General features: G+C 40.4%; 52 protein-coding genes. 48 read left to right on the forward strand and 4 right to left on the reverse strand.

What is annotated here, in order from left to right; genetic code table 11:
- Positions 1-280: 280 nt before the first annotated feature.
- Together rpsN and IW510_RS19320 are read left to right on the forward strand one after the other, a co-directional pair.
- On the forward strand, positions 281-550 hold the full coding sequence (gene rpsN / locus IW510_RS19315) for a 30S ribosomal protein S14 (RefSeq protein WP_202062476.1): 270 nt from the start codon (positions 281-283) through the stop codon (positions 548-550).
- A 56-nt stretch (positions 551-606) separates the two neighbouring features.
- A complete protein-coding gene (locus tag IW510_RS19320) occupies positions 607-729 on the forward strand; it encodes a putative metal homeostasis protein (RefSeq protein ID WP_202062478.1) in 123 nt (40 codons plus the stop codon).
- Between the two features lie 171 nt (positions 730-900).
- Here the strand turns inward: IW510_RS19320 and IW510_RS19325 are convergent, their stop codons facing one another.
- Positions 901-1,806: an ATP-grasp domain-containing protein gene (locus tag IW510_RS19325; RefSeq protein ID WP_202062480.1), complete on the reverse strand. Its 906-nt coding sequence runs from the start codon at positions 1,804-1,806 to the stop codon at positions 901-903.
- A 182-nt stretch (positions 1,807-1,988) separates the two neighbouring features.
- On the opposite strand from IW510_RS19325, the gene IW510_RS19330 reads away from it, so the two are divergent.
- The 5 genes from IW510_RS19330 to IW510_RS19350 all read left to right on the forward strand — a co-directional run bounded on the left by IW510_RS19330 (position 1,989) and on the right by IW510_RS19350 (position 5,217).
- The gene (locus tag IW510_RS19330) at positions 1,989-2,432 is read left to right on the forward strand and encodes a LytTR family DNA-binding domain-containing protein (RefSeq protein ID WP_202062482.1); all 444 of its coding nucleotides are present in this window, start codon (positions 1,989-1,991) and stop codon (positions 2,430-2,432) included.
- A gap of 1 nt (position 2,433) precedes the next feature.
- Positions 2,434-2,847 carry a DUF3021 family protein gene (locus IW510_RS19335; protein WP_202062484.1) on the forward strand — a complete coding sequence of 138 codons (414 nt, stop codon included), beginning with the start codon at positions 2,434-2,436 and terminating at the stop codon, positions 2,845-2,847.
- A gap of 128 nt (positions 2,848-2,975) precedes the next feature.
- Positions 2,976-3,734, forward strand: coding sequence for an ABC transporter ATP-binding protein (locus IW510_RS19340; protein WP_202062486.1), 759 nt, complete (start codon positions 2,976-2,978; stop codon positions 3,732-3,734).
- Between the two features lie 58 nt (positions 3,735-3,792).
- Positions 3,793-4,635 (forward strand): ABC transporter permease, encoded by an 843-nt coding sequence (locus IW510_RS19345; protein ID WP_202062488.1) that lies wholly within the window; start codon positions 3,793-3,795, stop codon positions 4,633-4,635.
- A gap of 132 nt (positions 4,636-4,767) precedes the next feature.
- Entirely contained in the window at positions 4,768-5,217 is a 450-nt protein-coding gene (locus tag IW510_RS19350) for a hypothetical protein (protein WP_202062490.1), read from the forward strand.
- 186 nt (positions 5,218-5,403) lie between these two features.
- Here the strand turns inward: IW510_RS19350 and IW510_RS19355 are convergent, their stop codons facing one another.
- Complete coding sequence (locus tag IW510_RS19355; protein WP_236674828.1) at positions 5,404-6,825, reverse strand: DNA-binding protein; 1,422 nt, start codon at positions 6,823-6,825, stop codon at positions 5,404-5,406.
- A gap of 512 nt (positions 6,826-7,337) precedes the next feature.
- Here IW510_RS19355 and tdc point away from each other — a divergent pair.
- The 4 genes from tdc to IW510_RS19375 all read left to right on the forward strand — a co-directional run bounded on the left by tdc (position 7,338) and on the right by IW510_RS19375 (position 12,629).
- Complete coding sequence (tdc, locus tag IW510_RS19360; RefSeq protein WP_202062494.1) at positions 7,338-9,176, forward strand: tyrosine decarboxylase; 1,839 nt, start codon at positions 7,338-7,340, stop codon at positions 9,174-9,176.
- 158 nt (positions 9,177-9,334) lie between these two features.
- Positions 9,335-10,777, forward strand: coding sequence for an amino acid permease (locus tag IW510_RS19365; protein WP_202062496.1), 1,443 nt, complete (start codon positions 9,335-9,337; stop codon positions 10,775-10,777).
- A 75-nt stretch (positions 10,778-10,852) separates the two neighbouring features.
- Positions 10,853-11,032: a hypothetical protein gene (locus IW510_RS19370; protein WP_202062498.1), complete on the forward strand. Its 180-nt coding sequence runs from the start codon at positions 10,853-10,855 to the stop codon at positions 11,030-11,032.
- A gap of 535 nt (positions 11,033-11,567) precedes the next feature.
- Entirely contained in the window at positions 11,568-12,629 is a 1,062-nt protein-coding gene (locus IW510_RS19375) for a hypothetical protein (protein ID WP_202062500.1), read from the forward strand.
- A 151-nt stretch (positions 12,630-12,780) separates the two neighbouring features.
- Here the strand turns inward: IW510_RS19375 and IW510_RS19380 are convergent, their stop codons facing one another.
- A complete protein-coding gene (locus IW510_RS19380) occupies positions 12,781-13,650 on the reverse strand; it encodes a LysR family transcriptional regulator (RefSeq protein WP_202062502.1) in 870 nt (289 codons plus the stop codon).
- A 97-nt stretch (positions 13,651-13,747) separates the two neighbouring features.
- On the opposite strand from IW510_RS19380, the gene IW510_RS19385 reads away from it, so the two are divergent.
- The 33 genes from IW510_RS19385 to IW510_RS19545 all read left to right on the forward strand — a co-directional run bounded on the left by IW510_RS19385 (position 13,748) and on the right by IW510_RS19545 (position 48,724).
- Complete coding sequence (locus IW510_RS19385) at positions 13,748-14,296, forward strand: chromate transporter (protein ID WP_202062504.1); 549 nt, start codon at positions 13,748-13,750, stop codon at positions 14,294-14,296.
- Positions 14,293-14,847 (forward strand): chromate transporter, encoded by a 555-nt coding sequence (locus IW510_RS19390; protein WP_202062506.1) that lies wholly within the window; start codon positions 14,293-14,295, stop codon positions 14,845-14,847. The genes IW510_RS19385 and IW510_RS19390 overlap by 4 nt, the downstream gene beginning before the upstream one ends.
- Positions 14,848-15,132: 285 nt before the next feature.
- Complete coding sequence (locus IW510_RS19395; protein WP_202062508.1) at positions 15,133-15,873, forward strand: GntR family transcriptional regulator; 741 nt, start codon at positions 15,133-15,135, stop codon at positions 15,871-15,873.
- Positions 15,873-16,718 (forward strand): class II aldolase, encoded by an 846-nt coding sequence (locus tag IW510_RS19400; protein WP_202062510.1) that lies wholly within the window; start codon positions 15,873-15,875, stop codon positions 16,716-16,718. Before IW510_RS19395 ends, IW510_RS19400 begins: the two co-directional genes overlap by 1 nt.
- A complete protein-coding gene (locus tag IW510_RS19405) occupies positions 16,718-17,182 on the forward strand; it encodes a PTS sugar transporter subunit IIA (RefSeq protein WP_202062512.1) in 465 nt (154 codons plus the stop codon). Before IW510_RS19400 ends, IW510_RS19405 begins: the two co-directional genes overlap by 1 nt.
- A gap of 18 nt (positions 17,183-17,200) precedes the next feature.
- Complete coding sequence (locus IW510_RS19410; RefSeq protein WP_202062514.1) at positions 17,201-17,491, forward strand: PTS sugar transporter subunit IIB; 291 nt, start codon at positions 17,201-17,203, stop codon at positions 17,489-17,491.
- Position 17,492: 1 nt separating this feature from the next.
- Positions 17,493-18,893, forward strand: coding sequence for a PTS galactitol transporter subunit IIC (locus tag IW510_RS19415; RefSeq protein ID WP_202062516.1), 1,401 nt, complete (start codon positions 17,493-17,495; stop codon positions 18,891-18,893).
- The gene (locus tag IW510_RS19420) at positions 18,886-20,424 is read left to right on the forward strand and encodes an FGGY-family carbohydrate kinase (protein ID WP_202062518.1); all 1,539 of its coding nucleotides are present in this window, start codon (positions 18,886-18,888) and stop codon (positions 20,422-20,424) included. The genes IW510_RS19415 and IW510_RS19420 overlap by 8 nt, the downstream gene beginning before the upstream one ends.
- A 119-nt stretch (positions 20,425-20,543) precedes the next feature.
- On the forward strand, positions 20,544-21,419 hold the full coding sequence (locus tag IW510_RS21620; RefSeq protein WP_202062520.1) for a GNAT family N-acetyltransferase: 876 nt from the start codon (positions 20,544-20,546) through the stop codon (positions 21,417-21,419).
- A gap of 32 nt (positions 21,420-21,451) precedes the next feature.
- Positions 21,452-22,099, forward strand: a complete 648-nt coding sequence (locus tag IW510_RS19430) for a hypothetical protein (protein WP_202062522.1) — start codon at positions 21,452-21,454, stop codon at positions 22,097-22,099.
- A 26-nt stretch (positions 22,100-22,125) separates the two neighbouring features.
- On the forward strand, positions 22,126-22,509 hold the full coding sequence (locus IW510_RS19435) for a hypothetical protein (protein WP_202062524.1): 384 nt from the start codon (positions 22,126-22,128) through the stop codon (positions 22,507-22,509).
- 19 nt (positions 22,510-22,528) lie between these two features.
- On the forward strand, positions 22,529-25,279 hold the full coding sequence (locus IW510_RS19440; RefSeq protein ID WP_202062526.1) for a GBS Bsp-like repeat-containing protein: 2,751 nt from the start codon (positions 22,529-22,531) through the stop codon (positions 25,277-25,279).
- Between the two features lie 224 nt (positions 25,280-25,503).
- Positions 25,504-27,819 carry an ABC transporter permease gene (locus IW510_RS19445; protein WP_202062527.1) on the forward strand — a complete coding sequence of 772 codons (2,316 nt, stop codon included), beginning with the start codon at positions 25,504-25,506 and terminating at the stop codon, positions 27,817-27,819.
- A gap of 5 nt (positions 27,820-27,824) precedes the next feature.
- Positions 27,825-28,583 carry an ABC transporter ATP-binding protein gene (locus IW510_RS19450; RefSeq protein WP_202062529.1) on the forward strand — a complete coding sequence of 253 codons (759 nt, stop codon included), beginning with the start codon at positions 27,825-27,827 and terminating at the stop codon, positions 28,581-28,583.
- A 328-nt stretch (positions 28,584-28,911) separates the two neighbouring features.
- The gene (locus IW510_RS19455; protein WP_202062531.1) at positions 28,912-29,604 is read left to right on the forward strand and encodes a response regulator transcription factor; all 693 of its coding nucleotides are present in this window, start codon (positions 28,912-28,914) and stop codon (positions 29,602-29,604) included.
- Entirely contained in the window at positions 29,591-30,514 is a 924-nt protein-coding gene (locus tag IW510_RS19460; RefSeq protein ID WP_202062533.1) for a sensor histidine kinase, read from the forward strand. The genes IW510_RS19455 and IW510_RS19460 overlap by 14 nt, the downstream gene beginning before the upstream one ends.
- A 238-nt stretch (positions 30,515-30,752) precedes the next feature.
- Positions 30,753-30,935, forward strand: coding sequence for a CopG family transcriptional regulator (locus IW510_RS19465; RefSeq protein ID WP_086350614.1), 183 nt, complete (start codon positions 30,753-30,755; stop codon positions 30,933-30,935).
- An 83-nt stretch (positions 30,936-31,018) separates the two neighbouring features.
- Positions 31,019-31,768, forward strand: coding sequence for an ATP-grasp domain-containing protein (locus IW510_RS19470; RefSeq protein WP_202062535.1), 750 nt, complete (start codon positions 31,019-31,021; stop codon positions 31,766-31,768).
- A 278-nt stretch (positions 31,769-32,046) separates the two neighbouring features.
- Positions 32,047-32,460 (forward strand): hypothetical protein, encoded by a 414-nt coding sequence (locus tag IW510_RS19475; RefSeq protein ID WP_202062537.1) that lies wholly within the window; start codon positions 32,047-32,049, stop codon positions 32,458-32,460.
- Positions 32,461-32,657: 197 nt separating this feature from the next.
- Complete coding sequence (locus IW510_RS19480) at positions 32,658-33,506, forward strand: PRD domain-containing protein (RefSeq protein WP_202062539.1); 849 nt, start codon at positions 32,658-32,660, stop codon at positions 33,504-33,506.
- A complete protein-coding gene (locus IW510_RS19485) occupies positions 33,507-35,369 on the forward strand; it encodes a beta-glucoside-specific PTS transporter subunit IIABC (RefSeq protein ID WP_202062541.1) in 1,863 nt (620 codons plus the stop codon).
- 15 nt (positions 35,370-35,384) lie between these two features.
- Positions 35,385-36,818, forward strand: a complete 1,434-nt coding sequence (locus IW510_RS19490; protein WP_202062543.1) for a glycoside hydrolase family 1 protein — start codon at positions 35,385-35,387, stop codon at positions 36,816-36,818.
- Between the two features lies 1 nt (position 36,819).
- Entirely contained in the window at positions 36,820-37,614 is a 795-nt protein-coding gene (locus tag IW510_RS19495) for a histidine phosphatase family protein (RefSeq protein WP_202062545.1), read from the forward strand.
- 274 nt (positions 37,615-37,888) lie between these two features.
- On the forward strand, positions 37,889-39,199 hold the full coding sequence (celB, locus tag IW510_RS19500) for a PTS cellobiose transporter subunit IIC (RefSeq protein WP_202062548.1): 1,311 nt from the start codon (positions 37,889-37,891) through the stop codon (positions 39,197-39,199).
- Between the two features lie 22 nt (positions 39,200-39,221).
- Positions 39,222-40,130 (forward strand): DUF7916 family protein, encoded by a 909-nt coding sequence (locus tag IW510_RS19505; protein WP_202062550.1) that lies wholly within the window; start codon positions 39,222-39,224, stop codon positions 40,128-40,130.
- Positions 40,131-40,283: 153 nt separating this feature from the next.
- Positions 40,284-40,991, forward strand: coding sequence for a GntR family transcriptional regulator (locus tag IW510_RS19510; RefSeq protein WP_202062552.1), 708 nt, complete (start codon positions 40,284-40,286; stop codon positions 40,989-40,991).
- Between the two features lie 357 nt (positions 40,992-41,348).
- Positions 41,349-43,268, forward strand: coding sequence for a BglG family transcription antiterminator (locus tag IW510_RS19515; RefSeq protein WP_202062554.1), 1,920 nt, complete (start codon positions 41,349-41,351; stop codon positions 43,266-43,268).
- A gap of 3 nt (positions 43,269-43,271) precedes the next feature.
- Positions 43,272-43,586: a PTS lactose/cellobiose transporter subunit IIA gene (locus tag IW510_RS19520; RefSeq protein ID WP_269092882.1), complete on the forward strand. Its 315-nt coding sequence runs from the start codon at positions 43,272-43,274 to the stop codon at positions 43,584-43,586.
- Positions 43,587-43,606: 20 nt separating this feature from the next.
- On the forward strand, positions 43,607-43,930 hold the full coding sequence (locus tag IW510_RS19525) for a PTS sugar transporter subunit IIB (RefSeq protein ID WP_202062556.1): 324 nt from the start codon (positions 43,607-43,609) through the stop codon (positions 43,928-43,930).
- A 33-nt stretch (positions 43,931-43,963) separates the two neighbouring features.
- The gene (locus IW510_RS19530) at positions 43,964-45,304 is read left to right on the forward strand and encodes a PTS sugar transporter subunit IIC (protein WP_202062558.1); all 1,341 of its coding nucleotides are present in this window, start codon (positions 43,964-43,966) and stop codon (positions 45,302-45,304) included.
- A gap of 123 nt (positions 45,305-45,427) precedes the next feature.
- Positions 45,428-46,504, forward strand: a complete 1,077-nt coding sequence (locus tag IW510_RS19535) for a M24 family metallopeptidase (RefSeq protein WP_202062560.1) — start codon at positions 45,428-45,430, stop codon at positions 46,502-46,504.
- Positions 46,501-47,550, forward strand: a complete 1,050-nt coding sequence (locus IW510_RS19540; protein ID WP_202062562.1) for a M42 family metallopeptidase — start codon at positions 46,501-46,503, stop codon at positions 47,548-47,550. Before IW510_RS19535 ends, IW510_RS19540 begins: the two co-directional genes overlap by 4 nt.
- Positions 47,543-48,724, forward strand: coding sequence for a MalY/PatB family protein (locus IW510_RS19545; protein ID WP_202062564.1), 1,182 nt, complete (start codon positions 47,543-47,545; stop codon positions 48,722-48,724). The genes IW510_RS19540 and IW510_RS19545 overlap by 8 nt, the downstream gene beginning before the upstream one ends.
- A gap of 68 nt (positions 48,725-48,792) precedes the next feature.
- On the opposite strand, the gene IW510_RS19550 is transcribed toward IW510_RS19545, so the two are convergent.
- Complete coding sequence (locus tag IW510_RS19550) at positions 48,793-50,280, reverse strand: helix-turn-helix domain-containing protein (RefSeq protein WP_202062566.1); 1,488 nt, start codon at positions 50,278-50,280, stop codon at positions 48,793-48,795.
- Between the two features lie 554 nt (positions 50,281-50,834).
- Between IW510_RS19550 and IW510_RS19555 the strand changes: the two genes are divergently transcribed.
- The 4 genes from IW510_RS19555 to IW510_RS19570 all read left to right on the forward strand — a co-directional run bounded on the left by IW510_RS19555 (position 50,835) and on the right by IW510_RS19570 (position 57,413).
- Positions 50,835-51,974, forward strand: coding sequence for a tyrosine-type recombinase/integrase (locus IW510_RS19555; protein ID WP_202062567.1), 1,140 nt, complete (start codon positions 50,835-50,837; stop codon positions 51,972-51,974).
- 287 nt (positions 51,975-52,261) lie between these two features.
- Positions 52,262-52,957: a winged helix-turn-helix domain-containing protein gene (locus tag IW510_RS19560; protein WP_202062569.1), complete on the forward strand. Its 696-nt coding sequence runs from the start codon at positions 52,262-52,264 to the stop codon at positions 52,955-52,957.
- Between the two features lie 67 nt (positions 52,958-53,024).
- The gene (locus IW510_RS21625; protein ID WP_202062571.1) at positions 53,025-53,738 is read left to right on the forward strand and encodes a winged helix-turn-helix domain-containing protein; all 714 of its coding nucleotides are present in this window, start codon (positions 53,025-53,027) and stop codon (positions 53,736-53,738) included.
- 162 nt (positions 53,739-53,900) lie between these two features.
- The gene (locus IW510_RS19570; RefSeq protein WP_202062573.1) at positions 53,901-57,413 is read left to right on the forward strand and encodes a pectate lyase-like adhesive domain-containing protein; all 3,513 of its coding nucleotides are present in this window, start codon (positions 53,901-53,903) and stop codon (positions 57,411-57,413) included.
- Positions 57,414-57,521 lie beyond the last annotated feature (108 nt).

The following is a 57,521-nucleotide window of genomic DNA, read 5'->3' on the forward strand; positions in this document are numbered from 1 at the left end:
GATTTGGTTTTTAGTCGATTTCATTTTATCAGTTAGTTGTTCCTTTTTTGTGTTTGAACACTCAAAAAAGTGTTAGTGAGTTTTCCTTTAGGAATTTCCACCAACACAAAATATTATAGAGCCCTTTTCTTACCTACCTCATGTTAGTTATATTAACGATAGAGGAGGTAATCATAATTATTCTTGACAGCTCCTTTTAGTCCTGATAAACTGATTTTTGTAAAACGTAATAATTACGCTTTGTTGTTTAGCTAGTATATTTAAAGAAAGGAAGATAGTGGTGGCAAAAAAATCTAAAATTGCTAAAGCCGAGAAGCAACAGGAACTGATTCATAAATATGCACAGATACGATTGGAACTAAAGCATAATGGAGATTATGCAGCGTTAGCTAAGTTGCCTAAAGATTCTAATCCCAATCGTCTGAAGCTTCGTGACAAGACAGACGGACGCCCTCGCGGGTATATGCGAAAGTTTGGGTTGTCACGAATTAACTTCCGTGAGTTGGCACATCAAGGGCTGATTCCGGGAGTGACAAAAGCCAGCTGGTAAAACAACAGGCGTTCATCAGGATGTAGCATAGTTGATTTTTAAGAAGGAGGTTACTCATGGAAAAAACTGATTTATCCAGTGCTTATCGACGCTTGAAAAGTCCAAATATCAAGACGCGTAAACGTGCACTAAAAATTATTAAAGAGTATAAGAGGAACAAATTGAACAAAGCGGCCTAAGCTAACTGGTTGTGGCCTCTTGCATTGAGCGGCAAATGCTGCTTTTAAAGGAATCCTCATTGTTGGAGTCCAACAGGCTGATAGCCAAAAGAGCCGAGGAAAATTAATTCCTAGGCTCTTCTTACTGAGTAAACGAGTTTTTACACCTTTCTGTTTGTCATCGCAATAAAGCTATCTCAACGATGCGTCTTCAGCTTCCTTCATTGCTTCAAACAGCTTTTTGTAAAAACATTTTTCATCATATTCTTGTAATCCAGAGACTTGTCCATCCCCAATTTCCATAATTACTAGTTCTCCATTTGCTTTACGGGCATAATCAATTGTAAAAAACGATGAGGCGAGAGTTTGACCTTGTTCAGTTATGAATGCGAGCTCCTGCTGATTCAATTGGACCGTATCATTATGCCAGTAGTCGATGATGACAACAGGTATTGACCGCCAATAGAAGACGCGATATTCTTCAAAAATAGGTGAATGGCTTTTCGGATGATGGCCGATTTCTTTTAGTTCGACAAATTCTCTCAATACTATACCGCCAACTAGTTGTTCTCCCTGACGTTCAATAAACGTACGGATAACCCTCAGTGCTTGGGTAGTATCAGAAGGATCAGGTATGAAAAAGGCTTCGGCCCATTCATGCTTTCTGCTTTTTACGAAATCTTTGACAGTTACCGCTGATGAAAATTCATTGAGTAACTGAATCAAAGCTGACTCAGATAAATCTTCGCTCCATCTTGAATGGAGTGTATTTGCTCGGTCACTCCAACTTGGCGAGAGGTGAGTATTCGTATATTCCTGTAAAGAGGTACAAAGAATAACGTCTTGGCTTCTAGCCCACTTTTCTAAAATGCCATATTGTTCAGGTGTAAGCATCCATCCCCGATAAATAACTACCGCATTCTTTGGAAGCGTACGATTTAGTTTAACAATGGAAGCTTCTGTCAGCTTGTCTAATTCAATCAATCGAACCTCACAATAGTTCGCTGCAGCTGTGTATTCCTTCTCATAATCATAGTCGACCTGTTTCGGTGTGATTGGGTCAGCTGGAAATAAAAAAACGAGTGTCGTATGTTTCATTTTCTTTCTCCTTTTTGTTGTTCCTTCAACAGCATTAAATTGTCTGAATTGCCAACCAAATTATACCATTTCCTCAGTCTCTAATTTTATTTTTCGGATATTTGTTTCATAACCATTGATGGCTAGTCATTTTGCTATGCTATAATAGAACCACCAAACACTGTATAGGAAAGGAAAACAGCGTGAAAACAACGATTGAAATCATTGATAAAAAAACAGATGAACAGGCCGCGTTTAAGATTCATAGGCTGTCGCCCACGATTGAAAAGGTTATCGGCATTTTAAAGGAAGATGAACTTTTTTTGATTGGTGAGGCGGATAATGCGATGTATAAGGTTCCTTTTGAAGATATTTTTTACATAGAAGTAGTGGATAAAAAAAGTTTTATTTACACAGAAAAGCTGGTTTACCAAAGCGGGGAAAAGCTGTATCAGCTTGAGGAAAAACTTGAGCCCTTTGATTTTATTCGCGTGTCCAAGTCAATGCTGCTTAATATCGAGGGAATTAAGGCGATTACGCCGCTACTTAGTGGACGTTTTGAGGCGCTGTTGATGAATGGGGAGCGAGTAGCCATTTCAAGAAAATATGTTCCGGCGCTGAAAAAAGGTTTGGGAATGGAGCGATGAGATGAGAATCAAAGAATATTTAAAAGAAGCCTTTCGCCTGACATCATTAATATTCACTACATTAATTACAATCAATCTGTTCCTTCAAAACGAAGTAGCACATGATGTTCTTGAAGTGATGCTGCTGATTTCGGCAATCTCCGGTGCGTTGCATTTTCTATTAGATGACAATGGCAACTATTCCAATCGTCGCTTGATAATCAATCAGGTGCTGTATCTGTTGATTATCTTTATCCAGATTGCGATTGGTGATGTTTTACTTCAGTGGGAGCTTAAGCTAGGCGGGCTGCTTTTGAACTACGTAATCGTATTAGTTATCTATATCTTTATTCGAACGGTGATGTACAGCAAGGACAAAAAAGAAGCCGATGAAATCAATCAATTTATTCAAAAAAGAAACCGAGATAAGTCCTAAGTGACACTTATCTCGGTTTTTTTGCTTCTTAGTTTCGGATTTCGACCACTTGGGAAAATGGCATTGTTTCAGTAAAATCTATCCGTTATAGTTGATTTATCAACAAGAACAAGAAGGAGAAGATCAACATGAATGAACTAGTAAAGGTAGATAATTTAGGAAAACAATATGACGGTCAGCAGGTGCTAGACGGAGTGACCTTTGCAATTAAGGACGGCGAGCTGTTTTCAATTCTTGGACCAAATGGGGCTGGGAAATCAACATTAATCTCATTGATATTGGGTCTGGCAAAAGCCGATTCAGGAGAGATTTTGTTAGAAGGTAAGAAATTAGATTCCAACTCTACAGAACATAAGTCACTTATTTCTGTTGTTTTCCAAAATAGTATTCTGGATGCTGAGCTTTCAGTGAAGGATAATCTGGTGATGCGTGCGTACTTCTATACAAACAACTGGAAGGAAGCCAAAAAGCTGGCAAAGGACAAGCTGGCAGACGTACAGGGGAGTCACTTACTGAATAAACGTTATGGTGTCCTGTCCGGAGGAGAAAGAAGAAAGGTGGATATTGCCAGAGCATTGCTCAATACACCGAAGCTGCTTTTTCTGGATGAGCCAACGACTGGCTTGGATATTGCTTCTCGTGCAGAGATGTGGCGCCTGATTCATCAACTGAAAGAAAAATATAAAATGACCGTTGTCTTGACCACACATTACATGGAGGAAGCGAGAGATTCAGATAATATTCTGATGCTTTCAGCAGGGCGTATCTTAGCTTACAATTCACCGGAACAACTAAAAGAAGACTATCAATGTACCACACTTGAAGATGTATTTTTAGCAATTATTGATAAAGGCAGACCAGAGCAGCTCGTTGATACTTTGGCATAGAAAATAAAATTAAAATGACTGTTAAGCAGTTTTTAACAAAAGAGAGGGAGTTAATAAAATGAATGCACTAGTATATAGGGGATTATTATTATTTTTCAAAAACAAACAGGCGGTTGTCGGTTCATTTGTCGGTGCGCTGATTATGATTGGTTTATATGTTTTCTTATTAGGGGATAGCATTGTTAATCAGCTGTCTATGCTGTCTAATCCGCAGTTGGTTGTTGATACTTGGATGTTGGCAGGTGTGATAGGGATTGCTTCAGCGAGTTCAACACTTGGTTCAGTTAGTCAATTAATCCGTGATAAAGAACGGAATGTTTATACAGATTTTATGATTTCACCTGTTTCCAAAAGCAAAATTATGCTAGGATACTTTTTCAGTACCTTTCTAATTTCAAGCATCATCACATTGGCGGTAATCATCGTTTCTGAGCTGTACATTGTTTTCCTTTCAGATGGCGTATGGTTATCATTACCGAATTTCGGTCTGTTAGCGATTGCCGGTATTCTAACTGTGTTCTGTTCGTCTTCATTCATGTTTTTTGTCGCAAGCTTCTTCCGCCGTATTGATACATTTTCAACAATGACATCAATTATTGGTCCGTTACTTGGTTTTTTGACTGGATGTTATGTACCAATCGGCAGCTTACCGGAAGCAACACAAAATGTGATTCAATATTTTCCGCTGACAAGCGGCGTGGTACTGATTCGCCGTGTGTTAACTGAAAATGCGTTTGCCTCAGAAAATGCAGAAGCTGTTCAAGCCATCAAAGAAGAGCTGGGAATCGTAATGAATTATCAACATGAAATTTTAATTCCGGTACTAATTCTGTTGGTATCTAGTATTGTATTTCTGGGAATCGCTTTATGGAATGTAAAGAGAATTGAAATGAAACGATAAGAAAAATCTATCCCTATTGTCCTCGTAAACATCCATGAGGACAATAGGGATATTTTTAATGATTAAAAGAGTGCTTATCCTTTGTGAAACAAAAGGCTCTCTCTTATAGTAGAGGAGAAAGGGGAGCTTTTCATGAAAGAATTGTATGAACAGTTACCGGGGCGCTGGCTAGTTCAAGCAACAAATTTTCCCATGTGGCTGTCCGAGAAACGTAGAAATCCTTCAATCACTTACGGTGTATTAGCTGAGGAACCATTGACACTATCAGACTTAGTTGAGTACCGTGATCCCAAAGGAAAGATAAAATGTATCAAAGGCGTAGACATAGCTGTTGAAGCAGGAACGGGCTTTAAATGGCGCGGAGAAGGTATCTTGGCACTGTTAAGCAGTTATTGGACTATTGTGACAATGGAAGAGAACATTCTGATTATTCGCTTTGAAAAATCTCTAGTGACTCCGGCAGGACTTGATGTATTAATACGAGAGGGAACAACGATTTGTGATTTGAAGTTGGAGTTAAGGGAATCCTTGGAAAGCTACGGACTTAGTATTGAAGAATTTAGAAGCTTGAGTTGGCTTTAACAGGAAAAAGCAAGAATAAGCGGGGCTGTGACATTAGTATGCCTTAGCCCCTTAAAACTGGATAAACGGTGTTCCAGAAGTAACTTCTTCGACAATAAGTCGAAAATTCGCAAAAATTTGTGGGACAATTTTCGGAATTTCCGCCTTATTGCTTGAAGCTGACCACTTCTGTCACAACCTCTTGTTTTATGCTTGAATTAGCTGACGAATCGACGTTTCCAGTGTGTCTATTGAAATCGGAATAATGTTTTTACTGACAGATAAATCTGGTGTAAGCAATGCATGCTCACACAGGATTTTTTTATTTTCCCTATCAGCCGAGCGCTGCATCTCCGCAGATAGCTCATTATAAATCGTAGGACTGATATGGATTTTACAAGTCGTGACAGCTTCCAAGGTGTCTTTGTACAAGAGGTATTTCACATCGGAATCCGTAACAATATAGGCGTGAATCTGTGTCCGATTCAGTCGCAACAGCCCGCTGAACTCAATTGTGAATAGTCGCAACAGACTGGGGTTGATTGCCAAATCATAAGGAAGCGCGTCGGCCCATTCGGAAATTAAGTGTTGGAGCTCTTCAAAAAGTTTTTTTTGACAAGGGGAAAGAACATGCAGCTTACCTGGAAGGAAAAGTTGGTAGTTATCCCAGGCAGAGCGTATCAGATAAATCAATGCTCGTTCAAAAGGCTTATTTCCTAAAAAGGCTTGTTGGAAATGCTGTTCGAATCGTTCAATCAATACCTGAATATCCCTATTTTCTATAATAAATGCTTGGTGAAGGTGCTGAAAATCCGCTTCAATAGAAGCAAGACTCTGGAAAGAATAGTCGCAGCAATTGAAAATGGCGCCTAAAAACAACAGTTCAGATTCATCTAAATGGTTCTTTAAAGACGTAGCCTGCCAGGCGTCTTGAATATACTGCCAAACAGGACGTTCTTGTAAATAGTTGGAGAACTTCGGTTCAAAGAAGATAGGTGCTGTTTTTCCTCGTTCCATGCTAATCAAGAAGCCTAAGCGCAGGATTTCTAAATTCTCCTCATCGTAGATCCGATGACTCTTTTCAAGGACAGCGTTAAGAAAGTGCTCATAAGCAAGCATTGCTTCGGGAACAGGCACATTGGATTGCCAGCCTAAACGCAGTGAAAGAGTCAGCTGCAGCAGCCGATGCTCCAGCTCGGTAAATACAGGCTGATGATTCTCAATATGAATACCGCAGCGCCTAAGAAAGGCAAGCACTTGCTTTCGCAGGCAATAGGCCTTACTCACGGAAATAAATTCTTTTTCAGTTAATTGGATGTAGTCTGTTTTCCCATCTAAGAAGAGCTGACAGGTTTTTAAGAAAAGCGATTGTACTGCTAATTTTTGAAGCAAGGAAAATAAAGGAATTGAAGGTACAAAGTACATAGAATAGCTGTCCTTTTTTCGCTTGGCTTGAACGATTTGAGTTGCCAATTCCTTTTTCAGACAGTTGATGTCATTAAGCAGAGTTGTTTTACATACGCCAAGCAGCTCAGATAACAGCGCCAAATCTAATTCCTTTTTTGTGTAGAATTGCTCGCATAAAAATAGTTGGCGCAGGATATTCTTTTCGATATAGTCTTCGAACATGCTAATCCCTCCATCTTGTTTATTATTGAACAATGCCAAAAATATTATGCCATGGTTGGTAAAAAAAATCATTGAAAAAGATTCATTTAGAAAGAAATACATATGTATTTTTGTTATTAAATGGCGATTTTAGAAGAAAAATGAAAAAAATCAGCTTGTGAAAAATAGTAAGAAGTACGCTGTTTTATTTGTAAGACGGATGAAAAAGGACTAAAAGTGTATAATATTCGGCTCTTCATTCAGAAAAGATGAATTGATTGGTTAAACGATAAGAAATAGCTCCTGTCATTGATTGCAGATTACTTCAATGAATTTTCGTGTTTCTTTCTGAAATTTTCAGAAAAATTAAACATTTCTTTTTTTTGCTAGGTTTTCTTCGGATTTTATAAATGTTATAAAAAAAATTTTCTCATTTTCCTGTCGTATAGTTATTCCTGTGATACGAAAGCAGTGACAATGTTTTTCGTAACCCAATGTCGGCCGACATAAAAATAATCTGGAGGTAATAAACAATGAGTAAAGATATGGATATCAAAGCATTATTTATTGGTGATAAAGCGGAGAACGGTGAAGAGTACAAAGAATTGTTGAATAAAATGGTTGATGAGCATCTAGGCTGGCGGGAAAATTACGTTCCTTCTGACTTGGAAGCAATCCGAGTAGCAGATAAGGAAACACCTAAATATAAAGCGACAAGAGAGCATATGCTGGAGGTCTTGGAGGAGGTAGGGCAACGTATGCGTGCCGGCTCTATTCCTTGGCACTCTGCCGGTCGCTATTGGGGACAAATGAACGCTGAAACATTGATGCCTTCATTACTTGCTTACAACTATGCGATGCTGTGGAATCCGAATAATGTTGCGTTGGAATCTTCTATGGCAACCTCTCAAATGGAGGCAGAGGTCGGACAGGATTTTGCTGAACTTTTCAGCTTGGAGGATGGCTGGGGACACATCACCGCCGACGGTTCTATCGCTAACCTCGAAGGCTTATGGTATGCCCGCTGTATTAAATCCATTCCATTAGCTGTAAAAGAAGTTTTACCGGAGAAGGTAGCGGAAAAATCTGATTGGGAATTACTAAATATGTCAGTGGAAGAAATTCTTTCTTTGGTAGAAACATTGAGTGATGAAGAGCTAGATGAGGTGAAAGCTGCTTCCTCAAGAAGCGGTAGACACATTCAAGAGCTGGGAAAATGGCTGGTTCCTCAGACGAAGCATTATTCATGGGTCAAAGCACTGGATATTTGCGGTGTCGGATTGGATCAAATGGTTGCCGTACCGGTTCAAGAAAATTATCGTATGGATATAAAGGCATTGGAAGCTAAAATCAGAGAACTGACAAACCGAAAAATTCCAATTCTAGGGGTTGTTGCTGTTGTGGGAACAACCGAGGAAGGTCAAATTGACAGCGTTCATGAAGTAGTCGCTTTGCGTGAGCGTCTACGAAAAGAAGGAATTTACTTCTATTTACATGTAGATGCGGCATATGGCGGATATGCACGTTCTATCTTCTTGAATGAGGCAGGGGAATTCATTCCGTATGAACAATTGGCTGCATTTTTCAAGGAGCATGAGGTATTCAATTATCCGGTGACAATTGATAAGGATGTTTATGAAGGCTTTAAAGCTATTTCAGAGGCGGAATCAATTACTGTAGACCCTCATAAAATGGGTTATGTGCCATATGCTGCCGGCGGTATTGCGATTAAGCATAAAGCAATGCGTAATATTATTTCCTATTTTGCACCTTATGTTTTTGAAAAATCCGTTCAAGCACCCGATATGTTGGGAGCCTATATTTTGGAAGGCTCCAAAGCCGGAGCAACTGCAGCAGCTGTTTGGACCGCACACCGTGTGCTGCCGCTCAATGTTACTGGGTATGGTCAGCTGATTGGCGCGTCTATTGAAGCAGCACAACGCTTTAGAGATTATCTTGGCAGATTAACCTTCACTGTAAAAGGTAGAACAATCGAAGTTCATCCGTTGAATCATCCGGATTTCAATATGGTTGATTGGGTATTTAAAGAACAAGGCTGTAAAGACTTAAAAGCAATCAATGACCTGAATGAAAAAATGTTTGACTACTCCTCTTATATGGAAGGCGATGTCTACACAGATCGCTTCATTACCTCACATACAACCTTTACTCAAGCGGATTATGGTGACTCACCTGTGAAATTTGTTGAAAGTATGGGCTTAGAGCTGGAAGAATGGCAAAAAGAAAAACAAGTGACATTGTTGAGGGCGGCTATCATGACACCGTATCTGACAGATGATAAGATATTTGATTTTTACACAACCGCAATTACCAAAGCAATGAAAGCGAAGCTGAACGAAATTATTGAGTAGAATAGGCTATCGTAATGTATGGCTGAAAGCAGAAGTAATCGTGATAATGGTGTGCTGATACTATACAGTGAACACAACTTAAAAGCTGTACTTCACATATGACATAGACTATTATCACGATTCTCTCTGTAACTCTCTAAGAAAGAAGGAATTGAATTATGGCAAATGCTAAATCGTCTAATCAGATTTCTACAGTGACCTTCATTGGGATGACCTGTGCACTTGTAGCAAGCGTGCGGAACATTCCTGATGTTGCAGCTGCCGGTTGGACTATGCTTTTTTACATGCTGGTCGCTGTATTGTTTTATGCGTTTCCTGTATCGTTGATTTCCGGTGAGTTTGCCGGAATGTTCCCGGGAGCAGGTGGTCCGGAGCTGTGGGTTTCTAATTCACTTGGGAAAAAATGGGGCTTTGTCGTTTCTTGGCTGTTGTGGGTACAGATGTTTCCAGGCATGGTAATGGTTGCCTCTGCTTTAGCACCATTATTTGGCAATATTATTGATAATGTACCTTTAGGACTCAGCAGTAAGTTCACGCTGATTGTGATTCTTGTTGTTTACTGGTTGATTACTTTTTTAAATTTAAAATTTGATATGGCAAAGCTAGGCGGAAAAATCGGTGTTTGGTTGGGGCTGTATATACCGTTGGCAATGATGCTGTTATTAGGTGTTGCAGCATGGATAAAAACTGGTCTGATGCCAAATGGAACACTTGGTCATTTTGCTTGGGATAAACTGATACCGGACATGACAACAGCTAAATCGTTGCAATATTTCACCCCAATCATGTTTATCTTTACAGGTATTGAAATGTCATCCGTCTATATTACACGTTTGAAAAATCCAGTCAAAACCTACTTGAAAGGTATTTTCATTGCATTGATTTTCTTATTTATCGTGAACATATTGAATGCTTTTGTGGTGGCAAATATCATTCCAAATGGAAAAATGGAGCTGAATAATATCGCTCAATCCATTACACTTTATTGTCAGGTATTGGGATTGCCTCATTTTGTGGTAAATCTGTTCAGCCTTTTGGTCTTCATTGGTGTTGCTGTTCAACTATCCGCTTGGGCTTCCGGTCCCGCTAAAACGGTTGTGGCAAGTGCCAAAAAGGGCTATTATCCACCTAAATTTAACTTTTGGAAAACCAATAAATTTGATGTTTCTAAAGCTGTTATTTTGACACAATCAACAATTATTTCTATCTTTGCCTTCTTTTATTTGTTGATTCCGGGAGTCAACCAAGCTTTTTTGATGCTGGTTAATGCAACCACTGTGCTCTATTGCTTGGTGTACATTATCATGGCTGTCGCTTTCGTCAAATTGCGACAAGCAAAACCTGAGCTTGAACGACCATTCAGAATTGGCAAAAAAGGAAGCAAAGGAAATCTGGCGGCTTGGCTGACTGCAGGGATTTTATTTACCGCAATCGTTGTTTCTGTTGGGTTGACCTTGAAATCTGGCTCCTTGCTCAACTTAATCGCTGTTGTAGGGATTACAGGTGTCATGTTCCTCATTCCGCTGGGGATTGAAAAAATCAGAAAGCCGGAATGGGAAACTGAAATTAATGAGCTGATAAAGAAAGAAACGAAGCAATAATCAAACAAAGTGACCTAATTAATCGTTTGATTTAAAAGGGTTACACTAAGTTGGCAGCAGATGGGAGCGGAAAAAATGAATCGTATGATATGTCCGTTATGCAGACAAGCTTTTATGTATGAGGAAGTAAGGAATATCGATAGGCATGTGAAGGAAAAAATTCCTATTGTCTGTCCTTACTGTGAACAGGTTGCGAAGCTGCAGCTTTCTCATGGGTATTTTGTAACGTATAAGATTGAGAATTATCTAGGCTAGAATCGTTGCACAATTTTGTTGATAGATGTGATTGACAGCACACATACCATTCGACTAAAGTAACAGATAAGTCGAACTGGCAAAGCTTCTTTTAGCAATAAGTCAAAGCTTGTCTCGTGGTAAAGGATACCATATGCCAGCTTTGTCTTATTGTTCGGAAGCCCCCCTTTTTCTCAGGTGGTTGTGTGTAGAAAGATTTCCGCACACAATGGCTTTTATCAGAAGAAAAAATGGGATTATTTCCAATATTTAATTTTTTTCTATCTAAATTGATTGAAAACGGAAAATAACACTTGTTACTAATCGTCAGCTAATTTAAACTATAGTAGGGGAGTCTATAACAAAAAACGGATTGAGTATATCTGATACTATTAGTGGTGAGCGCACGAAATAGGGTCAGAGGAGTCATTGATTGGTGGCTGTTGATAAATAGTTAAGCTGAAAAGCTGGTAACTCTGTATAAGAGCTGGCTGCTGCTTAACGTTTTTTCAACGTATAGCCGGAATGAGTTGAAAATAGTGTAAGGAGAAGAATCATGGGGCTTAGTTTTTTTGTTGAGGAGATCCAAGAGCAAACGAATGAAGCAATACGAATTGCAAATGAATACATAGAACATGCGAATACGTTGAAGGACAGCATTCACACTTTTTTAGGTGCGCCATTATCAGGTAACACCTACGATTCTGCGAAAAATTATTTTACAGCTGTTTACGACCCCTTATCCAATGCCTTGATAGTCGCTGCTGAATTGCTGATTGAGGCTCATACGAATTTTCTTGTAAGGTTTCAGGAAATCGTCGGCGAGGGCGATATTGAAGAAGAACGCTTGCTTGAACAAATTCATCAAGGTCAACATCTTTTACAAGCTTATACAGAAGTATTGGATAAGCTGAAAGAACCGAATCAACGGTTGGAACAGGCTTACATGCTTACTCAGGAAGCCATTCGAAAGCTGGAGGAAAGGCTGGATGCTCTTTACTTGTTTGACAGTGTTTCTTCAATGATTTTTTCAGAAGCAGAAGCGAGTTTGGATCATTTGGCACGAGGACTCACATTTTTAGATACTTGTGAAGCTTGGAATCCGTCTTCAGGGACATTTGATATTATGAAGCTGGATTTGACTTGGACGAGACCTGTTAACGAGGCCTGGCAAAAAAGGCAGAAAAAGATGGATGCAACTAAGTTGGCAGAGGCATTAAGCAACAAAAGTACCAAGTATAAGGTGGAGGCTGTTGTTGATGAGTCAGGCCATTCAAGCTATTTTGTATATAGGAATGGGCGGTTAAGCTCAAGGCTGACAATGGAGTTGGCCCGATTATTGGCCGAGTTTCGATTAACTAAGTATCAAGGGATGTTGGATGTCTCTTCGATAGAAAAGACCCGTCCAGCCACTGTTACGGTTGATGAGAAACAGATTACTATTAGTAGCATAGTCAGCTTAAGTGAATGCTTAGCTATTGGCTATGGCGAGGATACCGAGACAGGAAAGTCTGAGCAGCAGCTTGTTCGAACAGAGGAAGGCACGGTTACAGAGGGATTAATGACTGTTTCATCGGGACTCTCTGAGTTATTGACAGGAGCAGCAGCTTCAAAATAGCAGTAGAGTGGGAAGGTTTAACGTATTTACTTAAAGAACCCAGTCCGGTAATACTTGAAGGTCGGGACTCAAGTAAAATAAATGAAGTGGTTTCTGTATGTGAATAAAAAATGTGCCTGCTTCTTCAGATTTGCTTGAAGCAGGCACATTTTTACTTATTCTCAGCTGTTACCACTGCGTAAAAAGACTGGATGCGTGGTGTTTTCTGCTGTCCTTTGTTGGTAACGAACTGCATATTGTTTTTCAAAATCCCTTCTTTGAAGCTTAAGGAATGGAATTCTTCTTTTCTACTGCATTTTTCTAAAAGCAGCTTTGGCAGTACCGTAATCCCTAAGTTTGCTCGAACAGATTCAAGGATGGCCTGTGAATTGATACTAGTCAAAAAGGGCTGCGCCTGTTCTTGATGAAACAGCAACCAGCTGTCAAGTGTTTGACGAATGGCACTACCTTTATCCCGCAGGAGTAGAGGCTGCTCTAAAAATTCTTGAATTGTGAGTGTGTTCCGTTTAGCATAGGGATGATTTGCCGAAACAATGATACACATTTCATAGGAACCAAAGACAGTTGTATCAAAAAGCTGATGATTAATCACACCTTCTACTAGTGCCAGATCGATTTCGTGATTCGCTAAAGCCAATAGAATTTTTTCTGCAGTATCAACCGTAATTTCAGCCGCATGATTCTCTGCTTGATAAATGCCTGTTATTCTCGGCAGACATTGGTTCGCAATCGTGATAGTTGATCCGATTTTTAGTGGTAAATTCTTGATACCTTCTGCGAAAGTTTCCAGCTCTTCGTACTCCTCTAAAAATGAATACGCTCGTCTTAGAAAAATCTGCCCGACAGCATTTAGCTTGATCGAACGACCTTGTCGATCAAATAGTGGGACATTCAATTCTTCTTCCAGCTCATGGATAGTTTGGCTAACTGCCGGCTGAGATAAATAAAGGCTTTTCGCTGCTTCAGTCATATTCTCCGTTTGAGCAACCTCTTTGAAAATCCGTAATTGTCGAATGTTCATTTCTCTCTCCTTATAAGTATTTAATTATTGATTCTATCATTTTAACATATTTCACTAATGCATCTTGTTCTTATATACTGGATAGAGGAGGTTGTATATGAAGTCATCCTATTTACGATTATTCAGTTATAATTTCATGATTAGTGCATTTACGTTTGGCGGCGGCTATGTCACGATTCCTATGATGGAGAAGTACTTTGTCGATTATGGAGATTTATCTAAAGAAGAGCTGTTGGAGCTTTCAACGATTGCTCAGACGTCGCCGGGAGCGATTGCTGTCAACCTGGCTGTTTTGGTTGGGCATAGAATCTATGGGTGGAAAGGGGCGGTTGTGAGTGGGCTGGCTTCTACCTTACCAGCGTTGATTATTCTCTATTTCGTCTCGTTGGCTTATACATCTTTTCAGGAAAATCCCGTAGTTCGCAGTGTATTGAAGGGAATGGAGGCTGCAGTAGCGGCAATTATTGTCGATTTAGTAATTGATATGACTCAGGCATTACAGCATAAAAAGAGAAAAATTTTATTAATCTTACCGATCCTTACATTTTTCGGAAATGCGTTTCTTGGTATTCATCCGCTTTGGTTATTGGGGCTTTCATTAGTTACTGTCCTAGTTGCTGAAAAATGGAATGGGGGAGCCAAATGACACAATTGTGGGCGTTGTTTTTAAGCTTTCTTCAAATTGGTTTTCTCAGCATAGGTGGCGGCTACGCCACACTTCCTTTGATTCAGACTGAAATCGTTGATGGTCGTCAGTGGCTGAGTTTGCAGGAATTTACCGATATCGTAACGATTTCCCAAATGACACCTGGGCCACTAGCTGTCAATAGTGCAACCTTTGTCGGTTTGAGAGCTTCCGGTATTATGGGAGCTGTGATTGCCACCTTTGCCTGTGTGATTTCCGGGTGCTTGATTGCCTTGACGCTGGAAAGGTTTTTCAGAAGGAATCAGGAAAACCAGTTAATCCAAACGGCATTTTCTGGATTACAGGCCTCTGCTGTTGGATTGATTGCCGGCGCTTCTCTATCCATGTTGACACTGGCATTTGCAGGAACCTTGAATTGGTATGAGATTCAAACCGTCGAGTGGCTGCCAGTTCTGCTATTCACAGGATATCTAATTTTTTTAAGAAAAATGAAAATCAGTCCGATTCTTTTATTAGTGATTGCCGGAGTGATTGGCTTCTTTATTTATTAACGAAGAAGCTTGGTGGTAATGGATTTACAGGAGCTTAGATAATTTAACAGGTCTGCTCTATTTTCTGTGATCCTGCATTGACAGGTATACCACTATAATAAATGGAATAGCTAATCTGCTTTGGGCTTCTTGATTATTGGTCAAGAAGCCCAAAGTTTTTTTCCGCAAAAGAAAAATAATTTTTAAAAAAGGGTTTACATTTCACGAGAAAGCATTTACAATCAACTTGTACACGGTTGTACATAGACGTCTATGGTTGTGTATATGAAAGGTGGAGGTGATTGAATGATTATCAACCGAGATGCTTCTAAGCCGATTTATCTTCAGGTTGCAGACTATTTACGAAATAACATTTATTCAGAGGAATGGGGAAAGGGGGAAAAGATTCCATCTGAAAATCAGATTATGTCTGAGCTCAACGTAAGTAGAGGGACCGTCAAAAAAGCAGTCAGCATGATTGTGGAGGAAGGACTTCTACAGCAGATTCAAGGAAAAGGAACCTATGTTGTCGAAGGAAATATTTCTTATCCTCTTGGGAAAGGACTGCTTTCGTTTGCGGAGTCACTGGAGAGTCAACAATTAGCTTATGAAACGAAGGTCATCACTTCTGAATTTCGCAAGGCAACAAAAGAAATTGCTTCTAAGTTAGGTCTGGAAATAGGTGATGAGTACTTGTATTTGAAACGATTGAGATATGTTGAAGGCGAGAAGGTCATGTTGATTGAGAACAGACTGAACAGCAAGCTTTGCCCAAATCTGGAAAACTTTGACTTTGATAAAGAAAGTCTTTTCCGAGTGATTGAGCAAACAAGCGGCAAAAAAATTGCGTATTCAGAAAGTCGCTATGCGGCGAGAGTGGTTGGCGAAAAACGAGCAAAAGTGCTTGAAGTGCCGGAAGATTCCCCTGTCCTGCATTTGGAACAGCTGGTCTATCTTGAGAGCGGCATCCCAGTCGAATTTGGAAATGTATGGCTCAAAGCTAACAGATACTACCTTGGAACGATACTTCAAAGGGAGGAACTGTAATGCCGTTAGTAAATGGATATACATTATTGGAAATCATCAAGGAAAGAAAAGTTATCGCCGGAGCGTTCAACACAACGAATCTTGAAACAACTGTCGGAATCTTACAAGCAGTAGAGAAAAGTGGGATTCCGACATTTATTCAAGTAGCGCCGACGAATATTTCTTTGGCTGGATATGAGTATATTGTAGATATGGTTTCCAGATATGCAGAAAATATGGACACACCAGTTGCATTGCATCTGGATCATGGGAAAAAATTTGAAGATGTGAAGAAATCGATTCGTGCTGGTTTTACATCGGTGATGATCGATGGTGCAGCATATGATTTTGAAGAAAATATTGCTTTCACAAAAAAAGCGGTCGATTTTGCTAAAGCCTATGGAGTACCTGTAGAAGCTGAGTTAGGGGCGATTCTTGGCAAGGAAGACGATCATGTCAGCGAAGTCGATTCAAAAACGAATCCTGAACAAGTAAAGGAATTTGTTGAGCGGACAGGCTGTAACATGTTAGCTGTTTCAGTAGGGAATGTTCATGGTTTGGAAGAGGAGCCTTGCATTGATTTTGAGCTGTTGAAAGAAATCAACGAAGTTTCTCCGGTTCCACTAGTTATCCATGGTGGGTCAGGTATTCCGGATGAACATATTCAGAGAATGGTGGCATTCAATGTAGCGAAAATCAATATTGCCAGTGACCTTCGTCAGAGCTATATTGCTAGTGTCGGAAAAGCCTATGCAGCCAATCAAAACGAAGCAAACTTGATTAAAGTCCTACAGCATGCAGAGGACTCTGTGTTTGAAACAGTCTATCAAAAGATATTAAGTATGAATTGTGTGGTGGCAAAATAGTGAGTGCCGAATTGACAACCGAGCAGAATATTTTTGTTGATTTAGAAGTGGCAAACTTTGAGGAGCTGGTTCAACAAATCGCGGCGCCTTTAGTTAAAGCGGCTGATGTAACAGCTGAATTTCCGGAACAAGTTATACTGCGTGAAAAAAGCTTCCCAACTGGATTGCCAACGGAACCAATTGGTGTAGCGATTCCCCATACAGATGCAAAATATGTTAATAACAACCGCGTAACGATTGCGACCTTAAAAAATCCCATCAATATGGAAATCATGGGAGGAATGGATGAAGGGACAATCCCAGTTTCTATTGTATTTCTATTGGCATTGGGGCAGTCAAACAAACAGTTGAATATTTTGCAGAAGCTGATGACCGTTTTACCTAAAGCAGAGCTGTTGGAGCGACTTAAAAAGGGATCGAAGGAAGACATCTATCGTATTGCAAAGGAAGAAATCGATTTATAAAAATAGGAGGAAATGAAAATGGCTAAAAATCTATTATTTGTTTGTGCAACAGGGATTGCGACATCAACCGCAGTAACAGAAAAAGTGATGGAATTTTTAAAAGAAAAAGGAATCACAGATGTTAATTATTCTCAAACTAATGTTGCCTCTGTACAATCAACTGCGGACGATGCAGATTTAATCGTATCAACAACAAAGATTCCTTATGAGCTGAATACGCCAGTTATCAATGGATTAGCGCTGATTACAGGTGTGAGAGAAGAGAAAGTGTTGGAAGATATTTACAAACAACTGACAGAAGGAGAATAAGATGAATAATATTTCGCAGACATTATATGATGTTGTTCAGTATATTCTGGGGTTTGGCCCGACGGTTATGCTGCCGCTGGTACTGTTTATTCTAGCGCTGTTTTTCAAGATCAAGCCGGCAAAAGCATTACGCTCGTCCTTAACAGTGGGAATAGGGTTCGTCGGTATTTATGCTATTTTTGATATTTTGACAAATAATGTTGGTCCTGCAGCACAGGCAATGGTTGAACAGACTGGTATCAATCTCCCAGTGGTTGATTTAGGTTGGCCGCCTCTATCAGCAATCACTTGGGGTTCACCAATTGCGCCATTTGTTATTCCGATGACGATGCTTATCAACATTATCATGTTGGCAATCAATCAGACCAGAACGGTCGATGTCGACATGTGGAATTACTGGCATTTTGCACTTGCAGGAACCTTAGTCTATTATAGCACAGGTAGTTTCTGGTTGGGAATTCTCGCTTCCGCAGTTATTGCTATTATTGTATTCAAAGTGGCAGACTGGGCAGCACCAATGGGGGAAGAGTATTTCGGTTTGGAAGGAATCTCTTTACCGACCGTTTCTTCCATTACCTTTTTCCCAATCGGTTTATTGGGAAATAAAATTATTGATATGATTCCGGGAATCAGAAAAATTGATATCAATCCGGAAAGTATTCAGAAAAGATTTGGTATCTTTGGTGAGCCGATGATGGTTGGTACAATTCTTGGTTTGTTATTGGGAATCGCTGCCGGCTATGACTTGAAAGATATTTTAACGATGGGAATCAGTATCGGTGCAGTGATGTTCATCTTACCTCGTATGGTACGGATTCTGATGGAAGGGTTATTGCCATTATCAGAGGCAATAAAAAAATTCCTAAATCAGCGTTATCCTGATAGAGATGATTTATATATTGGCTTGGATGTAGCAGTAGCAGTCGGTAATCCGGCAATCATTTCCACAGCCTTATTACTGACACCAATCGCAGTTCTGCTTGCTTTTGTTTTACCTGGGAATACGGTATTGCCGTTGGGAGACTTAGCCAATCTGGCTGTTATGGCGTCAATGGTGGTTCTTTCAACCAAAGGAAATGTTTTCCGGGCAGTTTTGATTGCTATTCCAATTATGATTGGTGACCTCTACATTGCTTCGGCTATTGCGCCATCAATTACTGGTATGGCGAAAGATGTCAATTTCAGTTTTCCGGAAGGGTCAAGCGGAATGGTTTCCAGCTTCCTTGATGGGGGGAATCCGCTGAGATATTGGATGGTACAGATTTTCAATGGGAATCTGATAGCTTTAGGCTTGATTCCAGTGATTGGTCTTCTGGTTTTCTGGATTTATAAAGCGACGTATAAACAAACACATTTAATCGCGGAACCTTCTAGTGCAGAAGGGGCGTCGGTCCATGAATAAAAAATTTTCCATTACTGTCGATATCGGAACAACGAATGCGAAAGTATCGCTTTTTGAAATCGCAACAGGAAAATTAGCAGCTAGAGAAAACTTTCAAACGGCAAAGCAAAAGGATGCGTATGGCGAACTATTTGATTTTGAAGCAATTTGGACACAGTTAGTATCTATTTTGACGAAGTTTGTTATAGCTCATGCTGGAAATGTTGATTCAATTAACATTTCCAGCGTTGGTGAAGCAGGAGTTTTGATTGATGAGGCTGGCGTAATCGCCAGCCCGTTAATCGCTTGGTATGACAAGCGTGGTGCTGAGTATATCAACACATTGACTGCTGAACAAAAAAAGAAAATTTATGATATTACCGGTTTACCGGCGCATCCCAATTACAGCCTAAGCAAAATCAAGTGGTTGATTGAACATACGGCTTTATCAAAGAAGCAGCGCTATACTTGGTTAAATCTGCCAGATTTATTGAGCTACTTGCTGACAGGTTCTTTGAAAACAGAGTTTTCTATGGCTAGCAGGACGATGTGTTATCACCTTTCAAAAAGAGAATGGTCGGAGGAAATTCTGGAGCTGTTCGGTTTATCCGGGCTCGTAATGTTTCCCGAAGTAGGCCGTTCCGGTGATATTGTAGGATATACTGATGAAGGGAATATAGCTGAGCTGAAGAACGAGCGGATTTCTGTTCGGATTGCCGGTCATGATCACATGGTTGGCGCACTGGGTATCAATCTTCACTCGAAGGAGCTGTTGAACTCGACTGGAACAACCGAGGGATTACTGTTAATCGACGATACACTGTTTATCAGTGATGAACGATTCCATGATTCACTGTCGAATGGTATTTTCACCGATGCGGACTATTACACGCTGTTCTCATCCATGCCGACAGGAGGTAATGCCTTTGCCTGGTATCAAGAATTTTTTGATATTGGAAAAGAAGCTTTTGAAGAAGAATGTCAGCAGCTATACAAAAATTATCGGGCCCATATGGTGGCTTTGGATAAACAGTTAGTTATTGTTCCTCATTTCAACGGCTCAGGAGCGCCTTTCAAAAACAGCCAGTCATCAGGGATGATTTATGGGTTGAACTTATCAACTAAGAGAGAGGACATTCTATTGGGGTTGTTAGCAGGGCTGTGTTTGGAAATGAAATACGTTGCCCGTTGTTTTCCGATGGAGCGAGTGGAACGTCTTGTCGTAATTGGTCCAGCAGTGAAAAATGATCTCTGGCTGCAAATGAAGGCTGACGCACTGAATAAAGAAATTACGGTTGTCCAGATGGATGAAGCTGTCTCTTTTGGTGCGTTGAAAGCCACCTATCGAGATTTTGCGTATCCAATTGATTATCAGACGATTCATCCGGATGAGAAGCAGGTCCTAGCTTTTGAAGAGTTGATTGACAGTTACACTCAGCTTTACGAAGCGAAAAAAAACTTAGTCGAACAAACAGATTCTCCATTCGTTTATCGAAGTTCTGAAGAGAGTGACAAAGAGTATTTTATAGAAAAGGATTTCTTCTTTAGTTAGAAGAGGTCCTTTTTTTGCTCCATGATAACGAAAATAATGCTATTTTCAAAGAAAAGGATGTCGCGGGAAGATATCTAATTTATAATGGAGAAGAACGTTGGTAAAAAGGAGTGAAGACAGTGTTAAAATTAGTAGAACAAAAAAGTAGTCAAAATTTGTATGATTATTACAGAGAAAATTTAGTTGGAGAGGTTCCATATTATCATGAAGTATCTAAAACGAGCTGGGAAGAAAGTTTTTTTGAAGATATCGATTATGATGGTGATAAAAAATATAGTGAGTTAGTCACCTATTGTAGTTTGACGGCAGACGGTACAGTGAATGGCTTTATTCAGTTTGGTCGTTCAAACTATGGGTACGATGAAGCAGGAGAGAAATCCTTTGAACACTCGGTTGGAGTGATTCGACAAATCCATTTTTTGAAAAACGAAAAGGCAGTTGGCGCAGAGCTGTTGGCAGTGGCAATCCAATATTTTCAAGAAACAGAGCAGAATGTATCGTACGCTTTTTTTCATGCGCTAGGCATGACTTGCACGGGGAATCACGGGAAGCTCCATGAATCAATGCCCGAGGTGGCAAAGCTATTGTTGGATAATGGCTGTCGTGTTGAGCATACGAATGTCTATTATGCAAAAAAGCTGGATTCTGCGAAAGAGCTACCCGCATTTTCTTTGTCGATGAAGCCAGCTGAAAAAACGGAAAACCAAACGCAGATGTTCACCTTCTATGAGGGAGAGCAAGCGGTTGGACAAGCGAATGTTGCCTTTTTACCGGAAAACGCCATTGCCTATCTAAGATGGATTTTTATGTTGGATGAGCATCAGAACAAAGGCTTTGGTACACAGGCTTTGCAGTTACTTTTTGCATTCCTTATCGACGAGGGGATGACCGAGCTGCATACAGATACAGCTGATAACAATATGCGTGCACAGCACGTATACGAAAAAAACGGCTTCGAGCATTTAGGGATTACCCGAAGCTACATGTTTAGTTAATCAAAGGCTGAAGGAAAAGGAGCAGAAGAAAAATGACAAACAAACTAGCACTTTTCAAAACAGCACAAGAGCTGCAGCAAGCTTTTCTCTCATGGGCAGCAATTGATATCTTATTAGAGGAAGACTATGCGTATCGTGTATATGACTGGATTCCGACTTGGACAGAAGCGCTGTCCTTTGGCAAAATCGATAATGGTTCAGGAGATGAGCTGATTGCTGTGTTTGGCAAAGAGGACTGTATTATTAAAGGCTTTGACCACGAATCAGCGCTTTCACCTTATGCCCAAGAGGAGTATAAGGTATACGATGGCATTTATGACCAGGTACCGAAAGAGCTGCTGGAGCGGCTTTACGATCCTGCGATTGAGTATGAGCATGTAACTTTTTGCTTTTGGCAAGAAGCAGGTCGTCAGTGGGAAAAGGGCGCAACAATTATTCCGGAAGATGCCGATGATGGTGTGGGATTTCTGACAGGCTATTTCCATACAACCGTTCAGGAACATTGCGACTGGATTGAGGGGTATTATGGGATAGCGAACGACCAGAAGTTACAAGAGCTTGTGCAGCATATCTTTGATAAAAGGGTAATTGATCGTATTTTTTTAGCTAACAGTGGCTTTGAAGAACGAACAGAAAAAATTATTAAAGCCCTAAAAAGTATTGCTTATCCAATTAGATAGCGATAGACTTTTAATTAAGGAAATGAATGCACGGGAAAAAGGAGGCGCTTTTTATTAAAAAGATAATTTTTTCTATGCTTTTGGCTATGACTTTTCTTGCAGGATGCCAAGGGAAAGCGGATGAGGATGTTGGTTCAAAGGAAAGCTCAACAAGTGAAACGACAGAAATCTCAGAGATGACAGAATTGGAGAATGATGTGTTTCAAACAAATATTGATTTATTAAAAGAAAACGTAGCCTCTTATAAGTCGACAGGCAAGGTTTTAGATGGTGAAAAGATACTTGCAACTATTCAGGAAATCTACACCATGAATTTATCGGAGAGTCAAAAGGAGGAAGCCACTGAGGTTATTCAACAGCTTCCCAAGGAATATGCGGAGTTTCAACAGGCATTAGTAGGCGCTGAGTAGAAAGATAAGGAGTATATAAATGAAAAAGTTAGTGTTGTTGGGGTTATTGTTGGTGATGTGTCCGATGGCGGCTGATGCCGAAGAAAATTCGTCGATATCAGGTGCTGTAGAGAGTGCATACAAGGATTCTGCGCTATCTGAGGCGCAGACAGAAGAAACTGTAACAACGGACAGTTCGAGTTCAGATATACAACAGGGGCAGTCGGGACAGTCTATTTCCAACGATGGAAGCAGACAGGAAGTAGCTATCGGCCGAAGCGGCAGTTGGACTGTGGCTGTTGATCGAACGGAAATGACTAATGGAAAATTTAAACTGATATTTGAAGCAGCAGCTCCTCAATTAATCAAATCGATTCGTGTTCCGATTTGGTCTGATCCCAAGCAAAAGGATATCGTCTGGTATCAAGCAGTTAAGCAATCTGATGGGCGTTATGTTGTTGAGTTTGACTATAAAAACCATGGCTTTAATACGGGCCAGTATTCCGTCCATGTGTATACAACCACAACGGACAATCAAACGAAAGGGCTTGTTCTTGACCGGATGACGATTAATCAGCCACCAACCGCCGGAGCAGTGTTTAGTGCTGTACCAATCCAGAACTATAAATACTATCGTTTATCGATTAAGCTGGAAAATCCAAATGTACAGGGAGTGACGTTTCCTTCGTGGTCCGTGGTTAATGGGCAGGATGATCTGAAGTGGTACACCGGGAAATACGATAATCAGACAAAACTCTGGTTCGTAGACATCCCGATGGAAAATCATAAGGACGCCGGAGCGATGACTACCCATACGTATATAAAAACGTCTAAAGGCTCTTTTTCTATTAGAGGCGATACGTATGTTGTACCAAAATTATCGTTTACTTCAACGAAAATAGAACCGACAGATACATCGGGTCGTTTTAAAGTAGTTCTCCAAGTCAATGAACCGGACCGCGTTGCTCAAATTCGTGTGCCGATTTGGTCAGAGAAAAACGGACAAGACGATATTAAGTGGTATATAGCTGAAAAGCAAGCCGACAATTCGTTTACTGTGGATTTTGACTATAAAAATCATAAGTATGATTTAGGGAAATATTTTGTCCATGCTTACATGTACTCTAGCACTAATCAAGTGTCTGCAATTTCTGTGGCAGAAAATGTACAAGTAAAAGAAGAACCGTTGAAGGGAGACTTGACTGTAGCTGCCAAGGATACAAAAAAATCAACGTATCGGGCAACCATTAAACTGAATGGCTCGGCTAAAGCTGTTTCTTTTCCGACATGGACAAATGCTCGTGGGCAAGACGATATTAAATGGTATCAAGGGAAATATGATAGTAAAACAGATACGTGGTATGCAGATATTGACGTAAAAAACCACAGAGATGGCGGCCTTTCGCAGACCCACGTTTGGGCTACCACAACAGCCGGACTGAAATTTGTCACGCATAAAACTTTTGATATACAGAAGCCAATGCTAATTGACAAGACGTTCGATATGTCTCAAGCTGAGAATGGCAAATTTACTGTGACCTTGACGGTACATGAACCGGAGACAATTGAGAAAATCGATATTCCGGTGTGGACCAATTATAAGGGGCAGGATGATATCAGATGGTACCCAACTGTGAAGGAGAAAGACGGGACCTTCACATTGACTGTTGACACGAAAAACCATAATTATGAAACCGGGCAATACTTGCTCCATGCTTATATCTATGGAAAAAATAATTTGTGCTCTGTTTATTCCGTTAGTAGTAATTTGCAAATGCCTGAATTTAAGCTGTATCCTGAAAATTTAAATCTGGCACTAAAATCGGAATCAGAGTCAATCTACAGGGTATCTATAGAATTAGCGCAGAATCAAAGAGTCAAGAAAGTTATGTTCCCCATGTGGACAAGTGTTAGTGGACAAGATGATATTACTTGGCATACAGGCTCATATGATAAAGAAAAGGGCCTCTGGTATGCGGATATCGATTTACGAAAATATCATTGGAACGGAACAACTCTAATCACCCATGTATACGCAGAAGTAGAGAAGGTGGGATTGACGATGTTGGGACATACATCAACGAAAATACCGGAAGCCGCTTTGCCTCAGTATGTCAATCATAGAGGGAATCACAAGAATGCACCGGAAAATTCCATTCCGGCATTCGAACAATCCAGCTATTTTGCGGTGGAAACCGACATTCGGTTGACTGCTGACAACCGTTGGGTAATCATGCATGATCCAACGATTGACCGGACAACAAATGGTTCCGGATTTGTGGAACAACTGACGTTTGATGAAATACAGCAATATCAATTTGATGCAGGAAACGGCTTGAGTGATTACCCTAGCGACCAGTTACTTGTACCAACATTAGAGGAATACCTGGCTATTTGTAAAAAGAAAGCTCTTGTTCCGGTTATCGAAATAAAGATAGATAATGCTTCAGATGAAAGCTATAATAATCTGGTTTCTATTGTTAGAGGCTATGGCTTTGGTGAGCATGTGAAATTCATCTCTTTCTATCTGGAACCATTACGTATAATGAAAGAAAAGATGCCGGAAATTAGTACCCTATACCTGACGTCAGATATTACGGGAGATACAATCCAACAAGCCCAAACCTTGGGCGAGCGCACCGGTCTGAACATCATTTGGTCCAATGTAACTGCCGAAAAGGTAAAAAGAGCGAAGGACCAAGGATTAAGTGTCGGAGCATGGACTGTTCCAGCTAGTAAAATGTCGGAGATGCGAGCGGCAGGTGTGGACTATATAACGACGGATGACTAGTCGAAGTGTAAAGATTTAAGAATGAGAATATCGTTTTATGTAGTTTTAGTATGAAAGAGCAGGGCGATTGTCCTACTCTTTTTTTGTATAAAAAACAGTGTCCATTCCTTTATTTAATGTTCAGTTAATACTTTTTGTGATTGGGAGAAAGGTTCGCTCTGTATTCTATTGGTGTAGATAAGAAAAGTGTTGTATTCATTATCAACCAATAAAGGAGTGGGATTATGTATTTTCGTATTATTCGAAACGATGTACTACAAAGTAAGCTAATTACAGCAACAACAACGATGTTTATCACTGTAGCAGCAGTGTTGATTACATTGGCAGCGGTATTAGGGGTGAACCTGTCTGGGTCAATTGACAATCTTCTTGAGCAGACTAGGAGCCCTCATTACATGCAGATGCATGGAGGAGAGCTTGACAAAGAACGAATGCAGGAATTTGCGGACAATAATTCACTTGTTGAACAATATCAGCTTAGCGAGTTTCTCAATATCGAAGGCGGAAAAATTCAAGTCGGTGACTATACATTTGCCGATAATGTGCAGGACAATGGTATCGCAGTGCAAAATAAAGCCTTTGATTTTATGCTTGATTTGGAGAATCAGCCGATACAGGTAAATAAAGGAGAGGTCTATGCGCCGATTGCTTATGTAAAAGAAGGGCTGATTAAGGTTGGCGACGAGCTGACAATTGCGGGAAAAGAACTGACGGTCAAAGGCGCAGTGCGTGACGGCCAGATGAATGCCAATTTTGCTTCATCGAAGCGTTTCTTAGTTAACAAGGAGGATTATGCAGAGCTATTCTCCGAAGGAAGCTTGGAATACATCATTCAATTTCGATTGAACGATTTGAGTAAGCTGAACGAGTTTGAAGCAGCGTATCGGGATGCGGATTTGGAAATGAATGGACCGTCCGGAACCTTGGGCTTGTTTAAGGTCATTAATGCGATTTCCGATGGGATTATGATTGCGATTCTTTTACTGGTGAGCTTGCTGGTTGTTGCTATGGCATTCATGAGTATCCGATTTACACTGTTGGCGAAAATAGAAGAAGATTTCAAAGAGATTGGCGTAATGAAGGCGATTGGACTGCAGGTGAGAGACATCAAGAAAATCTATCTGGCGAAGTATGCATTGGTCGCTTTTATCGGAGGAATTGTCGGCTATCTGCTCTCTATTCCTTTGAGTCAGCGTTTATTAGCAGATATAAAATTAGTGATGGGGGAAAGCGGCAAAGAAGGATTCAGTCAACTGATAGGAATCGTCGGTGTGCTGCTCTTATGGCTCTTGATTCTTGCTTATGTGTATCTGTTATTGAACCGATTTAAGAAGATTTCTGCTGTGAAAGCTATTCGGACAAATGGCTCGGAGGAAAAAGTATCTACGCGAAAGCCAATCAGTCTGCAAGCTTTCAAGTGGCTTCCGACAAACGTATTTATGGGTGTTGTTGATGTGGTCAGTCGTAAGAAAATGTATCTCACGATGCTTTTAGTATTTATGCTGGCATCCTTCATCATGATTGTTCCGAGCTTGACCTATCAAAGCATGTCGTCGGAATCATTTACAGAGTATCTTGGTTATGGACAAATGGATATGATGGCTAGTCTTTATCAGGATGAAGAGACGGAAGTACATGCAGAGCAGCTGGAAAAGAAGCTGACCTCTGATGAAGAAATCGAAGCCTATAATGAAATCACGACGAAGCCCTTTAAGGTCAAGTCGCAAAATGGTGCAGACAGTATCTTGACCGTTGAGCTTGGAGATCATAATAACTTTCCGGTTGAGTACACAGAGGGGAAGGCACCAATTCAGGAAAATGAAATTGCATTATCGCAGCTAAATGTAGAAGAATATCAAATGCGATTGGGAGATACTATCACAATTGTTAAAAACGGCGAGGAAAAAGAACTGATTTTATGTGGTGTCTATTCTAACATTTTTAATGGCGGGAAGACGGCAAAGGCAGCATTTACAGATACAACTACTGAAACGATGTGGAAAAGCTATTTCATCAAGCTGAACGACCCGACCAAAGCTGATGAAAAAATGGCTGAATATAAGGCAGCGCTGCCTTTTGCCAAAATATACAATGTTTCCTTATACAAAGAACAAATATTTGGGCCGACCATCCAATCGATAGGAGGAGTAGCACTGGGTTCAATTGCCGTAGCATTGCTTATCACCGGGTTAGTGACGGCATTATTCATGAAGCTGTTAGTTGTTAAAGACAAAAAAGAAATTGCTGCATTGAAAGCAATCGGTTATACCAACAAAGATATTTCTACTCAATATCTTTCTCGAAGCCTGATTATTCTAGTTGCAGGCTTGCTTCTGGGAACTTTGCTGGCAAGTACTCTAGGACCCGTTTTAGCAAGTGTAATGATGTCGATGATGGGGATGACCGCATTTCAGTTAAGTGGTAGTTTGCTGATTTATCTAGGGTGTCCGATACTGATGTTTCTGATGACTGTCTTGACGACCAAGCTTATCAATAAAAAAGCCGGCATAATCAATATTGCAGAAAATTTAAAGGAGTAAAGACAATGGAAAAATTAATAATAGGAAAAGGCATCATCAAGACCTTTGGTGAGCAGACAGAAGAGGTGAAGGTATTAAACGGGATAGATATAGATATTTATAAAGGAGAATTCGTGTCAATCATGGGAGCATCCGGCTCAGGAAAATCTACTCTGATGTACGCGTTGAGCGGAATGGACACAATGAATGGCGGAACCGTTGATTTTCAAGGACAGCGATTGAATGATATGACCGAGGAAGCTCTTGCAAATTTGCGAAGAACACAGATGGGCTTTATCTTTCAACAGCCTACGTTACTGAAAAACCTTTCGATTTTAGATAATATTGTCTTGCCAATGTTGCGTGACAAGAGCAATCAGCCGAAGGAAGTATTTAGTCGTGCTGAACGTCTGATGGAGAAGGTAGGAATTGAGGAATTAGCTGACCGTAGAATCACTCAGGTATCTGGCGGACAGTTGCAAAGAGCCGGTATCTGTCGTGCACTTGTCGGACAACCTGAGATACTTTTTGGCGACGAGCCTACAGGGGCATTGAATTCAAAAGCAGCGCAGGAGATTATGAATAGTCTGATTCGAATTAACCGAGAAGGGACAACGATTTTAATCGTCACCCATGATGCCAAAGTCGCAGCGCAAAGTGAACGTGTCCTATTTATGGAGGATGGCTTGATTACAGATGAACTGTTCTTAGGAAAGTATATGGAGCGAGAGCTGGAACAGAGAATTGGACAGGTCAGCGCTAAAATGCTGGAGACAGAAGTTTAAATCGATTATCTGGCTAATACCTGTTTATTAAGTTAAGAAAGCTCGTGGACTAATCGAACATACTAAGTGGAAAAATAAGCACAGTTGGACAGCAGACGGTTCAACTGTGTTTTTGTTAAGTGGCTTGGGAGGACAAATGCCGATATAAAGTGTCCTATTTTTCAAAAGAAAGGAGAGCTGAGACTCTTGTTTTATTGTAAAATGGAAGGAGGAGTAACGAATGTAGAAAATGAGTGTACTTGTTTTGGCAAAGAGACCCTGAGGGAATGAAAATTTTGAATGTACATAGCAAAAAAGCTGTTAACTAGCTGAAAAGAGGGATGAATAGATGGGATACCACATACTTGCAGTCGATGATGAGAAGGAGATTATCAAGCTGTTAAAACTATACTTAGAACGAGATGAGCTAACGCTGTATGAGGCATATGATGGAAAAGAGGCCTTGACAGTTCTTGAAGAACGGACGATTGACTTATTGATTGTCGATATCCTGATGCCTGAGATTGGCGGTTTTGAACTGATTAAACGTGTAAGGAAAAACAGCAACATACCGATTATTGTTATTTCAGCCTGTGTCGACTCCTCTGATCGTATTTTCGGTTTAGAGTTAGGTGCAGACGATTATATTATCAAACCCTTTGACCCGCTTGAGGTTGTTGCACGAGTCAAGGCATTGCTTCGCCGGTATAACACATTAGGCTCGAACATAGGGCTTGATACCGCTCATATTTCAGTAGGAAGCCTGAAGCTGGATACTCATTCATGTACGGTGCGAACAGAGGCCGAGGACGAGATTGAGCTGTCAGCGGTCGAATTCCGTGTATTGAAGCTGCTGATGGAAAATCCTGGCAGAGTCTTTACTCGAGAACAGATTTTCGAACAAGGCTGGAAGGATGAAATCGTCAGTGACAACAGTATCCGTGTGATGATGAGCAAGCTGAGAGATAAAATAGGTCCTGAAAGAATTAAAACCATTAGAGGCTTAGGGTATCGATTGGAGAAAAATCATGAAGGAGCTTAGAAATGCGATTTTAAAGCGGTTTGTCCTTTTCTTTTTGCTGTTGTCTGTGATTGTATCTTTACTTGACAGCTTTGCGTTTGAGTATGGACAATATTTTTTGGCAGAGGATTATCGGATGTATGCGCTAGTTTTAGGCGGTGTGTCACAAATACTGGCTGTCGCCCTATTTTCGTATTTGTTTTACCGTTCGATTGATAAGAAAATTACTGAAAAAAGCCATGAGCTGGCAAAGGCTCAGACACTTCTATTTGCCAATATCGCTCATGACTTGAAAACACCTTTGACAAGTATCAACGGTTTTTCAAAAGCTCTCCATGAAAATGTGGTAACGACGGAGGCAGAGAGAAACGAACTGGCATTAATCATCCATCAGAAATCGGAAGCTGCAAATGAGTTGTTGGATTTACTGTTTCAATACACTAAGCTGAATTCAGAGGATTTCCAACTGAAAAAAGAGGCGCTTGATATAAGTTATTTGCTAAAGGAAACAGTAGCAGAGGTTTATGATGTGATTGAGGCGTATTCGATTGAGCTGCTTCTCAATATTCCTGAGCAGGAAAACGTTCATTTCGTTGATAAAGTGGAAATGAAGAGAGTTTTTACTAATCTGATTGTCAATGCGTGTCGGCATAATCCAGCGGGGACGAAGCTATTGATTGCTGTCGAAAATAAGGACGACCAAATGGAAATCATCTTTGCCGATAATGGCACGCCGATTCCGGAAGTACAGCGAGAGCAGCTATTCAAGCCCTTTGTCAGTGAGAACCAAACAGAGCGGAATTTTCACGGCAGCGGCTTAGGCTTAGCGATTTCAAAAACGATTGCCGATAAGCACGGTTTTAGTCTTGAGTTGAATCATGAGGTCAGTGAGTACACGAAAAAATTTGCCTTAGTACTGTTACAGAGTTGAATGAAATAATAGGAAACAGTGTTAAAGAATACGTCCTGATATACGGAAGTGCAGCATGGCTATCGGTATATTGGGGTGGAGTTCTTACGTAGCTTTACTGATCGAAGGGGTCAAAAAACGCTGGAGATCATTGTATCAGAAAATCAACTCGTCTTTTATTGAAGTAAAAGAGTTGTGTTGCACAGGTGTAACACTTATGTTATTATATCAATAACAAAACAAGGCTAGAGGTGACAATGTGGCAACAGATAAAAATCGAGTAATGATTAGTTTGGATGATAAAAATCTGGAAAAGCTGGAGCATTTAGTTGAAGATGCTCGTGACCGTAGAGGGTTGCGCCTGACAAAATCACAAGTAATCGAATTATTGTTGAATACAGTAGAGACCTTTGATGATGTTATGGGGAATATCAAAAACTGATTGGAAAGAACAGGAGAGGATTCTCCTTTTCTTTAATGAATAAGTGTTGCACTTGTGAATCACTAGTGAAAGGAGTGGCAGAGATGACTGTCTATATAAGAGAAGCAGCAATACCCACTGAAACCAGTATCAATAAGTACAATGCACTGGTGGGCTTCTATTTGAGAGGAGAAGAAATTGTTCGCTATCAGTCGGTGAATGAAATCAAGGAATTAAGAAAAGAAGATATTGTTGTTGATTACATCAAAGAGACGTTAGATATTTTGACCTTGATGGGAATTGAAACAGCTTTTGAAGATTATCCTTCTGAGCTCTCAGCGTTTTATGGCCGTAAGATTCGTACAGGTTTTTTAGGCGAAATCGTGAATAATCCTGATAATTGGGGACAGTTCGTCAAACCCTTGTTAGCAGACAAAGCGTTTACCGGCAGAGTTGTGAATGGTACACGAGATTTAATTGGTATCGGCTTACCTTTTGATTTCCCCGTATGGATTAGTGAGGATGTTTCTTTTCAAGCCGAATGGCGAGTGTTTGTGCTAAACAGAAAGGTTCTGGATGTTCGACCATATAAAGGCGATTATCATCATCTATGTTACGATGCTTCTGTAGTAGATGAAGCTGTGGCAGCCTGGCAAACGAGTCCTTGTGCGTATGCATTGGATATTGGTGTTACAGCTGACGGTAGAACCTTGGTAGTTGAAGTCAATGATGGCTATGCGCTGGGAAATTACGGCTTAATGCCTATCTCTGCCTCACAGTTTCTGGAAGCCCGCTGGCAGGAAATGACAGCTCCCTATTTTGAGAAGCATGAGGTGTTATTATTAAAGCCATGATTGATATGCGGTTAAACGTTAGTCAGTAGTTTTTATGGATTATTTAAAAAGTCGGAAAATAGCACATACATTTTTTATGATTGGCAAATTTTTGGTAAACTAAGAGATGAAGGTAGGAGAAGAGTTATCCTTGCTTTTCTTTTATCAGTAATGATAAAAAGTTTTTCTTTGTAAGAAATATATTTAGTTTGTGATGAATTTGCTGTATACTTTTGGTAGTGAGGATTTTGTTTGCAGCAGCTTCTGTGCTTTGGCGGATCAACAATGGAGGGGATCTTATGAAATTGCAGGAAGTAAGAAAAGAATATGGGCTTAATCAACCCATTTTTTACCAATGGATGGTGGAGCAGAAGCTCATAGAGGAGACAAACAAGGGCTATGCCGTTGGCCCTAATGCTCTGAAGGGGATGCGAACCATATCAACAAGCTATTTGAATGACACTGGACAGACAATTGACAGAGTACAGGTAACGATTGAAGATACACAGATTTCCGAGTTGCTTCTGCAATATGAACATTCAGGAAAGACAGAACTATATGCGGAGAAAGCAGCAACTAATAAAGAAAAAACGACTTCTGAGCTGGCAGCTGAGCTTGCTTGGGCTGAAAAGCGAATCAATGTACTGGAAAATCAGGTAAAGCTGTTAACCAGTCAGATGAAGCTCATTATGAGTCAAATCAAAACGAAATAAACAAAGAAAACGTTGACATTTCCCTTGAGGTTCGATAGAATGAAGACGAAAAATTAGAAAAAAAATCGAATCATGGCGCCGTAGTCGTGATTTTGAGTATGTTACTGAATACATCAGGCAGAACTCAAGAAAGTGTATGAAAAGCAGTGTGCTTTTTATAGGCTTTCTTGGGTTTTTTTTCTGGAAAGGAGGAAAAAATGAAGATCAGTCAAATATTAAATAACAATGTTGCTTTGGTCAAAAGAGGGGGATGTGAGGTCTTTGTAGTTTCTAAAGGAATCGGCTTCAGACGGAAAAAAGGAGAGCAGGTTCCTGAGCATGAAATAGAAAAAATGTATATTTTGGATTCTTACGACATGCTGGATCATTTCAGCTATCTTTTGTCTCACTCAGATCCAAATGACATCATTCTGATTGATAATATTATTTCCTATAGCGAATCGGAGTTGGGGATCATAGCAAGTGATTATTTAAGTTTGACTCTTCTCGATCATTTGGAGTTCCTGTTGAAGCGTGTGGAAAAGAACCAGTTTATCAAGAGCCCGTTAATCTGGGATATCAAACGATTTTATCCGAAGCATTTTGAGGTAGGCCTCAAAGCCTTGCAGATGATTACTGAACAAAAAGGCATTGAGCTGCCGGAGGATGAAGCAGTTTCGCTGACCCTTCACTTTGTAAATATGGAAGAGAGTCGGGAAACGAAGGAAGATCGTATCAAGGAAATGAGAGCCTTAAGTGATATCGTTTCGATTATCGAGCTGCATTTTCAAGTGAAGCTGGATGAGCGCTCAACAAACTATATGCGTTTTACAACACATTTACAGTATTTTGTTCAACGAATCATTCGCGGAGAAATACATGAGGATGAAAAAGAATCATTAGACCTGTACAAACAGGTCAGCCAACTATACTCGGAATCATTCAAAGCAGTGCAAAAAATCAAGGTGTATATCAAGTCGCAGTTTAAGACGGTGATTACAGTCAATGAAGAAACCTATTTGATGCTGCATATTAATCGAGTGACCGAACGACTGGAGGAAAAATAGATGAGTTATGAAAAACTGAACGAACAAATTATTGAGCTTGTCGGAGGCAAGGAGAACATACAGGCAGTCGCCCACTGTGTGACACGTCTGAGATTGACTTTAAAGGATCGGGCTGCTGCCAAAACAGAAGAAATCAAAGAGTTGGATGGTGTTATTGACGTTGTGTCCAATGAGGTGGCTTATCAAATCATTATTGGTACACATGTGATGGATGTTTATGCTGAATTTATGGCGATGCTGGGACTAACACCGGCGGATAATAGTCCCAAAGCGGATAAACCGAAAGGAATAAAAGGGATTGTGGGGTCAATTCTGGTCGTGATTTCTGAAACGATGACCTCTATCGTAGAGGTTTTACTGGCTGCGGGGATTTTAGCTGGGATTATGGCAATCTTTACACTAACAGGGATTGTCTCTGCTGAAAGTCCAACCTACATGATTTTTGACACGCTGCGTGGCGCAGTGTTCCATTTTCTACCAGTATTTATTGCAGCTTCAGCAGCCAAACGTCTGCATGTGAATCAATACCTTGCAATGGTGCTGGCAGTTACATTGCTATCATCAAATATTGATGGTGTTGAAGGGCTATCGATTTTTGGTTTTCAGTTACAGACGATCGGCTATGCGAATACATTTATTCCAATCATGCTTGGGGTTTGGTTTTTAGGTCTGGCAATAAAGTATTTGAATAAGCTCATTCCAAAGAGTCTGCATTATTTCTTAGTTCCCATGCTTTCTCTGGTGATTACTCTTCCAATCATTTTAATGATTTTTGGACCAATCGGAACGTGGATTGGTAATGGGCTGGATGCATTCTTTAACTTATTAATGACGACTATGGGGAATTGGATTGTAGTAACCCTTTATGCTGCTACGCAACCATTTTTAATTGTATTAGGAGCCGCAAACTTTACTTACCCACTTGTTTTAAATTTCTTAGCGTCTCTAGGATACGATCCAATCTTCATGGCTGCAGCGACGATTTCAGATGTGGCTGTTTGCGGAACGATGGTCGGTTACTTCCTGCGTGCCAGTAAAGGAAAAGAAAAACAAACCTTCGGAACAGTCAGCTTCAGTGCACTTATGGGGATTACTGAACCTGCCATTTTTGGGGTATTCATGAAATATCGTCGGCCATTTTTAGCAGTGATTATCGGTGGCGGAGCTGGTGGTATGATTGCCGGTTTAGCTGGTGTCAAAACAATGGGGATGGTTTGGGGCCTAGCGGCTATGCCAACATATCTAGCTGGTGGTGTAGCTAACTTTGTATGGATGCTAATCAGTGTTGTCGTTGCATTTGTTATAGCGACAGTAGTGGCTTATGGATTAGGTATTCCAAGTAGCGAGAAGACAACAGCTGAGCTGTCAGAGGATGAAGAACCAATTATCAGCGGTGATATACAAGGCTTGAAACAGGCAGCGATTGGTAAAATTGCTGACGGCGAAGTAATTGCGTTAAATGAGGTAAGCGATCAGGCCTTTGCTTCAGGTGCTTTAGGCAAAGGACTGGGCATTATTCCAAGTGAGTCTCAAGCGACTGTTCTATCTCCGGTAGATGGAACAATCACTGTTGTTTTTCCAACAAAGCATGCCTACGGGATTCGAACAGAGAGTGGGATTGAACTGCTGATCCATATCGGTGTCGATACTGTAAACCTGAACGGTCAGTTTTTCGAAAGCTTTGTGACACAAGGACAGAAGGTAAGAAAAGGCGAGCAGCTGGCGGTATTTGAAGTAGATAAAATTAAAGAAGCGGGCTTTGATCCAACGATTATGGCGGTTATCACAAATTCCAATGACTATTTAGATGTAATTTCAGCAAATGCAAATGATGCGGATGAGCTATTAACCGTAGTCTTTTAACAGGAGGTAGAGAAAATGAGTTTACCACAAGAGTTTTTCTGGGGCGGCAGTATTGCTGCCCATCAATGCGAAGGGGCTTGGCAAGAAGGCGGGAAAGGACCGGCCATTATGGATTTCGTAACGAAGGGCTCTAAAGATGTTCCACGGGCAATTACTGCGACGATTGAAGCGGGGCTGGATTATCCCTCCCATCAGGGCATCGATTTTTACCATCGTTACAAGGAAGATATTGCACTCTTTAAGGAGATGGGCTTTACAGCATTACGGTTATCCATTGACTGGTCACGGATTTTTCCAAATGGAGATGATGCAGAGCCTAATCAAGCGGGGCTGGATTTCTACGGTTCAGTTATTGATACGCTGCTTGAAGCTGGCATTGAGCCGATTGTGACTTTGTATCATTTTGAGTTGCCGATTCATTTGGTTCAACAGTATGGGTCATGGAAAAGCAGAAAGGTCATTGATTTTTATTTGACATTCTGTGAAACAGTGATGAGAGCATACGATGGCAGGGTCAAGTATTGGGTCACCTTCAATGAGATGAATCACATTGATCCTCAGTCCGAGCATTCCGACATTTTTACTTATTTGGTAGCAGGCTTGAAATATAGTGAGCTGCAAAATAAAGCACAGGAACTGGCGACTATAGGCTATAACATGACGCTTGCAGGAGTGAAGGCGGTGCGCTTGGCCCATGAAATCAATAAAGAAAATATTGTTGGTTGTGTCTTTGGCTTAAACCCGATTTATTCCTATAATTGCGATCCTGAAAATGTATTAAAAGGTTTCTTGGAGAACGATCGAGATTACTATCAAATTGATGCGATGTGCAATGGCAAATTTCCACGCTATAAGCTGAAGGAATACCAAGCGGCTGGCTTGACTGTCACTATCACAGAGGAGGATCAAGAAGATTTTGCCAAAGGGACACTGGACTTTATCGGCTTGAACTATTACTTCTCAAGTGTGGCTGAGCCAAAAGAAGAAATCGGAGGAGAGGCGTCACTTTTCGGTGGTGTTCAAAATCCTTATTTGAAACAGTCTAAGTGGGGCTGGGCGATTGATGCGACTGGCATTAGATATGTGATGAACTACTTGTATCGTCGGTACGAACTGCCGATTATAATTACCGAAAACGGCTTAGGTGCACAGGATGTAGTAGAAGCAGATGGACAGATTCATGACGACTATCGTATTGAGTATCTGACAGAGCATGTTGAGCAAATCAGAAAAGCAGTAGAAGAAGATTACGTGGAGTGTCTGGGGTATCTTGTTTGGGGACCTATCGATTTAGTCAGCGCCACAACTGGTGAGATGAGCAAACGCTATGGCTTTATTCACGTTGATTTAGATGACAAAGGGCAAGGTAGTCTGAAAAGAAGTAAAAAAGACTCCTTCCATTGGTTTAAAAAAGTAATCGAAAATAACAGTGAAGAAGGAGTAGAATAGCATGAAACGACTGGTGAAATTAGGTGTTGTAAGTTTAGTTGTTGGGTTGTTATTGGCTGGCTGCAATAGCGGCGATAGTGGGAAAGTCGGTACATCAGAAACTGGAAAAGCAGCAGCGGAAGAAACCGTGTTGTACTTTGTTCGCCATGGCAAGACGATGTTTAATACGACAGGACAAGTACAGGGCTGGTCTGATACACCATTAACCGACGTTGGTGTGGAGGGTGCTGAGAAGCTGGGACAAGGCTTGAAGGGAACGACTTTTACCAAAGCCTATTCCAGTGACTTGGGTCGAGCAGTTTCTACTGCCGAGTATATCCTGAAAAACTCAGGGAATGAAAAAACAGAGCTGACGACCTTATCTGGTATCAGAGAATGGGGCTATGGCGGCTATGAAGGACGAGACAACTCAGAAATGTGGATACCACTTTTTGAGGAGCACGGTCTGACCTTTGATGAAGACTGGACTCAGTATGGTGAACTGACAAGAAAAATGTCTGATGAAGAAATTGCCAATACGATTGCTGAAAACGATGAGACCAAGACTGCGGAAACCTACGATGAAATCACAAAAAGAACAGAGGAAGCATTGGATCAAATTATTGATGAAACCTCAGAAAAGGGCGGCAATGTACTGATTGTTTCCCATGGCAGTGAAATTCCTACGATTTTGGAACTCATCGCTCCCGGTTCTTATCAGGGAGAAGATATCGGTAATTGCAGTGTGACGAAGGTTGTCTACAAAGATGGAAGCTATACGGTGGAAAGTATTGGAGATAAGAGTTACTTAGAGTAATGATGTTGTTGCCTAAAAAAATGGAATAATGGCTGATACAGGGCTTCTTGCTGGCGTGAATGACGCTTTCGCAGGAAGCCTTTTTTAATTGGTAGGTATCTATTTTTATTTTCTTGTTGAAAGCGATTTCTGAATGTGGTACCATAGAATAAAATTGGTACCAACAAATATAGAGGGAGGAAAGAAAGCTGAGTCGGATGTCACAAAATACTATTGGTTGTCGTTTTTACACATGAGTCGATGAGCGTTTTCAAAAGAGAAGAGGGTGTAATAAATGAATAAGTTTAATTCGGTTTTAGAAGAAAAACTGCTGCCGATTGCAGCAAAGTTGGGTGCAAATAGGGTTCTGATTGCTATTAGAAATGGGATAACACTGAGTATGCCGCTGATTATTATTGGTTCACTTTTTCTAATTATCAGTAATTTTCCCATAGATGCTTGGATTGATTGGCTCGCTGAAACAGGTATTATTGATTATTTAAATAAGGGAACAAATGGCAGCTTCGGTATCATGGGATTAGTCGCAAGCTTCGGCATTGCACACAGTCTGGCGGATCAATATGGGGTAGATGGAACTTCTGCCGGTGTGATTGCTTTGTCCTCTTTTTTGGTGGCAACGCCAAATATTCTTTCGGGAGATGAAGCACCGATTGAAGGAATTCCGGTAAATTACATGGGAAGTCGCGGATTATTTGTGGCAATTGTTTTAGGAATCCTTACCGCATTAATCTTTCAGTGGTTTATCAAGCATAACATTCAAATCAAATTGCCGGATTCTGTACCACCTGCGGTTTCGAAAAGCTTTAGTGCACTGATTCCGGGTGCGGTAATCGTTACGCTTTGGTTGGTTATATTTGCAATCTTAGATACGACGAACATCGGGAATATTCATGACCTTCTACTGAAAATATTCGGTGGTCCATTAGGCATACTAGGTGCCACGATTGGCGGAACGCTCATTTCTATTTTCTTGAACAGCGCCTTTTGGTTTATGGGGATTCATGGCGGTAATGTGGTGAACAGCATTATCAGTCCGATTTGGCTCATGAATACAGATGCCAACCGGGTAATTTATCAAGCCGATCGTACGGCAGAGCTGCCTCACATCATCACGTCTTCGTTTATCGATAACTTTGTTTATATTGGCGGTGGTGGTGCAACCATTGGCTTGGTCATCGTTATAGCAATCGTAGCGCTGAAAAAGAATTCCAGCCAGCTGACAAAAACAATGGCACCGTTGACACTGACACCGGGGATATTCAATATTAATGAGCCGGCGATGTTTGGTTTACCGGTTGTGCTGAATATCAGCTTACTGATTCCATTCATTCTAGCGCCGATGGTCAATGCGCTCGTCACCTACTTTGCCATGTCATCGGGCATTGTCGGAAAAACCGTTGGTGTGGCAGTACCTTGGACGATGCCGCCGATTCTGAGTGGATTTCTAGCGACAGGCGGACATGCCAGTGGGGCTATTCTTCAAGTGGTACTTATAGTGTTAGATGTCATGATTTACTATCCATTTTATCGAACAGTAGAACGCCAGAATGTATTGGCTGAAACTGATAACGATACACAAAAATAAAGAAAATTGCGAGGGAACTAAAATGGTAAAACGATTACTTAGTGCAAATACTTCAGATTTATTGGAGATGACGGCGGCAGAGCTTAAGCAAAGCATCAAAGCCAGTGAAGGAAGAACGATTGTTTCTGAAAATGTTGCAGGACGTGAATCTCTTGTTGGAGACATAACGAATGCAGAAGTTGCTCGGGCATTTGGTGCAGATTTGATTTTATTGAACGGAGTGGATGTACTGAATCCGGTGATTGCCGGTATTCATTCTGATGAAAACAATTCAGAGTCCGACATTGAGACACTGCGTCGACTGGTTGGCCGCCCAGTTGGTGTAAACTTGGAGCCGGTCGATCAGGAAGCGCGAATGGCGGAGGACAAATTGACGATTGCACTTGGTCGTCAAGCAAACGAAGAAACGCTGCAGACAAGTGAACAACTGGGTTTTGATTTTATCTGTCTGACAGGAAATCCCGGTACTGGTGTGACCAACAAGCAAATTAACGAAGCGATTAAGCGAGCAAAAGAACACTTCAGCGGCTTGATTATCGCTGGGAAAATGCACGGTGCAGGTGTAGATGAGCCTGTAGCGGATATTCAAGCGATTCAATCCTTTGTTGAGAGTGGCGCAGATATTATTTTGGTTCCAGCTGTAGGAACGGTTCCCGGCTTTGATACCTCAGAGCTGAAGGAAGTAGTAAAAACTGTGCATCAGTTTGGAGCACTGGTTATGTCAGCGATTGGTACAAGTCAGGAAAGCTCAGATGAAGAGACGATTCGACAAATTGCGATTCAAAATAAGGTATGTGGTGTGGATATTCAGCATATTGGAGATGCAGGTTATTCCGGCTTGGCTCCGGTTGAAAATATCTTTGCCTTGAGTAAGGCTATTCGTGGCGCGCGGCATACGATTTCGATGGTGGCACGTTCGATTCATCGATAGAAAAAATTGTTCACGATAGTTCTCTCTGTCATTCAGGAGGACGGAAAACGAGATGAACTGGTAGGAACCGAACTTTTCTGGCATAATGGTAAAAGAGATGTGTCAAGGCAACGCAATACATTTACTAATACTATTTAGCAGAGGTGTTTTCGATTGGCAAAATATCATGAAATTTCTACTGAGTTGATTAAAGAAATCGTGGATGGAAAATATAGTGAACGGGGTAAGCTTCCAACTGAAAAAGAGCTGAGCCTTTATTTTGATGCCAGTAGAAACACAATCCGAAGTGCAATCAATTTGCTGACAGATGAAGGGTATGTCTATAAAGTTCAGGGCAGCGGGATTTATCTACGCCCGATTAATTTTGATGAGAGCACCAATTTGAATTTGATTAAAGGCTTTTCCAGCGAGCATTTGGAGGAAACCAGTACAATCAAAATCCTTAGCTTGGAGACGGTTGCGGCAACAGCGGAAATCGCAGCTGAGTTGAATTGTACAGTTGGCGAACAGCTGTATTACTTGAGACGTGTTCGGTTTGTGGATAATGAACCTGTTCGAGTGGAGCGTTCTTATTATCGCCAGGAAATTGTTCCTTATTTAGGTCAGGAGATTGCTCATGGATCGATTTATAACTATTTGACAAAAACCTTAAAACTGCAAATCGGCTTTGCAGATCGAAAAATCCAAGCAGATTATCTTTCAAAAGAAAATGCTGAATTATTGGGATTGGCAGAAAATGATCCTGCGCTAATAGTAAATGAAAAAATCTATTTATCTAACGGTCAGATTGTGATTTTAGGTGAGGGCATCCTTCATTTTCAAAAGATATCCCTCTTTTCAAGTGCCAAAAACTATGATTAGTTACGGTCAGTCGGCAGTTGCTGATAAGGGAAGCCATAGAAAGAAGTTTATCAGTTTAAAAACCATAGAGACAAGCAAACCTTTGTTGTCTCTATGGTTTGTTTTCAGCAACGAGAATGTTCTTCACCAGCGAGAAAAAATGAATAATGAAAGAACCAAGTAAGGAGTAGAGAGTTTGAGCGTGATTGAGAGCTCGAACTCTTTTTTAGGCTTTCTAAACGATGGTTAGGTGACTGGAAAATGCTGAGCTCGGCGGTGTCCTTCTATATGAGTCAGCTATTTCCATTTTAAGCAGAAAAAGATACCATTTTAATTGAAGCGCTTTCGCGCTATCTTAATTACAGAGGGGGGAAGTGCATGAGGGAAGCAAAAATCATCCGGTATTTAAAAGAGACTACAGCGTATTGTTCGAAGCAGCAGCTTGCAGAATATTTGGGTGTATCATCCCGCACGATTTCCACGGATATCAAGGCAATCAATCAAACAGCCGACAAATGGGGTTTTCACATCACCCATCAACGAGGAATAGGCTACAAGCTGGAAGTAACTGACAACATGGTATTCAACGACTATTTTCAGCAGCTTTTTCAAGAGAATCAGTCAGAGCTTTTAAGTCCCGTTGAACGCAAAACCACGATTACGTTGCTGCTGCTTTTTTCTAACGAGTATGTCACAATCAATCAAATTTCGGAAACATTAGCTGTTAGTGCTTCGACAATCAAAACGGATTTACAGCAGATAAAAAAAGAGTTGACTGAAAATGAGTTAACCTTATACGCCAAGCCTTATTACGGGTACAAAATTATTGGTTCAGAGGAAAAACGACGATCATTGATTTTAAGGTTGCTGCGAAACGATATTCCTCAACCGGAATTAACTGCGGAATATGCAGCATTTCGTCAGTCCTTTAACGAACAGAATTTTCGATCGTTCCTGATTCAGTTGGTTCACCGGCATGGTATCAAGATGAATGATTCTGTTCTGGATAATATCCTTCTTCATGTCATTTTATTGGGGTTCAGAATCAAACAGCAAAATTTTATTAAAAAAGAGCTGCAGCCGTTTCAACAGGCAGATAGCTACGCCAAGCTGACAAAGGATATCGCCAATTACTTGGCTGAGCAGGAAGGGATTCAATTACCGGAAAATGAACAAATCTATTTGAGCCAGCAGCTTTATGGAAAAATGCTGGCGGTGAATGAGTTTGGACAATACGATAAGCTTTACGGTTATATCAGTCAGGCGTTGGGAACAATTGATGAAAAGTACCATACGATGTTCGCTCAGGATCAGGAGCTGAAGGATGCACTGACTCTTCATGTTGCGCCGCTGCTGCAGCGGTTATATACAGGGCATCAGCTTGAGAATCCGATTATCGAAGATGTCTATACGCGTTATGCCAATGTATTTACAATTACTTTTGAGTTCATTCAGCTAATCAGCGATACTATCGATGTGTCAGTCAGTAAGGATGAAATGGGGTATTTGGCGATTTATTTCGCTGCCAGCTTAGAAAAGAAATCGCAGGAGACGATCAGACGTTATAAGAAAATTGCAGTGATTTGTGCAACTGGGGGCGGAGCCTCCTACTTCCTGAAAACAAAGCTGGAACAGATTTTTGTCAATGCAGAGGTTCGAACCTTTTCAGTTATAGAAGCCGGCAGCATTGATGACTCGGTTGACCGGATTATTTCTACGGTGCCTATTGAACTGGCAGAAAATAAAGTGCCTATTATTTATACACAAGCGTTATTAACAGAAAAGGAAATCAAGAAAATTCAAAAGGATTTACTGCTGATTCAGGAAAACCGAAAGCTGACAGCGGATATGGATAATCAGCTCCTGACCCTTTTTACGGAGCAGAACTTTTTGATTACAGAAGCAACGGACTACCTGTCATTGTTGAATGAGCGTGGGAAACGTCTGGAGGCTTTGGGAGAAGCTGCTTCTGGCTATACCGAGCTTGTGCTTCAACGAGAACAACTGGTGGATACTATTTATCAAAATGGCATCGCCGGCCCTCACCCGATGGAAGCAAGAGCAGTCAGAGAAGGAATTGATGTGATTTTACTTCGTCCCGCTGCCACTTTTAAGGAGAAACAGATAAAGCTGGTTTTTCTGATTAATATCAGCAATGGACATCTGTTTTTGCATAAAGAAATCAGCCGCTTGATGATTCGGATGATTGATGATCAAGCGTTAGAAAAGCAGTTAGAGAATATTAAAAACTATCAAGATTTCTCTCGTTATTTGAGGGAGATAATCAAGAAAGGATAATAGATGATGAACGAACAGGAAAAAAGTATTTTTCAAATTATTTCAGCAGCAGGAGATAGTAGAGGCGCAGCCTTTGAAGCTTTACGCTTGGCTCGGAAAGGGCAGTTTGAGGCGGCCGACGAGAAAATGAAGGAGGCAAAAGAAAAGAGTATCACAGCTCATGAGGAGCAGACGACACTAATTACCAAGGAAATCAATGGAGATAAAACAGAGATCACTCTATTAATGGTGCACGCGCAGGATCATTTGATGAATAGCTTGCTGGCGCGTGATTTAATCGAAGAAATGATTGAAATGCTGAAGGAACAGAAAAAATAGTAGAAGGAAGGAAGAAGAAAATGAAAACACTATTGGTTTGTGCAGGTGGTTTTTCAACGACAATGATGATGGAAGCCATGAAAAAAGTAGTGAAGGACTCTGCAAAGCTGGAGGTTGAAGATTATCCAATGGAGGCAATCGGCGTTGATAAGCTGGATCGTTACATCAATGATTATGATGTTATTCTAGTTGGACCGCAGCTTAGTCACAAGTATGACTACATTAAAGGAGAAGCAGAAAAAATCAGTAAACCGACCGTGTTGCTGACTTCAGACATTTATGGGTCAATGGATGGGGCAACGGTCATGAAACAGGCAATTCTGGCTTATCGCAAAAGTCAGTAAAAATAATCATTCAATGAGTTGGAGGAGAAAAAAATGGAACAACAAAAAGTTTCCGCTTTTGATAAGGTCGAAGGCTTTATTCGTAAAACTTTAGTACCTGTTGCCAACAAGGTAGATAACAATGTCTACCTGACCGCAATCAAAAAGGGAATGGTGGTCTTAACACCGGCATTACTTTTAGGCTCGGTTGCAGCTATTTTCCCATCGATTCCGGAATTCGTTAAGGTTTCCGCTGTGCAAAATTGGTTCGATCAATATGGGTACATTTTCAGTCTGCTGTCAAAAGTATCGTTAGGACTGGTTGGCTTGTATGCGGTACTGGCTATCGCTTACTTTCTGAGTGAACAACTGAAGCTGTATACAATCGGCTCTATGATTCTAGCGGCAATCGGTTTTCTGCTGGTGGCGATGGATGTAGATGAGAACGGCAATATTATCGCAACCCATTTAGATTCAAAAGGGCTGTTTGCCGGTATATTTATTGCTATTATTTGTGTAAAAATTTATCAGTTCTTTACGAAGCATAAGCTTGTTATTAAGATGCCGGAAGGGGTACCGGATTTTGTTTCCAGCTCTTTTGAGCTGATTACGCCCACTGCGGCGATTGGTGTTCTCTTTATCACCATACGGGCAATTACAGATGCAATGACCGGCGGTACGCTACTGCCTCAGGTTATCATGGAGCTTTTGGCACCGGCAATCGGCGGGCTGGACTCTATGTGGGTGATTTATTTTGTGCTGGTTCTGCGCTTGGTTTTCTGGTTCTTTGGTATCCATTCCGCAGTTCTCTCACCCATTCTTTCACCAATTGCTGTTCAATATTTGTCTGAAAATATTGCTGCTCATGAAGCAGGAGAACCGCTGACGCATGTTATTACAGGTGGGACATTATCAGCGTTTGCCAACTTTACAGGCTCCGGCGTAACAATCGGGCTCGTCATTGCCATGCTGGTCAGTAAATCCTTGCGCTATAAAAAAGTTGGTGCTGTGGCACTGCTGCCATCGTTGTTTGGTATCAATGAGCCTGTTTTATTCGGAGTACCGATTATATTGAATCCGGTGTTGATGATTCCATTTATTTTTGGCGGAGCCTTTGTTGGGATGATTCCGATGATTTGTATGAAACTGGGATTCTTAAATTACCCAATTTTTGATCCACCTTATGTACCAATTTTCATGGAGGGTTTCCTGACAGGGTTTGACTGGCGGGCGATTATCATTCAAGTGGTTCAGGTTGGACTATCCTTTGCCCTTTATCTGCCGTTCTTTAAGGTTCTTGAACGTCAAGAGCTGGAACAGGAAAAGACAGCAAAAGAAGCAAGCAATGTAATCAGTGAAGAGGATGAAGCCTTGCTGGCTGATTTAGACTTTTAAGAGCAACACTTAATAAGAAATGAAGGAAACGAGTATCTATAGTTTTAGGGCAGCATGGTTGAGGGAGTGGTTAGCAAACTGATTTCTCAATCATGCGCTATTTGATTTTTAGGAGGAAAGAAGATGGAAGCAAGAATGATTCGTCTTAGAGAAAAGCTGGCTGAGCAATCATTGGACTATCTGCTTGTGACAGATAAGAGTAATCGTCGTTATTTAACAGGCTTCACAGGCTCGAATGGTCTGTTGCTGATTGGACAAAATAAAAATCACTTAATTGTCGATGGACGTTATACGGAACAGGCTGAACAGCAAACAAAGCATTGTGACATCTTAACGACATCAGATGCAGTCAATCAATGGGGCTGCTTAGCTAGACTTATTAAGAATCGCATCGTTGGATTTGAAGCGGAAACCATTGGTTATCAACAGTTTCTAAGACTTGAGGAAGTAGTGAAGACTGCAAATGCAAAGCTGTCCACGACGAATCAGTGGATTGAAAAAATGCGAATGATTAAAACAGAGCAGGAGCTTGCGAGTCTGCGAGAGGCTGCTCGCCTTGCAGATCAAGCCTTCTCATATATTACAACGATTATTAAGGCTGGAATGTCGGAGCTGGATGTAGCAAATGAGCTTGATTATTACAGCAAGCGAATTGGCAGTGAAGGGCCAGCCTTTGAGACGATTGTTGCCTCGGGGAAAAGAACAGCGTTACCACATGCCCACGCTTCGAAAAAAATGATTCGGGAAAATGAGTTACTGATGATTGACTTCGGCTGTATTTATGAGGGGTATTACTCTGATATCACACGTACCTTTGCTCTTGGTGAGGTAGACGAATCAATTAAAGCTGTTTATCAGCAGGTGCTGACAGCTCAAAAGCGTGCAATCGAGAGTATCGCTGTAGGAAAAATGCTTAACGATATCGATAGTACAGCCCGCGATTATCTAAAAAACGAAGGGTTGGATCACTATTTTTCTCATGGTCTAGGTCACGGCATTGGCTTGTCCTGTCATGAGTATCCTGCCGTAAATAAGGCATCAGCAGAAATGATTTCTGCAGGAATGACCTTTACTGTTGAGCCTGGGGTATATCTCCCAGGAAAATTTGGTGTTCGAATCGAGGATGATGTCTTTATCAACGCGCAAGGAAACGTGGAATGTCTTACTAAGACACCGAAAGATTGGCTGGTGATTAAATGAAGCTGGAAGAACGATTGGTGCAGTTGTCAAATCTGGATGGTATTGCCGGAAGAGAAGAGGCTATTGGTAATTACTTAGCAGATACTATATCACAGGAACATTTCTGTGATGATTTCAAAAACTATTATTTTGGTAATCTGTCAACATACAAAAAACGGGTGGCTATTTATGCTCACTTAGATGAGGTTGGTTTTTTTATTCGTGAGATTGATCCGGAAGGCTTCATTTATTTTCAACCGATTGGCGGCTGGTGGGGGCATGTGATTCTAGGACAATCTGTTCGAATCACAGCAAGAAAGAATGGACAGGTTTATCGAGGCATTGTCGGGACGTTACCGGAAGGCTCTGTGATGGATAATAACGTAGTGCCTATTCAGAAGATGTATATTGATATGGGCGTAGGAAGTCAAGAAGAGATTGCGGCATTCGGCATTCAAATCGGAGACATGATTACACCTGATACACAGGCACGGGTGAGTGAGAACGGCCAGTATATCATTGGGAAGGCGTTAGATAACCGTGTTGGCTGTAGTGTAGTTGCTGAAATCATGGACCATTTTCATAAACAGCCGCTCTCGCATCTCGAAGTAATCGGTGTTGCGACAGCGCAGGAAGAGGCGGGCACCCGAGGGTCGAAAGTTGCTGCACCAAGAGTGAATGGAGACATTAATATTATTATTGATGTAGCAAACGGAAAAGACACACCAAAGGCAGCTGCAAGAAAAACAAGAATATTGGGGAATGGGCCGGGGATTTGCTTGTATGATAAAACGGCTCTCGCCGATATGACATTGGCAGATGCTCTGCAGGAGACGGCCGAACAATCACAGATACCATGGCAGTTCGATCAGCTTACCGGCGGAGGCACTGATGCCGGCTCCATTCAGCTTTATGCTGGAAAACCGACAATTGTGATTAGCGTTCCGGTGCGCTATTGTCACTCGTGGCATTCCATGGTCAGCTTGGCAGATTGTAGGAATACAGTGAAATTGATTTGTCGTTACATTGAACGATTAGAGAAGGAAATGGAGGAAGTCCATGATTGATTTTGATAAGAAGATATCCAGATATGGTACTTATTCGACTCAATGGGATTACGTTCAGGATCGATTTGGTGAGAAGAATTTGCTGCCGTTTTCAATTTCGGATATGGATTTTGAGATTCCTTTCGGTACGAAAGAGGTTCTTTCTCAGGCAGTAACTAAAGGTGTTTTTGGTTATACTCGTTGGAATCATCATGACTTCAAAGGTGCTGTCAGCGACTGGTTTGCCAAACGATTTCATGCAAACATTGAGGAGGAGTGGATTAGCTATAGTCCAAGTGTCATTTACAGTCTTTCAGTCTTCATTCAACTGCTGTCAAAAAAGAATGGGAAAATCGTCACCCTAACGCCATGCTATGATGCCTTTTTCAATGTGATAAAGGAAAATCACCGAACGCTTTTATCAGTCAGTTTACAAAAAAAACAGCAGTTCAGTATTGATTTTATAAGGCTGGAGGAGTGCTTCAAGAAAGAGAAGCCGGAGATATTTTTACTATGTAATCCTCATAATCCAACAGGACGAGCGTTTACTATGGAAGAACTGGAACAGCTCATTGAGCTTTGCAATCGATATCAGGTAGCGATTGTCAGTGATGAGATTCATATGGACATTCTACGTGAGGGAGTCAATCATATCCCCATTTTGACTCTTCAAGAAAAAATCAAGGTTCCTGTGGTTTTGCTTTCTTCAGCGTCCAAAACCTTTAATAGTCCGGGTTTGGGCTGTTCGTATGCCATTGTACCTGATGAGGGGCTGAGAGCTCGTTTTTCATCCATCCTAAAAGGACGAGATGGCCTATCCTCAGTACCTTACCTCGGGATGCTGGCTTTACAGGATTGCTATAATCATCAGGAGCAGTGGCTAAATGAGCTGAATCACTATGTTGATGAGAACTTCAGACAAATGTTAGAGCTGCTGCAGGAAAATCGCTTCATTACCAGCTATATACCGGAGGCCACTTATTTGGCTTGGTTGGAGCTGACGAACTTACCCGTTTCTATGAATGAACTGCAACAAGTTCTTGTTCATCAGGAAAAAGTAGCAATCATGAAAGGGGAAACCTATGGTATCGAAGGAGCAAATTATCTGCGATTAAACCTCGGGGCACCAAGAGAGAAAATTATGGATGGAACAAAACGACTGCTGCGAGCAGTGAATAAGGTCAGCCAATTATAGCAATAAAAAAAGGGCACGAAACCGCCAACTGGACTACTGCGGTTTTGTGCCCTTTTTCACTATCAATTTTATTCAGCAATGCTGTAATAACTTAAATCCTGATTCTTTAAGATATTTTCGTAATATTTTTTTTCAACGACAGATTTGATATGTGCCAGCTCATGCTCTTGAGGCAGTGGTTGTGTATGAATCGTAGGTTTATCACTCATAAATGGATTATAGGTATCGCTAATTAGTATATCTGCCAACTGCTCATTTTCGACAAAGGTTACTGGTACCATGGAAAATTTTACTATTTTTTCTTGTAAATAGGAGGCAGCTAAATACCCAAGCTTGGAGAACACATGAATACGAACTGGCGGACTAAGGAGTGTAAGGAAGCTATGTATGAAAAAGGTGTAGCCCAGAGAAAAGGCAACAGTAAATTCCAGGTTGCTAAAAATTTTAAAATTCGAGTTTTTTTTCAATAGATTAAAAAAGGCTTCGATCTTTTCGTCTAAGGCACTATTTTCTAAAATAACCAAACTGTAGTCGTCCATTCGATGAATCCAATGAACTTTTCCTTTGAATATGAAGCTGATTGCATGAGCGTTAAGCATGACCTGATACATATAGTTGAAGCTTTTTTCATCAACAGATAAGTTGAAAAAGTCTATAAAAAGCTGAAGCCATGTGTAACTAAGCTGTTCTATTGTTGTTTTGAGTTGATTACCGGAATATGGTGCAGAGACCTCAGATAATGTCTGCATATCAGAGAAGAGTCCCATTGTAGAGCTGAAGACAATATAAAGACAATGTTGTTCTGCCGCTAATGTCTGGGGATCTAAAGAGAACGAATCAAAGACGGTTCCCAAAGTCTGTGCCGATAGAAAATGAAACTCTGATTCCTTTGTGGGAAATGTTGTTACCTGATCGAGTTGATCCACTTGCCGCACATAGTTTTGAGAACGAAGACGAAAATAGGTAATCGTCAGCCACAGATTCGAAATATTGCTATATCGCTTTTCTCCTTTAATAGTAAGAAAATCCGGAATAGTAAGATAATTTTGAACGTCAGATAGTAAATAGAAATAGAATAAGCGAACTTGACGTTCTAAGCCAATAAATTTTCTTTCGCTTTTCAAATCTAAACCAACCTGTAACACATTAAGCTGCTCTTTCAGATAAGTAAATTTTCGATAAACAGATGGAATGCTTATAAAATTTCTATCGGCAAAGTCTTCTATTGAAACAAAGCGTCCCATTAAAATATCAATCATCAGCTTAAAGCTGGTTGCGCGTTCATAGTATAACGCTTTAAAAGCATTTTTATCAAAACTGGCAGGAATGGAGAGTGTAATCACGCCACCCCGCGAAATATGTAAGTCTAACTTTTCAGATGTGTGAATATGTTTATTATCTTCAATCAAGCGATGAAGATATTTTTGGATGATTCGTCTATCCGTGTTCATTCTTTTTGAGAGATGGGCGACTGTTAAGTCAGGATTGTTTATTTCTTGGAGAAGAACAAGCAATAGCTCATAAGCTCGACCATCATCTTTTTCAAATAGCTTCAATTGTAAGCCTCCTCAATAAATATGTAGATATAAAAATATCCTATCGATTATATCACGTTAATATTTTTTTGTAATTATACGACAATTAAAGATTGATTAATTATAAAATATCAATTTTTTATCAATTTTTACATAAGAATTGAGAAAAAGCGTTATTGTTAGAAGATGGAAAATAATATAAATTGGTTGATAGAACAAAGAGGCAGCTTTGAATGATAATATAGAAGGTTGTTTTCTTGTTGGAATTTTTGAAGGTTTAGCGAGTGCAGTGTTTTTTTCTTTTATGTAGCGCATTCGAGAAAAATTATCTTATTTTCTCCAAAATGTAATAAAAATGATTTCATTTTTATGTAAAGATGAAAAATATTTAAATAAATCAATTACATTAACATGATAATATACTTTCTTTTTACATTCTACATGTTTTTAACTATTATTTTTTCAATTTTTTATAATAAAATATAAAAAAATGAGAATTTATAATGAAAAATGAAGAAAAATTTACGCCGTCAAAAAAATAGTCAAAAATAGGGATATGAGTGAGGGAGATTTTTATGCCTAGAAAAGGTGAAAATATTTATAAAAGAAAAGATGGACGTTATGAAGGTCGTTACATAAAATCCAGATCGTTTGACGGTCAAATCAAATACGGCTATATATATGGAAAGAAATATTCTGATGTAAAGCAAGAACTGACATTGCTTAAAGCACAATTTACGTTTGCTCAAAAAAAGAAGCTGAATGCGTCAGAAACCGTAAGAAGCTGGATGATGTATTGGCTGGAAACAAGTATTAAAGCACAGGTGAAATTATCTACATATATGAATTATCGAGGACATTTGGATCGTTACATCCTTCCGAAGCTTGGAGAAATACAGCTGGTTTCCTTACAAACAAAAGATATTGAACACTTTATCGAATATCTTTCTTCTATTGATTTGTCGGCACAGACAATCCGATGTATTTTCAATATTTTAAAAAGTGGAATGAAAAAAGCACGACTTTCTTCTTATATATATGAAAATCCTTGTGATAATGTCAGCCTACCTAAGAATGATAGAAAAAAAGTAGCTGCATTAGATATAAAAACACAGAAGGAACTGGAGAAATTGGCTTTAAAGAGAGGCTGCTTTGCAATTATCTTGTCGCTATACACTGGTATGAGAATTGGTGAAATTAGTGGATTAAAATGGTCGGATGTAGACCTGAAAAACAATGTTCTTTACATTAATAGAATAATTGTGCGGGTACCGATTCCGAATGAGAAGCTAAAAACAAAGATAATATTGGGGTCTCCAAAAACCAAATCCTCTGTGCGTGCCATTCCGATTGCCCCGAACTTGAAGCGGTATTTAGAGACTATCAGAAAAGAAGAGGCTGAGTTTGTCATTCCTTGTGGCAATAACTTTTCAGAACCGCGAATCATCAATTACCATTTTAAGAAAATAGTTGATGAGATGGGGCGTAAAGATATTCACTTTCATATGCTGCGACACACGTTTGCTACACGTTGTGTGGAAAAGGGCGTGGACATTGCTTCACTAAGTATGATACTTGGCCATTCATCCACAAAGATGACCTTAGATACCTATACAGATTCTATGTGGGAAACGCGAAAACAAGCAGTAACTGTTGTTGATAAACAGCTTCAAGATAATGATACCTTCAATAACTTTTTGAAAAAAGTGAGCTAATATGGCTAAAATGAATAAACTGGACAAACGAGAGATAGACTCGTTTGTCCAGTTTTTTTATGAGTTAAATAACAATGCTTATTTAATTAATAGCCGTCGAAAGAATGGTCACCAAAATCTGTAACCATTGATATATCAGCAAAAAAATCCCCATTTCTTAAATGCGCTACATTTAAGAAAAAATATGAAGAAAAACAACGAATTTAATGCTCGATTGATTTTTAATTTTATATTAATCTGTTTTTTTCTGCAAATAATAGACACTAAACCAAGAAGGGAAAAAGAATATGTTTCATCTTAATTGTATTTCAGTTGTTGCCGATTCATTATTGGAAAGTTATACAGATAGATTCGTTCAGTCAAATTACTGTATAAACACAAGTAGTTCGTATCAAATAGCTGAGAAAGCAGAAACGTTCGATGGCATCCTAATTTTTGAAGAAGATTTAAATAATATTGGTGAGGTCTGCAAATACATCATTGACGTAAAAAAAGAGTCCAAGGCATTTATCTGGATTATTGTTCCTGAACAAATCCATTCAGCAAAACTAATTTACTTGCAAATGGGAGTAGATGCTGTTTTTACACGTGAATCAGAAATAGAAGAGAATATCTTAACAATGTCTAATGCGTTGAAGCGGTATAAAGAGTTTAGCAAACAGAGAAATGTTGATCGACCAGTGCTCGATGAAAACCGACCATTGAAATTGAATTCTATGAACTTGAGTGCTGTTATTGATGGTACATTGGAGATTCCGTTGACCAGAATAGAATACAAGATAATGGAATTGCTGCTTAAGAATCCGAATATAGCAATCTCTTATCAAGATATTTATAAGGAAATCTGGACGGATGAGTCTGAGCATAGCAAATTCCGTGTTTCAAACGTAATTTTTCATTTAAGAAAGAAGCTTGAAGAAGATTCACTTGAGCCGAGATTTATAAAAACCATCCGCTCAAAGGGATATCTAATCAATGTATAAGACGAGTAAATAGAACGAAGCAAAAAGCGATGCTCTAATAGGCGTTCGGAAAAGGGGTGTTTTAGAAGTGGAGACAATAGGGATTGTAAACATAACAGGAGAATTGAGCGAAGAATACATAAGATTACTGAAGCAGGAAGATTATCAGGTCGTCCCCATCGAACCGGAGGCGAATATGAACGCTGTTTCAAAGAAGATTGATGGAGTAATTATCTTTGATGAAGAACAAAAAAACGTTGGGGAAACGTGTAATTTAATTCTGAAAATCAAAAATGCTTCTATTCCATTTGTTTGGACCTTTTCAAAAGAAATTCCGGAGGTCAACCGTTTAGTCTACTTACAGCTTGGGGCTGTAGGGAATTTTCATAAGGACTGTGAACCGGAAGAGCTGCGGCTCATTATTAGAAATACAATGATGAGTCGACAGCAGTTGAACAATACAGACAAGCAAATGGAGACTGCAAATAAGAGGAAAGCGGATGTTGAATTGCTAAATGATAACCGTAGTGTGGTAATTGGTGGAGACAGAGAAATAGGCTTGACCAAACTTGAATATCAGCTGCTGGAGCTATTGTTTGCTCGTGATGGTAAGGCTGTCACTTACGAAGAAATTCATGAGGACGTATGGGGAAAGAAACAGACATTCTCCAGAGCCAGAATCGCAAATTTGATGTTCCATCTGAGGCAGAAAATGGAAGTTGATCCATTGTATCCAAAGTATGTCAGAACTGTTCGTTCGAAAGGCTACATGCTTGATTTGTGGGGAACATCAGAACAATAATTGATATTTTTTCTACTATACTAATGTATTTCATTTCCTGAAATGGTCGGGATCAAAAACACAATATGAAATCTAATGATCTTGCCCAATGAGGGAGGTTGAAATAAATCGTATCTCAGTCGCAAGACAGGATACATAAATATTGAGGGAAGGAGGAGAAAAATGAAACTTAAAACGAAAAACAATGTGCTTGTAGTACTGTTTTTGATATTTGGCTTGGTAGTATCAGGCTTACTTCAAATGGGCACCCCTTTGAAAGCTGAGAGCAGTAGATATATGATTGAAGTTTCTGAAAATAACAAGGCAACTATCCGAATCAATCCGCAAGGAGATGAGGAGCTGAAATTGAAACTGACAAATCTGAAAGAAATTTCTGAAGAAGATGTAACCAGAGAACTTTCTGAAGATTTTGATGGAGATTTCACAGTTGAAAAAGATGGTGAGAATAGCTTTCTTCTGAAAATTAAGGAAGGAAATAATCCACTGGTTTTTGCTTTAAATCTGTCTCAAAAGGATGCTGAAAAAAGCGGTGATGTTAAGCTGCTATCATCAACTGATAAGGTATTAGCTGAAAAATCAATATCCTTTTTTGAACCGGAATTAACAGAAATTCCTAATATGGAAACTGCCCAAATGTTAAACAGAAATAGTACAGATTATGTACCGCCAACACAAGCAGAATTAGACGCGGCAAATGCTACGGCAAATGCTCGATTCAACTTCAACCCGGAAGCAAATGTCAAAACAGTTACTGATTGGGCTACTTTTAAAGCTGCCTATGAAGACAACAGTGTAACGAAGATAATTATGGCTCAGAGTATCAGTAAACGAGCTACAGGAAATAACACTGCATTGTATTTGTCTGGAAGAAACAGTTCCATTGAAATAGATGGACAAGGTTTTGAATTGGATCTGTATAACGACACATTAGCTTTGACTGCAACTCCGGCGGCTGGAAAGGGAAATGGCTTTGTCCATGTTCATGATTTGACAGCTGTTCAGGGGCTTACTAGATCAGATGCTGATGGAGTTTTAGGCGGTTACCGTACATGGGGCTTTATTATGGGGTATGTCACTTCTGGTACAGCATATGCTAGAAACTGGTATTTCCGAGTAGGAAATATTGATACTAGAAATGAGGAAAACTATAAGATAGCACGTTTAATTCGTGGAACTCGTGGAGAAATCACTACGTACGGAAAAATGAACCTCTATACAACATCAGAGAACTATTACGCAGGAAGCATCGTTGTAGAAGACAAAACTGAATGGTATGGAAATGTTACAGTGCGAGATTATTCACTAGTGTGGTATGAGTTGCCGGCAGAAGCTGGTGATACTGGAGAGAGCAAAGAGTTTACAGTAGGTAAAAACTGTTATCTGAGGTTCACGCAATCTCAAACCTCTGGAACAAGTTACCCAGCTATTTATCGTTATTATGATGCTATGACAATTGGAGAAAATACAATTTTCAACGTTTCAATGCCTGGTAGCGCAATAAGGCTTCAGGAAAATGGCGCTTCATGTACGATAAAAGCAGGTGCTAAAGTCAATTTAACTAGTTTGCAAGAGTCCAATGCAATTGTTGCGTTTTCGGGTAATAATCAAACGTTTAGTGTTGAACCAGGTGCTTATTTCTTTGCAATTGGAAAATCTAACCGTGCAGTTATCGATATGTCAACGAACTTTTGGTCTGCTGCGGAAGAATCTCACACAGGTAACCAGTTTATCATGAAAGCTCCTAAAACTTACGATATTCGAAACACAGGAACAAATAACAATAGTACTGCTTTGGATGTAGCCTTTACGAACAGAGCAGACAATACATTCATTATTGAGGATTCAGACATTGATCTTTGGAAAAAAGGATCGGCATTGATGGGTCCATCAGATGAAACGTATGCTTTGGTTGAAAAATTACAGGTTAACGGGACAGGAACCAATGAATCCGTTACTTCCACAGATACATCTGGGTTACAGAACTTCAAGCAAGCCAATTACAAGCGGATTGCCGGAATGAATTCTAATCCTGAGTTGAAATGGGTTCCTGTAACTGATGCTGATTATTCATACAAAGCTAGAGTATTAATTGGTTATGTTGCAGATGAGCAATTTGACCCAGACGGAAATACCGTATTGATACCAGTATATGCATCTGAGAATCAGGCTGAAGTAACATATGTTGACACTTTTGGAGATACACATGTTGTAAAAACTGATTCGGAAGGCTATGCAACTGTTAGTGATACTAGGTTCAATACGGCTGGTCAAACTATATCTGGTAGTGCGGTCAGAGGTCCCTGGACATCTGAGGCAGATGCTGTTACGACAGTCCTAGATGTTACACCTCCAGAACCGGCAGAATTGGTAGAAGGAAAAGTAACCAATGCGACGAAACAGCTGACTGCTGAAAATCTTGAACCAAATGCAAAAGTGTTCTTAACGATTACCAGCTCAACTTCAAATGCAGGGACACTTGTTCCAGCAGGGACAGTGGCAGCCGATGGAACATGGTCACATAACTTATCAAGCTATTTGAATGCAGGTGACAGTGTAACCATTTATTTGCAAGACAATGCAGGAGAAGCAACAGGAATACCAGATTTAGAATTCCCAATGGATCCAGTTGCACCATCAACAAACAGTGCTGACGGAAACATCAACCCGTATCCATCAGATTTGAGTTATCGTGATGCAACATTTAAAAAGGCAACGAATTATATTGTTGAAGATGTGATTCCAGATAATCCGAAGCTGTCTAAGTATTCGGCATCCAGCGGTGGAGCTACAACCTCTATCGGTGATGAAGTAACGTATACACTGACAGCCAAGAATGACAAAGCAGATTCTGCCGATTGGACAGGTGTCGTATTGGAAGACGTGCTTGCCGCCGGGTTGGACTTTGATTCAACAGATCATGGCATCACCATTAAACAAATCGATGCTTCCGGTACGGAAACAACTATACCGTTGGCAGCTGATACCTTCACCTACAATGAGACAACACGCTTGTTAAGTATCAAGCTAGGAGATGCTCCGGCGAAGTACAGCTATGTTGTGACCTTCAAAGTGACGGTAGCCAGTGATGCAACGGTCGATCAGGATATCTTGAATCAGGCAACAGCCAAAGGCTATTCGCCTCAGGAATCCGCAAATCCGTTTGTGCCCGGACCGATTGCCGGACCATTCAAAGTCATTGATGTGCTTTCTAATGAAGTGGGACTACCGGGTGGTACCTTGTATGGTATCTTACAGCTGACTTCAGCGCCGGATGTCATTGACTTTAAGAAACATGCATTGACAGTAAATGATACGCGGATGGATAACCCTGAATTGAGTGCACCGCTGACAGTTTCTGACAGCCGCGGCAATCGTACGAGCTGGACTCTAACAGCCAAACTAACCAAAGTGATGGCGAATACAGAAGATGGCACGAAGATTCTAACAGATGCCATCAAGTTTAACGATGGAACGACGGAAGAATCACTCGCTCTTAATTCTGAACTCACAATCAAAACTCATACGCATGCAAGTGCAGGGGATTATGTTGTTAGTGATGACTGGAGCGCCAATGGCGCAGGTCTGAAGCTGGAAGTTCCTGCAGGTGGCGTACCGAAGCTTGGGAAATACCAGGCAGAGATTACCTGGATTCTAGGCGATACGCCGACACCTTAACGAAAGAGAGGACACACACATGAAGCAATTTGTTACAACCGTTCTTCGCCTCTCTTTGGTGGCAGGACTTCTGCTGGGCTTTGCCATGCCTGCTCACGGTGCTGAAAA

The sequence above is a fragment of the Enterococcus sp. BWR-S5 genome, assembly GCF_016745255.1.
Taxonomy (GTDB): domain Bacteria; phylum Bacillota; class Bacilli; order Lactobacillales; family Enterococcaceae; genus Enterococcus_L.

What these genes read in the sequence shown, in the direction of transcription:
- IW510_RS19335 (WP_202062484.1), top strand. Translation starts at nt 2,434, where the DNA reads ATGAGAATCAAAGAATATTTAAAAGAAGCCTTTCGCCTGACATCATTA.
- IW510_RS19455 (WP_202062531.1), top strand. Translation starts at nt 28,912, where the DNA reads ATGGGATACCACATACTTGCAGTCGATGATGAGAAGGAGATTATCAAG.
- IW510_RS19325 (WP_202062480.1), bottom strand. Translation starts at nt 1,806, where the DNA reads ATGAAACATACGACACTCGTTTTTTTATTTCCAGCTGACCCAATCACA.
- IW510_RS19525 (WP_202062556.1), top strand. Translation starts at nt 43,607, where the DNA reads ATGAAAACACTATTGGTTTGTGCAGGTGGTTTTTCAACGACAATGATG.
- IW510_RS19340 (WP_202062486.1), top strand. Translation starts at nt 2,976, where the DNA reads ATGAATGAACTAGTAAAGGTAGATAATTTAGGAAAACAATATGACGGT.
- IW510_RS19440 (WP_202062526.1), top strand. Translation starts at nt 22,529, where the DNA reads ATGAAAAAGTTAGTGTTGTTGGGGTTATTGTTGGTGATGTGTCCGATG.
- IW510_RS19430 (WP_202062522.1), top strand. Translation starts at nt 21,452, where the DNA reads ATGACAAACAAACTAGCACTTTTCAAAACAGCACAAGAGCTGCAGCAA.
- IW510_RS19415 (WP_202062516.1), top strand. Translation starts at nt 17,493, where the DNA reads ATGAATAATATTTCGCAGACATTATATGATGTTGTTCAGTATATTCTG.
- IW510_RS19345 (WP_202062488.1), top strand. Translation starts at nt 3,793, where the DNA reads ATGAATGCACTAGTATATAGGGGATTATTATTATTTTTCAAAAACAAA.
- IW510_RS19495 (WP_202062545.1), top strand. Translation starts at nt 36,820, where the DNA reads ATGAAACGACTGGTGAAATTAGGTGTTGTAAGTTTAGTTGTTGGGTTG.
- IW510_RS19395 (WP_202062508.1), top strand. Translation starts at nt 15,133, where the DNA reads ATGATTATCAACCGAGATGCTTCTAAGCCGATTTATCTTCAGGTTGCA.
- IW510_RS19375 (WP_202062500.1), top strand. Translation starts at nt 11,568, where the DNA reads ATGGGGCTTAGTTTTTTTGTTGAGGAGATCCAAGAGCAAACGAATGAA.
- IW510_RS19380 (WP_202062502.1), bottom strand. Translation starts at nt 13,650, where the DNA reads ATGAACATTCGACAATTACGGATTTTCAAAGAGGTTGCTCAAACGGAG.
- IW510_RS19490 (WP_202062543.1), top strand. Translation starts at nt 35,385, where the DNA reads ATGAGTTTACCACAAGAGTTTTTCTGGGGCGGCAGTATTGCTGCCCAT.
- IW510_RS19570 (WP_202062573.1), top strand. Translation starts at nt 53,901, where the DNA reads ATGAAACTTAAAACGAAAAACAATGTGCTTGTAGTACTGTTTTTGATA.
- IW510_RS19555 (WP_202062567.1), top strand. Translation starts at nt 50,835, where the DNA reads ATGCCTAGAAAAGGTGAAAATATTTATAAAAGAAAAGATGGACGTTAT.
- IW510_RS19400 (WP_202062510.1), top strand. Translation starts at nt 15,873, where the DNA reads ATGCCGTTAGTAAATGGATATACATTATTGGAAATCATCAAGGAAAGA.
- IW510_RS19445 (WP_202062527.1), top strand. Translation starts at nt 25,504, where the DNA reads ATGTATTTTCGTATTATTCGAAACGATGTACTACAAAGTAAGCTAATT.
- IW510_RS19450 (WP_202062529.1), top strand. Translation starts at nt 27,825, where the DNA reads ATGGAAAAATTAATAATAGGAAAAGGCATCATCAAGACCTTTGGTGAG.
- IW510_RS19505 (WP_202062550.1), top strand. Translation starts at nt 39,222, where the DNA reads ATGGTAAAACGATTACTTAGTGCAAATACTTCAGATTTATTGGAGATG.
- IW510_RS19475 (WP_202062537.1), top strand. Translation starts at nt 32,047, where the DNA reads ATGAAATTGCAGGAAGTAAGAAAAGAATATGGGCTTAATCAACCCATT.
- IW510_RS19320 (WP_202062478.1), top strand. Translation starts at nt 607, where the DNA reads ATGGAAAAAACTGATTTATCCAGTGCTTATCGACGCTTGAAAAGTCCA.
- IW510_RS19355 (WP_236674828.1), bottom strand. Translation starts at nt 6,825, where the DNA reads ATGTTCGAAGACTATATCGAAAAGAATATCCTGCGCCAACTATTTTTA.
- IW510_RS19385 (WP_202062504.1), top strand. Translation starts at nt 13,748, where the DNA reads ATGAAGTCATCCTATTTACGATTATTCAGTTATAATTTCATGATTAGT.
- IW510_RS19560 (WP_202062569.1), top strand. Translation starts at nt 52,262, where the DNA reads ATGTTTCATCTTAATTGTATTTCAGTTGTTGCCGATTCATTATTGGAA.
- IW510_RS19480 (WP_202062539.1), top strand. Translation starts at nt 32,658, where the DNA reads ATGAAGATCAGTCAAATATTAAATAACAATGTTGCTTTGGTCAAAAGA.
- IW510_RS19365 (WP_202062496.1), top strand. Translation starts at nt 9,335, where the DNA reads ATGGCAAATGCTAAATCGTCTAATCAGATTTCTACAGTGACCTTCATT.
- IW510_RS19485 (WP_202062541.1), top strand. Translation starts at nt 33,507, where the DNA reads ATGAGTTATGAAAAACTGAACGAACAAATTATTGAGCTTGTCGGAGGC.
- IW510_RS19530 (WP_202062558.1), top strand. Translation starts at nt 43,964, where the DNA reads ATGGAACAACAAAAAGTTTCCGCTTTTGATAAGGTCGAAGGCTTTATT.
- tdc (WP_202062494.1), top strand. Translation starts at nt 7,338, where the DNA reads ATGAGTAAAGATATGGATATCAAAGCATTATTTATTGGTGATAAAGCG.
- IW510_RS19390 (WP_202062506.1), top strand. Translation starts at nt 14,293, where the DNA reads ATGACACAATTGTGGGCGTTGTTTTTAAGCTTTCTTCAAATTGGTTTT.
- IW510_RS19545 (WP_202062564.1), top strand. Translation starts at nt 47,543, where the DNA reads ATGATTGATTTTGATAAGAAGATATCCAGATATGGTACTTATTCGACT.
- IW510_RS19370 (WP_202062498.1), top strand. Translation starts at nt 10,853, where the DNA reads ATGAATCGTATGATATGTCCGTTATGCAGACAAGCTTTTATGTATGAG.
- IW510_RS19470 (WP_202062535.1), top strand. Translation starts at nt 31,019, where the DNA reads ATGACTGTCTATATAAGAGAAGCAGCAATACCCACTGAAACCAGTATC.
- IW510_RS19350 (WP_202062490.1), top strand. Translation starts at nt 4,768, where the DNA reads ATGAAAGAATTGTATGAACAGTTACCGGGGCGCTGGCTAGTTCAAGCA.
- celB (WP_202062548.1), top strand. Translation starts at nt 37,889, where the DNA reads ATGAATAAGTTTAATTCGGTTTTAGAAGAAAAACTGCTGCCGATTGCA.
- IW510_RS19410 (WP_202062514.1), top strand. Translation starts at nt 17,201, where the DNA reads ATGGCTAAAAATCTATTATTTGTTTGTGCAACAGGGATTGCGACATCA.
- IW510_RS19535 (WP_202062560.1), top strand. Translation starts at nt 45,428, where the DNA reads ATGGAAGCAAGAATGATTCGTCTTAGAGAAAAGCTGGCTGAGCAATCA.
- IW510_RS19515 (WP_202062554.1), top strand. Translation starts at nt 41,349, where the DNA reads ATGAGGGAAGCAAAAATCATCCGGTATTTAAAAGAGACTACAGCGTAT.
- IW510_RS19520 (WP_269092882.1), top strand. Translation starts at nt 43,272, where the DNA reads ATGATGAACGAACAGGAAAAAAGTATTTTTCAAATTATTTCAGCAGCA.
- IW510_RS19540 (WP_202062562.1), top strand. Translation starts at nt 46,501, where the DNA reads ATGAAGCTGGAAGAACGATTGGTGCAGTTGTCAAATCTGGATGGTATT.
- IW510_RS19460 (WP_202062533.1), top strand. Translation starts at nt 29,591, where the DNA reads ATGAAGGAGCTTAGAAATGCGATTTTAAAGCGGTTTGTCCTTTTCTTT.
- IW510_RS19435 (WP_202062524.1), top strand. Translation starts at nt 22,126, where the DNA reads ATGCACGGGAAAAAGGAGGCGCTTTTTATTAAAAAGATAATTTTTTCT.
- IW510_RS19420 (WP_202062518.1), top strand. Translation starts at nt 18,886, where the DNA reads ATGAATAAAAAATTTTCCATTACTGTCGATATCGGAACAACGAATGCG.